At 67.5% G+C, this 57,671-nt stretch carries 36 protein-coding genes and 1 tRNA gene (2 of these 37 cut by a window edge); 22 read left to right on the top strand and 15 right to left on the bottom strand.

Going from position 1 to position 57,671, the window contains the following annotated elements; translation table 11 throughout:
- The 5 genes in view from ATSB10_RS15440 to mzaE are tightly spaced (at most 44 nt apart) and all read left to right on the top strand, a layout consistent with a single transcriptional unit that may run on beyond the window.
- Positions 1 to 1,034 carry the 3' end of a sigma-70 family RNA polymerase sigma factor gene (locus ATSB10_RS15440; RefSeq protein WP_083966252.1) on the top strand. The gene continues 1,102 nt to the left of window position 1, outside the view, so 1,034 of the gene's 2,136 nt are visible here — the last part of the coding sequence; its start codon lies beyond the left edge, outside the window; it ends in the stop codon at positions 1,032 to 1,034.
- 44 nt (positions 1,035 to 1,078) lie between these two features.
- Positions 1,079 to 2,554 carry an MZA anti-phage system associated ATPase MzaB gene (gene mzaB / locus ATSB10_RS15435; RefSeq protein WP_063673629.1) on the top strand — a complete coding sequence of 492 codons (1,476 nt, stop codon included), beginning with the start codon at positions 1,079 to 1,081 and terminating at the stop codon, positions 2,552 to 2,554.
- Complete coding sequence (gene mzaC / locus ATSB10_RS15430) at positions 2,548 to 5,427, top strand: MZA anti-phage system associated Z1 domain-containing protein MzaC (RefSeq protein ID WP_205631063.1); 2,880 nt, start codon at positions 2,548 to 2,550, stop codon at positions 5,425 to 5,427. The genes mzaB and mzaC overlap by 7 nt, the downstream gene beginning before the upstream one ends.
- Position 5,428: 1 nt before the next feature.
- On the top strand, positions 5,429 to 6,424 hold the full coding sequence (mzaD, locus tag ATSB10_RS15425; protein ID WP_169816724.1) for an MZA anti-phage system associated PD-(D/E)XK motif protein MzaD: 996 nt from the start codon (positions 5,429 to 5,431) through the stop codon (positions 6,422 to 6,424).
- 3 nt (positions 6,425 to 6,427) lie between these two features.
- Positions 6,428 to 8,248: an MZA anti-phage system associated AIPR family protein MzaE gene (gene mzaE / locus ATSB10_RS15420; RefSeq protein WP_063673627.1), complete on the top strand. Its 1,821-nt coding sequence runs from the start codon at positions 6,428 to 6,430 to the stop codon at positions 8,246 to 8,248.
- A gap of 496 nt (positions 8,249 to 8,744) precedes the next feature.
- Here the strand turns inward: mzaE and ATSB10_RS15410 are convergent.
- The 5 genes from ATSB10_RS15410 to ATSB10_RS15390 form a co-directional block, all read right to left on the bottom strand.
- Positions 8,745 to 8,821 (bottom strand) — tRNA-Arg (locus ATSB10_RS15410).
- 157 nt (positions 8,822 to 8,978) lie between these two features.
- Entirely contained in the window at positions 8,979 to 10,883 is a 1,905-nt protein-coding gene (locus ATSB10_RS15405) for a M61 family metallopeptidase (protein ID WP_063673625.1), read from the bottom strand.
- Positions 10,884 to 10,950: 67 nt separating this feature from the next.
- On the bottom strand, positions 10,951 to 12,858 hold the full coding sequence (locus ATSB10_RS15400) for a M61 family metallopeptidase (RefSeq protein ID WP_063673624.1): 1,908 nt from the start codon (positions 12,856 to 12,858) through the stop codon (positions 10,951 to 10,953).
- A 275-nt stretch (positions 12,859 to 13,133) separates the two neighbouring features.
- Positions 13,134 to 14,618 carry an amino acid permease gene (locus ATSB10_RS15395; protein WP_063673623.1) on the bottom strand — a complete coding sequence of 495 codons (1,485 nt, stop codon included), beginning with the start codon at positions 14,616 to 14,618 and terminating at the stop codon, positions 13,134 to 13,136.
- Between the two features lie 123 nt (positions 14,619 to 14,741).
- Complete coding sequence (locus ATSB10_RS15390; RefSeq protein ID WP_063673622.1) at positions 14,742 to 16,004, bottom strand: sterol desaturase family protein; 1,263 nt, start codon at positions 16,002 to 16,004, stop codon at positions 14,742 to 14,744.
- A gap of 308 nt (positions 16,005 to 16,312) precedes the next feature.
- On the opposite strand from ATSB10_RS15390, the gene ATSB10_RS15385 reads away from it, so the two are divergent.
- The 6 genes from ATSB10_RS15385 (at position 16,313) to ATSB10_RS15360 (ending at position 23,756) form a co-directional block, all read left to right on the top strand.
- Positions 16,313 to 17,848 (top strand): efflux transporter outer membrane subunit, encoded by a 1,536-nt coding sequence (locus ATSB10_RS15385; RefSeq protein ID WP_063673621.1) that lies wholly within the window; start codon positions 16,313 to 16,315, stop codon positions 17,846 to 17,848.
- 11 nt (positions 17,849 to 17,859) lie between these two features.
- The gene (locus ATSB10_RS15380; RefSeq protein ID WP_063673620.1) at positions 17,860 to 19,020 is read left to right on the top strand and encodes an efflux RND transporter periplasmic adaptor subunit; all 1,161 of its coding nucleotides are present in this window, start codon (positions 17,860 to 17,862) and stop codon (positions 19,018 to 19,020) included.
- A 274-nt stretch (positions 19,021 to 19,294) separates the two neighbouring features.
- Positions 19,295 to 22,354 carry an efflux RND transporter permease subunit gene (locus tag ATSB10_RS15375; protein ID WP_063673619.1) on the top strand — a complete coding sequence of 1,020 codons (3,060 nt, stop codon included), beginning with the start codon at positions 19,295 to 19,297 and terminating at the stop codon, positions 22,352 to 22,354.
- Between the two features lie 174 nt (positions 22,355 to 22,528).
- The gene (locus ATSB10_RS15370; RefSeq protein WP_063673618.1) at positions 22,529 to 22,798 is read left to right on the top strand and encodes a hypothetical protein; all 270 of its coding nucleotides are present in this window, start codon (positions 22,529 to 22,531) and stop codon (positions 22,796 to 22,798) included.
- Between the two features lie 151 nt (positions 22,799 to 22,949).
- The gene (locus ATSB10_RS15365) at positions 22,950 to 23,204 is read left to right on the top strand and encodes a DUF2164 domain-containing protein (RefSeq protein ID WP_063673617.1); all 255 of its coding nucleotides are present in this window, start codon (positions 22,950 to 22,952) and stop codon (positions 23,202 to 23,204) included.
- Between the two features lie 129 nt (positions 23,205 to 23,333).
- Positions 23,334 to 23,756 carry a hypothetical protein gene (locus ATSB10_RS15360; RefSeq protein WP_063673616.1) on the top strand — a complete coding sequence of 141 codons (423 nt, stop codon included), beginning with the start codon at positions 23,334 to 23,336 and terminating at the stop codon, positions 23,754 to 23,756.
- 13 nt (positions 23,757 to 23,769) lie between these two features.
- Here the strand turns inward: ATSB10_RS15360 and ATSB10_RS15355 are convergent, their stop codons facing one another.
- The 9 genes from ATSB10_RS15355 to glk all read right to left on the bottom strand — a co-directional run bounded on the left by ATSB10_RS15355 (position 23,770) and on the right by glk (position 39,956).
- Positions 23,770 to 24,504, bottom strand: coding sequence for a lysoplasmalogenase (locus tag ATSB10_RS15355; RefSeq protein ID WP_083966251.1), 735 nt, complete (start codon positions 24,502 to 24,504; stop codon positions 23,770 to 23,772).
- Positions 24,505 to 24,652: 148 nt separating this feature from the next.
- Positions 24,653 to 26,002: a cytochrome-c peroxidase gene (locus ATSB10_RS15350; protein ID WP_063673615.1), complete on the bottom strand. Its 1,350-nt coding sequence runs from the start codon at positions 26,000 to 26,002 to the stop codon at positions 24,653 to 24,655.
- A 41-nt stretch (positions 26,003 to 26,043) separates the two neighbouring features.
- Complete coding sequence (locus ATSB10_RS15345) at positions 26,044 to 28,467, bottom strand: alkaline phosphatase family protein (protein WP_063673614.1); 2,424 nt, start codon at positions 28,465 to 28,467, stop codon at positions 26,044 to 26,046.
- 157 nt (positions 28,468 to 28,624) lie between these two features.
- Positions 28,625 to 31,039: a TonB-dependent receptor family protein gene (locus ATSB10_RS15340; RefSeq protein WP_425478130.1), complete on the bottom strand. Its 2,415-nt coding sequence runs from the start codon at positions 31,037 to 31,039 to the stop codon at positions 28,625 to 28,627.
- A gap of 93 nt (positions 31,040 to 31,132) precedes the next feature.
- Positions 31,133 to 32,182, bottom strand: coding sequence for a glycerophosphodiester phosphodiesterase (locus ATSB10_RS15335; protein ID WP_236886439.1), 1,050 nt, complete (start codon positions 32,180 to 32,182; stop codon positions 31,133 to 31,135).
- A 117-nt stretch (positions 32,183 to 32,299) separates the two neighbouring features.
- Positions 32,300 to 33,400, bottom strand: a complete 1,101-nt coding sequence (locus tag ATSB10_RS15330) for an acyltransferase family protein (protein WP_063673611.1) — start codon at positions 33,398 to 33,400, stop codon at positions 32,300 to 32,302.
- The gene (locus ATSB10_RS15325) at positions 33,397 to 35,742 is read right to left on the bottom strand and encodes a beta-N-acetylhexosaminidase (protein ID WP_063673610.1); all 2,346 of its coding nucleotides are present in this window, start codon (positions 35,740 to 35,742) and stop codon (positions 33,397 to 33,399) included. Before ATSB10_RS15325 ends, ATSB10_RS15330 begins: the two co-directional genes overlap by 4 nt.
- A 169-nt stretch (positions 35,743 to 35,911) precedes the next feature.
- Positions 35,912 to 38,812 (bottom strand): TonB-dependent receptor, encoded by a 2,901-nt coding sequence (locus ATSB10_RS15320; protein WP_063673609.1) that lies wholly within the window; start codon positions 38,810 to 38,812, stop codon positions 35,912 to 35,914.
- 139 nt (positions 38,813 to 38,951) lie between these two features.
- On the bottom strand, positions 38,952 to 39,956 hold the full coding sequence (glk, locus tag ATSB10_RS15315) for a glucokinase (RefSeq protein ID WP_063673608.1): 1,005 nt from the start codon (positions 39,954 to 39,956) through the stop codon (positions 38,952 to 38,954).
- A 501-nt stretch (positions 39,957 to 40,457) separates the two neighbouring features.
- Between glk and ATSB10_RS15305 the strand changes: the two genes are divergently transcribed.
- The 5 genes from ATSB10_RS15305 (at position 40,458) to ATSB10_RS15285 (ending at position 47,214) form a co-directional block, all read left to right on the top strand.
- Entirely contained in the window at positions 40,458 to 41,717 is a 1,260-nt protein-coding gene (locus ATSB10_RS15305; protein ID WP_205631147.1) for a sugar MFS transporter, read from the top strand.
- Between the two features lie 89 nt (positions 41,718 to 41,806).
- The gene (locus ATSB10_RS15300; RefSeq protein WP_063673605.1) at positions 41,807 to 42,868 is read left to right on the top strand and encodes a LacI family DNA-binding transcriptional regulator; all 1,062 of its coding nucleotides are present in this window, start codon (positions 41,807 to 41,809) and stop codon (positions 42,866 to 42,868) included.
- Between the two features lie 109 nt (positions 42,869 to 42,977).
- Complete coding sequence (locus ATSB10_RS15295) at positions 42,978 to 44,012, top strand: SIS domain-containing protein (protein ID WP_063673604.1); 1,035 nt, start codon at positions 42,978 to 42,980, stop codon at positions 44,010 to 44,012.
- Positions 44,012 to 45,160 carry an N-acetylglucosamine-6-phosphate deacetylase gene (gene nagA, locus ATSB10_RS15290; RefSeq protein WP_063673603.1) on the top strand — a complete coding sequence of 383 codons (1,149 nt, stop codon included), beginning with the start codon at positions 44,012 to 44,014 and terminating at the stop codon, positions 45,158 to 45,160. Before ATSB10_RS15295 ends, nagA begins: the two co-directional genes overlap by 1 nt.
- A gap of 83 nt (positions 45,161 to 45,243) precedes the next feature.
- Entirely contained in the window at positions 45,244 to 47,214 is a 1,971-nt protein-coding gene (locus ATSB10_RS15285; RefSeq protein ID WP_063673602.1) for an alkaline phosphatase family protein, read from the top strand.
- A gap of 18 nt (positions 47,215 to 47,232) precedes the next feature.
- Here ATSB10_RS15285 and ATSB10_RS15280 read toward each other — a convergent pair whose 3' ends face one another.
- Entirely contained in the window at positions 47,233 to 48,972 is a 1,740-nt protein-coding gene (locus ATSB10_RS15280) for a sulfatase-like hydrolase/transferase (protein WP_063673601.1), read from the bottom strand.
- A gap of 174 nt (positions 48,973 to 49,146) precedes the next feature.
- Here ATSB10_RS15280 and ATSB10_RS15275 point away from each other — a divergent pair, with 174 nt between their 5' ends.
- The 6 genes from ATSB10_RS15275 to ATSB10_RS15250 form a co-directional block, all read left to right on the top strand.
- Positions 49,147 to 51,165 carry a bifunctional 2',3'-cyclic-nucleotide 2'-phosphodiesterase/3'-nucleotidase gene (locus ATSB10_RS15275; RefSeq protein WP_063673600.1) on the top strand — a complete coding sequence of 673 codons (2,019 nt, stop codon included), beginning with the start codon at positions 49,147 to 49,149 and terminating at the stop codon, positions 51,163 to 51,165.
- A gap of 210 nt (positions 51,166 to 51,375) precedes the next feature.
- Positions 51,376 to 51,942 (top strand): RNA polymerase sigma factor, encoded by a 567-nt coding sequence (locus ATSB10_RS15270; protein WP_083966249.1) that lies wholly within the window; start codon positions 51,376 to 51,378, stop codon positions 51,940 to 51,942.
- Positions 51,939 to 52,955: a FecR family protein gene (locus ATSB10_RS15265; protein ID WP_063673599.1), complete on the top strand. Its 1,017-nt coding sequence runs from the start codon at positions 51,939 to 51,941 to the stop codon at positions 52,953 to 52,955. The genes ATSB10_RS15270 and ATSB10_RS15265 overlap by 4 nt, the downstream gene beginning before the upstream one ends.
- A 71-nt stretch (positions 52,956 to 53,026) precedes the next feature.
- Positions 53,027 to 55,822 carry a TonB-dependent receptor gene (locus ATSB10_RS15260; RefSeq protein WP_169816723.1) on the top strand — a complete coding sequence of 932 codons (2,796 nt, stop codon included), beginning with the start codon at positions 53,027 to 53,029 and terminating at the stop codon, positions 55,820 to 55,822.
- A 317-nt stretch (positions 55,823 to 56,139) separates the two neighbouring features.
- Positions 56,140 to 57,297 (top strand): homoserine dehydrogenase family protein, encoded by a 1,158-nt coding sequence (locus ATSB10_RS15255; protein WP_063673597.1) that lies wholly within the window; start codon positions 56,140 to 56,142, stop codon positions 57,295 to 57,297.
- Positions 57,294 to 57,671: the beginning of a homoserine kinase gene (locus ATSB10_RS15250; RefSeq protein ID WP_063673596.1), read on the top strand. Its footprint extends 612 nt past the window's final position; 378 of the gene's 990 nt are visible here — the first part of the coding sequence; its start codon is at positions 57,294 to 57,296; its stop codon lies beyond the right edge, outside the window. Before ATSB10_RS15255 ends, ATSB10_RS15250 begins: the two co-directional genes overlap by 4 nt.

The following is a 57,671-nucleotide window of genomic DNA, read 5'->3' as shown; positions in this document are numbered from 1 at the left end:
GGACCGAGGACAACGACGAAGACGACGGCGCTACGGAGGACGACATCGGTGATGATGCCGGCGCGCATGTTAGCGCCGAATCGAGTCGAATCCATGCCTTTGCAGAGCGAGTCGAACTTCTCCGAGAGTCAGCTTCCTCCTCCACTGCATCAGCGCCTCTGACAGGTGACATCAGGAGCCATCTTGCTGCTCTGGAGCCGACTCCCGCGTTCATAAGGCTGGTGGCGGAACACCTCAGGGACCAGGGAGATCACGACTGTGATCTTTCCGCGCCACTTGAGGCGATCCGCCGGCTGTACTCCCAGATGGCAGACGCCAATTACCGGCTGGTAATCTCGATTGCAAAAAAGTACATGGGGACCGGGATTCCACTAATCGACCTTATTCAGGAAGGCAATCTAGGCCTCCTGCGCGCAGTCGAAAAATTTGATTACCGGCGTGGCTTCAAGTTTTCCACCTATGCGACCTGGTGGATCCGACAGGCAATCACACGAGCTATCGCCGATTCGGGATTCATGATCCGTGTGCCTGTGCACATGCGGGAGAAGATCAACAAGGTGAATGCTGTGCGCCGCATACTGGATGCCGCTGGCGTTGAGGATCCATCGTATGAAGAGATCGCATCGCGGACCGGCATGGATGAGGGAGAGGTGCGGAAAGCACTGTCGGTCCCTGAAGTATGTTGTTGGGACGAAGCCCCCGAAATTCTGGCCCACGTTCTTGAAGTCAAAGATGATGAAGAGAGGCAGGCCGATACTCTCGCTATTGTGGCCAATCTCAGAAGCACACTGCAGGATGCGCTAGAAACGCTGAAGGAGCGGGAGGCCCAGGTTCTCGTCTACAGGTTCGGATTGGACGGCGGCGAGTGCCGAACGCTTGAGGAGGTAGGCCAGTACTTTGGCGTGACGCGAGAGCGAATTCGTCAGCTTGAGAGCAAGGGGCTTGCGCGCCTGCGGCGTCCTTCGACCGCAGGAATGCTCCACCCGTTCATCGGCGAGTCGACGCCATCCAACCAGAAGGGAGATCCCGAGTGATGTCCTACTCCGGAAGGCGCCGTGTTCCCCCGCGTGCCAGCGCCATGATCGAGGCGCTGCGCGGCCTGGGATATACGACGGGAACCGCTCTGGCGGACATCATCGACAACAGCATCTCAGCCGGTGCACGTCACGTCGACGTGGTTTTCGGCTGGGCAGGGCACGACAGCTGGGTATCGGTTCTCGATGATGGAAGCGGAATGGGAGATGCGGATCTCGAGAGTGCGATGCGACTTGGTGACCGGAACCCCCTGCACGTGCGCGCGGAAAGCGATCTCGGGCGATTCGGCCTAGGTCTGAAGACAGCCTCTTTCTCTCAATGTCGGCGTCTGACCGTTGCCAGTTGGACACACACCGAATCAAGTTGTCTGCGCTGGGATCTCGATGCACTCGCTGCTGAGGCCGATGGCGGCTGGGATCTGCTGGAAGGGTGTACTCCTGGTTCCGAATCACGCATCACTGCCCCAGACCGTAAGCCCACAGGAACACTCGTGCTTTGGGAGGTGCTTGACCGTGTCGTGACCCGAGGCACGACCAAGCAAGATTTTCTTGATCTCATTGATAGGGTGGAGCGTCACCTTGCCATGGTGTTTCACCGCTACCTTGACGGCTCTGCCGAGCGCTTGCAGATCACGATCAACGGCACGCCGATCAGCCCTTGGGATCCGTTTCTGAGCACCCACCCAGCTACTTGGGCTTCGCCGATCGTCAGACTCAGCAGTGCCCACGGGCCTATCGTTCTTCAGGGATATGTCCTGCCCCACAAGGACAAGCTTGATAGCAAGCAGTTCGAACTCGCGGCGGGTCCAGACGGCTGGACCGCTCAGCAGGGCTTCTATGTGTATCGGAACCGTCGCCTTCTGCTTGCGGGAAGCTGGCTTGGATTGGGGCGAGGGCGCCCGTGGACGAAGGAAGAGCCGTATCGGCTAGCGCGTATCTGTCTCGACATCCCTAATAGTGCCGACGCAGAATGGAAAATCGACATCCGTAAATCGACCGCGAGGCCGCCGGTCTCGGTCCGGGAGGGTGTTGTCCGGCTCGCCGAGGACATTAGGGAGCGGGCCAGACGCGTCTTCGCCCACCGAGGCCAGCCTATCCGGCGTGGACAGAACGAGCCGGTTGCCCAGGCATGGCAGGCTGACCACTTTCCGGGCGGCGTCCGATATCGCGTCTACCGAGCACACCCGGCTGTGAGAGCCGTGATGGAAGAGGCCGGCGCGCTGGGTACGAGTATTGAAGCGATGCTCCGGGTGCTGGAAGAGACGATTCCCGTACAGCGAATCTGGCTTGACACAGTAGAGAAATCAGAGACTCCACGAACGGGCTTTGCTGACCAGCCTCCAGCTGAGGTCCAGAAGGTACTGGAGGTTCTTTACCGGAACATGGTGAACCGGAAGGGAATGTCGCCAGATAGGGCCCGAAAGCAGCTTCTGCAGACTGAACCTTTCAACCTCCATCCCGAGCTAGTCAATGCACTGCCGGACATGGCAGCGGATCAAGGAGAAAATGGAACGTGCTGAACGCTACCGAGGTCCGAATCGTCAAGTTCGTGCAGGAACTGCTCATGGACGAGGACCAGAAATCAGCCATCACACCTGCCCTCATCGGGAAGAAGATCGACGTCGTTCTAGCGATGAATCCGAAGTGGGGTGAGGGGCTCGATCGAAACGCGGTCACCGACGAACTTATCCGGCGCTTCAGTCTCTGGGTGGGAGAGGACGTGACCATGGTCAGCGACGCCGGCCATGTCGCTTGGCTTGATGCCGCGCGCAAGCGTGACTGGCTCTATTGGCAGCGCTACAGGGAACTTCTTGAGAAGAAGTTGTCTTGGAAGGCTGTCGACGCGCTTGATACATCTACGGACAAAGTTCTTGGGATGCTCGAGGACCCTTGTCGGCAAGGGCCATGGGACAGGCGCGGCTTGGTCGTTGGTCACGTGCAGTCCGGCAAAACAGGCCACTACACCGGGTTGGTCTGCAAGGCCGCCGATGCCCAGTACAAGGTGATCATCGTCCTAGCGGGATTGCACAACAACCTCCGCTCCCAGACGCAGATTCGCCTAGAAGAAGGGTTTCTCGGATACGACACGAGTGTCCGCGACCCGCTGCGTCCGGTCGGCGTGGGGGAAATTGATACCGACCAGGCCATCTTTCCGAACTGCGCCACCACGCGTCTGAATACGGGCGATTTCGGAAAGAAGGTAGCTAAGCATCTCGCCATCTCGCCTGAGCAACGGCCCTGGCTGTTCGTGGTCAAGAAGAACAAATCGGTCCTTAGTGAGCTGTTACGCTGGATCCAGAACCATGTCGCAGACACACAACGTCCGGACGACGATGCTGCTGCCGATAATGACCCGCTTCCGCGCGTGAGGAAGGTGGTCACAAAGCTTCCGCTTCTGATCATCGATGATGAGGCGGACCATGCTTCCGTCGACACCCAAGAGCAGGATTTCGATCCCGATACAGGCAAGCCCGACGACGAGCACAATCCAACCGTCATCAACAAGCTGATACGTCGAATCCTGCATTCGTTCTCTCGTTCGGCATACGTTGGCTATACCGCTACACCATTCGCCAACATCTTCATCCACGAGCGCGGCGAGACCCGTCAGGAAGGGCCCGACCTGTTCCCGGCAGCCTTCATTCACAACCTTGCCGCGCCTTCAAACTATGTCGGTCCTGCTACGTTGTTTGGGACAGCTTCAGCGCAGAATCGTCAGTCCGCGCTTCCCCTTGTCCATGAAGTCAGCGACTACATCAAGGCTGATGGGGAGTCCGGATGGATGCCGCAAAAGCATTCGAATGGCCATGTGCCGCGATGGAGCGCCGAGGAGAGCTTGCCACCTAGTCTTCGGGAAGCCATTGAGTCCTTCGTTCTCGCATGTGCCGCCCGTGTACTGCGGGGCCAAGCTCGCGAGCACAGCTCAATGCTAGTTCACGTAACCCGCTTCACCCTGGTCCAGAATGAGGTTCATGCCCAGATCGATGAGTACGTTCGCCATCTGAAGCAAAGGCTGATCCGCCAGATAGACGACCAGCCCATACTCAATCGCCTGAAACATCTATGGATAACTGACTTTCTCCCAACGACCGCTCAGCTTCGGGAGCAAGGTCTGATCTCTGCCGGCGAGGACTCTACGTGGGACGAGCTCGTGACTGCACTCCCTGAGGTGCTGCAAGACATTGAGGTTCGTACCATCAACGGGACTGCAAAGGACGTCCTCGATTACGCAGAGAATGAAGCAAAGGGCCTCAAAGTCATCGCCATCGGCGGAGACAAGCTCGCACGTGGACTAACACTCGAGGGCCTGTGCACGAGCTACTTTTTGCGTGCATCCAGAATGTACGACACGTTGATGCAGATGGGTCGCTGGTTCGGATACCGTCCAGGGTACTTGGACCTCTGTCGGCTCTACACCACGTCGGAACTCGTTAAATGGTTTGGCCACATAACGGACGCGGCCGCCGAGCTTCGCGAAGAGTTTGACTTCATGGCCAGCTCCGGCGCGACACCCCGCGAATACGGGCTCAAGGTCCAGTCTCATTCTATTCTTATGGTCACTTCGCAGGTAAAGATGCGCGCTGCGAAGAGTCTAATGATCTCTTACAGCGGGCAGCTTTTGCAGTCAGTTTCCCTCTTCCGCCGTTCCAGAGAGCTCATTCACAACCTTGATGCGACAAAGCGCTTCATCTCTTCTCTGGGGACGCCGGACGAAACCGATCCGGAGCGCAGGCGGGGCTCAGAAGTGCAGAAGTGGACGGGCTACCTTTGGAAAAAGGTCTCCGGTGGCGACGTGGCTGACTTCATGTACGGGTTCAGAACGCACCCCGATTCACATCGAGTCAACAGCGTAATGCTTTCCGAGTTCATCCGCGCGATGTCTTTAGGAGGGGAGCTGACTGAGTGGACTGTTGCCCTGATAGGCCTCCAGACCGGGAAGCCATGTCAACTCGCAGAAGGCGTAACGGTGAACATGGCAACGCGTGCGGGCAATCCCGAGCTTTCTGACCGCTACGCGATTGGCGTATTGCTCGATCCCAAGGATGAATCGATCGATCTTGATATCGACCAATGGGAGGCTGCACTGGCGCTGACGAAGCTGGCTCGCAAGCCTGACACTCAGGGCTCGGCAACGGTCAAGGAGCCGACACAGCCTTCGGGACCTGCCATTCGCCAGGTGCGCGGTCACGGGGCCGCCAATGTAACGGCGCATCCCGAGCGAGGCTTGCTGATGCTCTATGTACTTGATCCCGCGGGGGCGAAGGTCGAACTTGAAAGCGACATCCCAGTGGTTGCTTTCGGCATCAGCTTCCCAGGAAGCGGTTCGGTTATGAAAGTCGAGTACAAGGTGAATAACGTCCTCTGGGAGCAGGAATATGTTCCCTCGGAGTGAGTTGGACCAGCTCGCCGCAGCTTGGCGCGCTTTGGACGGCCAGGCTGAGCAGGCTGGCTGGCGCTCTATACGTGTTGAGCAGGGCAGCTGTTACGTGCTCCGTGCTGGGCGAAGGCTTCCCGAAAACCTTGAGGCGATTCTCGTCGGCGTAAACGGGGCGAGGGTTCCACCCGACGCCCAGCTCCCCAAGGGGAGAGGCTTCACTGTTGCCCGCGCTGATATCCCAGATGAGGCTGGCCGGTCATGGCTCGCCCTTTATCGGGAGGCTGGTGCCGACCAAGGATTTTTCGAGATGATGGCCGCCGACATCCTAGGGGTCTTACGAGACGGGGAGAGCAGCGGAGCTGACGGACTTGTGGCAGCCGTGCTCGCTCGTGTTATCGCTTGGCAGGAATTTATGCGGCGCGCGGGCGATGGGGTCTTGTCGCCGGACGAGGAGATCGGCCTTTTCGGTGAGCTTTGCGTGCTTCGCGCTCTACTGCACCACCTTCCTTGCCACATTGTCGCAGACGCATGGGTCGGTCCGCTTGACGGTCTGCAGGACTTTGCCTTTCCGCCCGGCGCCATTGAGGTGAAGACAACCGCGGCCGGTGGTCCGTTCATTGCGCGGATCGGGAGTCTCGAACAGCTCGACACGTCTGTGATCCGCCCCCTCTATGTAGCGGCAGTGCGTCTGGTGCAAACCAGTGCTGGCCTGACGCTGCCCGATGCTGTTGCAGATATTCGTTGCGATCTGGAGCCAGATACGTCTGCCGCAACGACATTCGAAGTTCGGCTGGCGCGGTCGGGATATCGAAAGGAGTCGGCCAGTCGTTATGTCCGTCGCTTTGCTGTTGTTGGGATGAACTACCTCGCAGTTCAAGAGGATACCCCGCGCCTTGTGCCAACCAACGTTCCGTCTGAAGTTCGGAGCGCGCGCTACGAGCTCGATCTGGACGCAATTTCCAAGGATCGTGCTGATCTGGCAACGGTCCTCAAGACACTCGGAGTCTGTTGATACATGGATCTGAAAGATTTTCTAGCCCAGACCCGGGCGGACGTGCAGGCAGAAATCGCCGATCGTCTTAGCTCAGCGGCGTCACCGTACCCCTATGACGAATCCGTTTTTGCAGAGATCGTCATGGCGCACATGGCTGAGATCGGCATGACCTTCGAACCTCAGGTCTGTCACTACACGGCCAAGGCAGGCAGCGCCAACGTCAAGATCAGTGGCTACGCCGTTTCCGAAGATGGCGACCAGCTAGACCTCTTCGTGTGTCTGTACCACGGTAAAGACACAGTGCAATCAATCCCAGACAGTGAGGCAAAGACTGCCGCCGAGCAATGTCTGCGGTTTCTCGCCAAGTGCGCAGAGGGAAAGCTGGCATCGGCGATTGATCCCTCCAGCGAGGTATACGAGCTAGCCGTCACGATCCAAAAAACTTACACCAAGCTCGACCAGATCCGCGTCTATGTACTGACCGACGCCGTGGCGAAGTCAAAGAACTTCAAGGCGCGCGAGATACAGGGAAAGACAGTGAAGCTCGAGGTCATGGACATTGAACGTTTGCATCGGCATTGGTCCGAAGGAAAGCCTCGCGATGAGCTTGTCGTAAATTTTATTGATGTGTCGGGTAGCGCCATCCCCTGCGTCTACGTGCCAGGTGAGGCGGACTACGACTACGCACTCACCGCTATTCCGGGAGAGACACTCCGGTTTATCTACGAGAAGTTCGGCGCCCGCCTGCTGGAAGCCAACGTTCGCTCATTCCTGAGCGCCTCTGGCAAGGTGAACCGCGGAATCCGCGATACGCTACGGACCGCCCCTGACCGCTTCATGGCATACAACAATGGCATCGTAATCGTCGCAGATGAAGCCAACCTGGCGCGCACTCAGGATGGGAGCCATGGATTGGCTTGGCTCAAAGGCATGCAGATCGTCAACGGCGGTCAAACGACAGCTTCGATCTATTTCACTGCCAAGAAGCATGCGGGCATTGACTTGGCGAAAGTGAGGGTACCAGCCAAGGTCATCATCCTGAAGTCGGATAACGCTGCCACGGAGGAGACGCTGATCGCTGATATCTCTCGCTACGCCAACAGCCAGAACGCCGTTCGCCAGTCCGACCTTTCGGCCAACACACCTTTCCATATTGAGATCGAGAAGCTCGCTACAACGACATACTGTCCCGACGGTGTTGGGCGTTGGTTCTACGAACGGGCGGCTGGAAGCTACGCGACGACGCTGGCGCGCGAGGGCGCAACACCTGCCCGGTACCGCCAGCTCAAGACTGTCGTCATCCCGCCGTCAAGGCGTATTACGAAGACGGACCTCGCGAAGTATCTCAATACATGGGCAGGAAAGCCCCATGTAGTTAGCCTCGGCGCCCAGAAGAATTTCACTGAATTCACGGACGATCTCAAAGAAAAGGAGCAGCAAGGAGAGCTTTTGATGCCTGACGTTCGCGCGTTCAAACAGATGGTCGCCAAAGCCATCATCTATCGCAGGGTTCAATCACTGGTTCGCCCCATGTTCCCCGCCTTCCAAGGCAACGTAGCAACCTATCTCATATCAGTGTTGGCGCACAGGCACGGTAGCGAGATCGACCTAGACCGAATTTGGTTACAACAGGATATTTCGGAACCTCTTAAGGATGCATTGCGTGCTCTTGCCGTGCAGGTGAATGCTGTGTTGCATCAGAGCGCCAACGGCCGGATGGTGTCTGAGTGGGCTAAGAAGCCTGAGTGCTGGGATACGGTCCGGGCTGCAGCCTATTCGGCACTGCCGACTGCAGTTCCCGAGCGCAGGAGCCAGACACCAGTCCTACAAACTGAGCACTAGGAGCAGATCATCCCTAGACTCGTCCAACGCCTTTTCGGCGGCCCGCTCAATCCGGTGGCTGACATCCACCGCATGATTGGTGCTGTACTTGGCTTTATGGATCAGCTCAGCTGCCACCGCAGCGGGCCCGTACCCAAAGGGCGCCAGTTGGCTTTCTGAGCAGCACTTATGCCCGATAACCTGATCGAGGTCGATATCCTCAGGCACGTCGGGACAGCATCGGAGAAACGTCCCGTGTGCCATAGGTCGTCATCGGTGTACCTATCGTCAGGTCCCGCCCGGGACTGTCCCGGATTTGTCCCGGACTCTTTTTGAGGTTCAGGTTTGTCCCGTACGCCATGGGTCATTCGGCGCCTTTCGGACGCAAACCACCCAAGCAAAAAGGCCCCACCGAGGATCTCGACAGGGCCTGTGAGGCTATCTGGAATGCGGCTTTCCGCCGCTTCCGGATCATTGCGTTCCAGCCGCAGCCGGCGAGGCGATGACCCATGGCAGATGGCGCGCCCGGAGGGATTCGAACCCCCGACCAATGGCTTCGGAAGCCACTACTCTATCCGGCTGAGCTACGGGCGCTTCTGGGATGCGCGCCGCGGGCTGGGCCGCGGCGGACGCGCAGTATAGCGAAGTTGCACGGCATGGCGCGATCCATGCCGTGATCGGCCGGAAACGGAACCGGCGCCCGCGGGCGCCGGTTCCGCTCCTGCCCCGCCGAACGGCGGGGCGTCGTGGATCAGCGGGCCTTGAACAGCTGGCTGAGCGTGTCCGGCTTGCTGGTGTCGCGCACCAGGTGCGGGTACTTCATGCCGTCGTGGTAGTCGATGCGCACGGTGCGGTAGCTGTCGAACTCCTTGATCAGCAGCTCGACCGGCTTGGACTTGTCCTTGGCCGAAGCGCCGATCGCGTCCTTCATCGCATCGGCGGAATACTCGTTGCCGTCCACCGCGACGATCTTCATCGACGGGCCGATGCCGGCCTTGAACGCCGGGCCGTCCCACAGCACGTCGTTGATCGAGCCGTCCTTGCCGACCGACAGGCCCAGCGAGTAGGTCAGGTCGACGGTGTGGCGGCGCGCCTCGATCGCCTTGGCGGCGTCGGACGGCTGGTCGGTGTAGACCAGCTTCCAACCGTGCTTCTCGAGGCCGCCGATCAGCGGACCGTGGCCATCCAGGCGGCTGCGCAGGAAGCTGGCCCAGTCGTACGGCTTGATGCCGTTGAGCGTCTTGACCACGTCGTCGAAGGTGTAGGTATTCACCTTCCAGTCGCCGTTGTTCATGCCGAAGAAGGCCTTGGCGAAGCTGTCGATGCTGTCCTTGCCGCCGCTGAGCTCACGCAGCTTGGCGTCGACGTCCAGCCAGATCATCGCGCCGGCAACGTAGTAGTCCTCGCTGGCCTGGTAGTTGCGGTACGGCAGCGGCGCGCGCTGGGCGATGGTCGGGTCGTTGGTGGTGTCCTGCACGTTGCGCCAGGTGGCCAGGCCCGGGCGGCCCTTGTCGTAGGTGGCGGCGGCGTAGGCCCAGATGTCGCGGGCCTGCTCCGGCGTCCACAGGCCGGCGCGCGCGGCCATCACGTAGCCCCAGAACTGGGTCTGGCCCTCGTACACCCACAGCAGGGTGTCGCTCATCGGCACGTTGAAGTTCGGCGTGGTCAGGTCCGCGCCACGGCGATACTTGCCGTCCCAGGAGTGGTTGTACTCATGCGAGAACAGATCGCGGTCGAAGATGTTCTTCTTGGTGTCGGTGAAGTAGTCGGCGCCGACGCCGTCCTCGCTGGAGCGGTGGTGCTCCAGGCCGATGCCGCCGAGCTTGTCGCTGAGCGAGACCAGGAAGTCGTAGTGGTTGTAGTGGTGCGCGCCGTACAGCTTGTACATCTGCTGCACCAGCTCGCGGTAAGGCTTGATCTGGTCGGGCTTGATCTCGAGGTACTTCGGCGCGTCGGCGAACAGGTTCATGCGCACCGGCACGCTGGCGCCCGGGTTGAGCTCGAACTGCTTGTAGTACTTGCCCGCAAGCAGCGGCGAGTCGACCAGCGCGTTGTAGCTGATCGGCTCGTAGCTGATGGTGTCACCACTCTTGGAGGCCACGTGCAGCGCGGTGGCGGCCTGCCAGCCCGCCGGCAGGGTAACACTGGCGCGGGCGTTGATCTGGCGGATGTTGTGGCCGGCCGGGTACACCGAGACCTTGTCCCACTGCAGGCTGAGCATCTCCGGGGTCATCATCACCCGACCCTGGCGGCCGCCCTGCGAGGACAGGAACTGAAACTCCACGTCCACCGCGCTGGCGCCTTCCGGCACGTTGATATGGAAGGCGTAGACGTTGAGCGGATCGCGCGTCCACTCGATGACCTTGCCGTTGGCCTTCACGGTGAGGCCGGCGAATTTGTCGATCGGGCCGGTCGGCGAGTGGTTGCCCGGGATCCACTCCGGATACAGCAGGGTCAGCGGGCCAGCCGCGGCGGGGATGGTTTCCTGCACGCGGAAAATGCGCTGGGCGACATTGGTGGCATCGACGTGGATGCTCAGCGTGCCGGGGGCGTAGGGTGTGTCCTGCACCGGCGGCACGTTGTCGGCATAGGCCGGAGCGGCGGTGAAGCCGAGGCCGGCGAGCAGCAGGGCGGAGGCGAGAGCGGAGGTCTTCAAGCGGGCATCTCCTCGATGCGGGGAAGGGAGCGGCCGCCGGCGCGTCGCCGGGCCGGCGGCCAATCGATTACTTGCGGGGCGCGGCGATGGCATCGAACAGGTCCTTGCCGGTGCCGCGGACCAGGTGCGGGTACTTCAGGCCGCCGTGGTAGTCCACGCGATAGGTGGTGTAGGTGTCCTCGTTCTTCACCAGCAACTCGATCGGTGCGGTGCCGCCCTTGGCCGCGGTGACCGCGTCCTTCAGCGCGTCAGCGGAGAACTCCTTGCCGTTCACCGCCACCACGGTCAGGCCCGGCACCAGGCCGGCCTTGAACGCCGGACCGTCCCACTGCACGTCGAAGATGCGACCGTTGCTACCGACCGACAGGCCCATCGAGTAGGCCAGGTTGACGCCGTGGCGCACCTTTTCCATCGCCTTGTCCATCGCATTCGGCTGGTCGGTGTAGACCAGCTTCCAGCCGCTGCGCTCGATGCCGTGCTCCGGCAGTTCGGTGCCGACGTAGTCCAGCCGCTGGCGCAGGAACGAAGCCCAGTCGAACGGCTGCACCTGGTTGAGCGTGTGGATCACGTCGTCGAAGGTGTAGGTCCGGGTGACGTAGCTGCCGTTGTCCATGCCGTAGAAGGCCTTGGCGAAATCATCCAGCGAATGCTTGCCGTGGGAGAGCTCGCGGATCTTGGTGTCCACGTCCAGCCACAGCAGCTGGCCTTCCGGATAGAAGTCGGTGCCGCGGCGCCAGTTGATCCAGCCGCCGCCACCGAAATAGGTCAGCGGCGCGGCGTCGGCGGTGTCCTGCAGCGAACGCCAGCTGCGGCCGGTGCGGTGCGACATGGCCGCGGCGATCGAGGCGATCGAGTCGCGGTAGTCGGACGGCGACCACAGCCCGGCACGCGCGGTCAGCACGCCGCACCAGTAGTCGGTGAGGCCTTCGTAGACCCACAGCAGGTCGTCCTGCATCGGCTCCATGAAGGTCGGCGTCCACAGGTCGGCCGGGCGGCGGAATTTGCCGTTCCACGAGTGCACGAACTCGTGCGGCATCAGGCTGGCCGCGAGCTTGTGCATGGTGTCGTCGGTGAAGAAGTTGGCCGGCAGGCGGTCGTCGCTGGACTGGTGGTGCTCCAGGCCGAAGTGGCCGGTGTGGTCGGACAGGGTGAGCAGGAAATCGTAGTGGCCGTAGTGGTGCGCGCCGAACAGCTTCAGCGTCTGCTGCACCACCGCGCGCTGGCCGGCCAGTTGCTTGTCGGTGAGCTTGACGTCGTCGGCACCGTCGCCGACCACGTTGAGGTGCACCGGCACCTTGGCGCCCGGATCCAGGTCGACGCGATTGAAGTGCTTGCCGGCAATCAGCGGCGAGTCGACCAGGTTGTTGAAGGTGACCGGCTTGAAGGTGGTGGTGTCGCCGGACTGGCTGGCGATCTCCAGCGCGGTGCCGAACTTCCAGCCGGCCGGCAGCGTGACGCTGGGCGCGATGGTGATCTGGCGGGTGTAGTGGCCGGCCGGGTAGAACGCGGTCTGGTTGAACTCGATGTCCACCAGGTTCGGCGTGGACGAGGCGCTGGCGCCGAACTCGCCACCATCGCCGGGCGAGAGGAACTGGAACGACAGGTCGAGCTGGCTCACGCCTGCGGGCACGTCCAGGTGCACCGCGTACATCTCGCGCAGGTCGCGGCGCCACGCCAGCTGCTTGCCGTTGGCCTTGATCACCAGGCCGGTGACGTTCTGGATCGGACCGGACGGCGCGTGCTCGCCGGGGATCCACTTCGGGTAGTACAGCGTGAGCGGGCCGGGCGTGACCGGGATGGTCTCGGCGATGCGGAAGATCTTCTTCGGTGCGCCGGTCAGGTCCACCGCGAGGGTGAGCGTGCCCGGGTACGGCTGGTCGACCGGTGCCGGCAGCTCGGAGGCATGGACGACCGGCACGGCCACGGCGAGCAGCAGGGCCGAGGACAGCAGGGAAAGGCAAGGCGAACGGCGCACAGGATTCACTCCGGACAGATGCCGGGACCGCGATGGCCGCTCCCCCGGCGACAACCACGCCGGCAACCCGTCACGTCCTGTGGCGCGGGGTCGGTGTGGATCGAGCGTTCGATGGTAGGCCGAAGGTCACGACCCCTCCCCCTGCCATTGGTCACACCGGGATCGCGGACGGGGACCGTCCGGCGCACGATGCTGCGAATGACCGCCGCAAAGCGAAGCGCCCGCCAGCCTTGCGGCGTGGCGGGCGCGGATGGGCGCTCGAGGCGACCCGTGGCTTACGACTTGGCCAGCTCGCTGTGGCGGATGCCGTAGCCGAGGTAGATGACCAGGCCCAGCACCATCCAGGCAATGAAGCGCCAGATGGTGATCATCGGCAAGCCGCCGAGCAGCTGGAACCTGCCATCGGCGAACCACGGCCAGCCGATGATCAGGAACAGCGAGAAAAGCATGCCGGCCGGGGCCACCAGCCACAGCATCGGCGTGCGGAAGCGACGCTCCACGTTGGGCTGGCGTACGCGCAGGATCAGCACCGAGCCGCAGATGATGATGAAGGCGGCCAGCGTGCCGATGTTGACCAGCTCGGCCACCTCGCCGATCGGCAGGAAGCCGGCGACCAGTGCGGTGAACACGCCGAGGATCATCGTCGGGCGCGCCGGCGTGCCGTACTTCGGATGCACCTGGGCGAACCACTTCGGCAGCAGGCCGTCGCGCGACAGCGCGAACCAGATGCGTGCCGCGCCGAGCATGAAGGCGAACATCACGCTGGTGATGCCGGCGATCGCCGCGATCGAGATGATCGCGCGCACCCAGTGCAGGCCCAGCGCCTTGAACGCGGCATCCACCGGCGCGGCGCCGGCCAGCTCGGTGTACGGCACCATGCCGGTGAGCACCAGCGACACCGCCAGGTACAGCGCCATCGACACCGCCAGCGACAACAGCACCGCACGCGGCAGGTCGCGCTGCGGATCCTTCGACTCCTCGGCGGCGGTGGTCAGCGTGTCGTAGCCGAACACGGCGAAGAACACCACGCTGGACGCGGCCAGCACGCCACCCCAGCCGAACGTGCTGACACCGTCCTTGATCACCGCCGGCGGGATGAACGGATGCCAGTTGGCGGTGTTGACGTAGAACGCACCCACGCCGATCACCAGCGCCACGCCGATCACCTTGATGGTGACGATGGCGGTGTTGGCGCGCGCGCCCCACTCGGTCTTCACCGTGAGCATCCACGCGATCAGCAGGGTGATCGCCGCGGCGATCACGTTGAACACGTGTCCATTCTCCGGATGGTGCGGGTCATAGGCGCCCTGCGCCCACGCCGGCAGGTGCACGCCGAAGATCTGCTCGATCAGCGCCTGCACGTAGCCGGACCAGCCGATCGCCACCACGCCGACGATCAGCGCGTACTCGATCAGCAGATCCCAGCCGATGATCCAGGCGAACAGTTCGCCCAGCACGGCGTAGCCGTAGGTATAGGCGCTGCCGGTGACCGGGATCATCCCGGCGAACTCGGCATAGGCCAGCGCGGCGCAGGCGCTGCCCAGGCCGGCGATGATGAAGCTGAGCACCACGGCGGGACCGGCGTTGGCCGCGGCCTGTTGGCCGGCGAGCACGAACACGCCCACGCCGATGATCGCGCCCACGCCGATCGCGGTGAGCTGCCACAGGCCCAGCACGCGGCGGAAATCACCGCGCGAGCCCGCCTCCGATTGCAGCTGCTCGATCGACTTGTGACGCACCAGCTTGGCAAGAAAACCCATCATGTATCCCCTTGATACCGACGCACAACAGCCGGTGACTATAGCAACCCATTCCGCGAATTTCTTCACGGAAGACTAACGAAATCAGTTATTTAGACGGCTATACGGCCAAACGTTAGAAGCTCATGCCGGCCCGGCGAAAGGCTTGTGGGACGCATCGCCACCGGCGCGCGAGACCCAGGCCAGCGCCACCGCGCTGAGCCCGAACACCGCCGCGAACACCACCCCTACCGGCGTCCCCGGCAGCGCGAACCAGCCGCCGACCAGCAGCGGCGCGAGCGCCAGCGCGAGCACGCGCAGCCCCTCCAGCCACGCCGCCGCCGGCCGCCCTTCCCACCACGCACCGAGCACGGTAAGGCTGAGCGCGATCACCAGCGCGTAGCCAACCAGCAGGCCGAGCCCGGCCCGCGCGGCCAGCCCCAGGAAGTGCGTGGTCATGCCCAGCAGCAGCGCGAACTGCACCAGGCCGTAGGCGGTGCGTGCGCGCGACAGCGGCGGGTCGAACCGTTCGCGGCCGATGTCGAAGGCCGGCTTCGGATAGCGCGCCACCACATCCGCCGGCCGCCAGCCCGGCGGCCGGAACCAGATCTGCAGCCGGTCGCGCCAGCGCGTCGCACGCCGCGCGTCCTGCCAGGTGGCCCAGTACACCTCGAGGTTCGCCCACAGCGGATTGAAGCTGCGCAGCGGCGCCCGCGTGCCGTACACCGGCCGGTCCACGTCGTCTTCCTCGACGAAGGTGCCGAACAGGCGGTCCCACAGGATCAGGATGCCGCCGTAGTTGTGGTCCAGGTAGCGGTCGTTCACTGCGTGGTGGGCGCGGTGGTTGGACGGCGAGCAGAACACCCGGTCGAACCAGCCCAGCTTGCCGACCTGCTCGGTGTGCACCCAGAACTGGTACAGCAGGTCGATCAGCGCAACGGCCACGAACACGCTGACCGGGTAGCCGATCAGCGCCATCGGCAGGTAGAACAGCCAGCCCAGCAGGCCGCCGGTGGCGGTCTGGCGCAGCGCGGTGGAGAGGTTGTAGTCCTCGCTCTGGTGATGCACCACGTGGGCGGCCCAGAGGATGTTCACCTCGTGCCCCATGCGATGCAGCCAGTAGTAGAGGAAGTCATACAGCAGCAGGCCACTGACCCAGACCCACCAGGCGTCGGCCGGCAGCGCGAACAACGCCACGTGCTCCACGCACCAGGCGTACACGCCCACGGTCAGCACCTTGAGGAACACCCCGGCCAGCTGCGAGATCACCCCCAGCCCGATGCTGGTGACCGCGTCGTTGCCACGATAGGCTCGGCGGCCACGCAGCTTCGCCACCAACAGCTCGACCCCGATCAGCGCGAAGAACACCGGCGTAGCGAAGGTGATGACGGTCTCGGCGGAGATCATCGCGTCGCTCCGTCGGATCGGTGGCGGTCGTCCGGGATACGGTCGGTGGGCGATCGGCGCATGGGGGTTTCCGTCATGGTCTGCCCGCGATCATAGCCAAGGCGGGTGCCGCACTGCCCCGGGTGTCGAAATCGGCACCGACGATTCGTCGCCTTGTTGCGCAAGACCACCGTGCAGGCATAAGGCGCCCGGCCACGGTCGGCTACGAAATCAAGATTTTTCGCTTCATGACTGATGACACGCATATCTAAACTGGTTGGTGTGGTATTGTCCCGCCCCGCTTCTCGCCCCTACTCCAGGTAGCCATCTTGTCCCGTCAACCCGCTCTGCCAGCGTCCCGCCCGCTCGCCCGCAGCCTGCAATTTCTTGCGCTGGCGGCCCTCCCCCTCTGGCTCGCCGGCTGCGCGGTAGGTCCGGACTACCGGCGCCCCGATGCACCCGCGGTCGACCGCTTTACCCACGATGCCCTGCCCGCGGCCACCGCGATGGCCGACGCGGCCGATGGCGATGCGCAGCGCTTCCTTGCCGGGCGTGACGTACCGGAGCGCTGGTGGGCCACGTTCGGCAACGCCGAGCTGGACCGCCGCGTGCAGCAGGCGCTCGCACACAGTCCGACGATCGCCTCGGCCCAGGCCGCCCTGCGCCAGGCGCAGGAGAACGCCCGCGCCGCCGGCGGCGCGCTGTTCCCGTCGGTCGATGCGGCGGCCGGCGTCACCCGCGAGAAGCAGTCCGCCGCCACCTCCGGCGTGCCCGGCGGGGTCGGTCCGTTCACGCTTTACAACGCCTCGGTCAGCGTCGGCTACACGCTGGACCTGTTCGGCGGCGTGCGCCGCGGCATCGAGGCCCAGCAGGCGCAGGCGGACTACCAGCAGGCGCAGCGGGACTCCACCTACCTCACCCTGGCCGGCAACGTGGTCACCGCCTCGCTGCAGGAGGCCTCGCTGCGCGAGCAGGTACGCGCCACCGCGCAGATCGTCGACTGGCAGCGCAAGACGCTGGACATCGCCGAGCAGCAGCAGCAGATCGGCGCCCGCTCGCTGTCCGACACGCTGGCCGTGCGCGCGCAGCTGGCCGCCACCGAGGCCACGCTGCCGCCGCTGCGCGCCCAGCTCGCCGCCGTGCGCAACCGGCTCGCCACCTACCTCGGCACCACGCCGGCGCAGTTCGATGCCGCGCCGTTGACTCTGGACGACGTGCGCCTGCCGCAGGACATCCCGGTCAGCCTGCCCTCGCAGCTGGTCGACCAGCGTCCCGACATCCGCGCCGCCTCGGCCCTGCTGCATGCGGCCTCGGCCCAGGTCGGCGTGGCCACGGCGAACATGCTGCCGCAGGTCACCCTGTCCGGCAGCGTCGGCTCGCAGGCGCTCAGCGGCGGCGACCTGTTCTCCACCGGTACCCGCGCCTGGTCGCTGGGCCTGGGGCTGACCCAGCCGCTGTTCCACGGCGGCGAGCTGCTGCACCGGAAGCGCGCCGCGCAGGCCGGCCTGGAAAAGGCCGATGCCGACTGGCAGCAGACCGTGCTGACCGCCTTCCAGAACGTCGCCGACGCGCTGCAGGCACTGGAATACGACGCCCAGACGCTGGCCGCCCAGGCCACCGCCGAGCAGGCCGCGTCGAAGCGGCTCGAGCTCACCCGTGAGCAGTACCGCATCGGCGCGACCAACTACCTCAACCTGCTCGACGCCGAACGCAGCTACCAGCAGGCGCACATCACCCTGATCCAGGCGCGCGCCGCGCGCCTGTCCGACACCGCCGCGCTGTACACCGCGCTCGGCGGCGGCTGGCGCCGTGACGCCGCCGCGCCGATGGCGGCCACCGCTTCCCCTTCCAACGTTTCCCGATAAGGAGTTCGCGCATGACCTCGCGCGCAGACAAGAAGCCCAGCACGGCCAAGCGGATGATCTGGGTGATCCTGGGCACGCTCGCCCTGATCGCCGTGATCGTCGGCGCCAAGGTGTTGCTGGTGGTCAGGATGATCCACTCCATGCCCAAGCCGGGGCCGGTCACCGTGAGCACGGTGAAGGCCGCCGAGCAGGACTGGCAGCCCTCGCTCAATGCGGTCGGCAGCCTGCGTGCCGCCAACGGCGCCGACCTCGCCACCGAGGTGGCCGGGCTGGTCACCGACGTGCACCTCAAGTCCGGCCAGGACGTGAAGAAGGGCCAGCTGCTGGTGCAGCTGCGCGACGGCGACGAAGTGGCCCAGCTGCAGCAACTGCAGGCCAATGCCCAGCTGGCGAAGCTGACCCTCGAGCGCGCCCGCAAGCAGCTCGCGGCCCAGGCGATCAGCCAGGCCGACTTCGACACCGCGCAGGCCGACTACAAGGCCCGCCTGGCCGCGGTGGCGCAGCAGCAGGTGGTGATCGCGAAGAAGCAGCTGCACGCGCCGTTCGACGGCCGCGCCGGCATCATCACGATCAGCCCGGGGGACTACCTCGCCGCCGGCACCCAGGTGGTGACGGTGCAGCAGCTCGACCCGCTGTTCGTGGACTTCAACGTGCCGCAGGGCGAACTGGCCCGGCTGAAGGTCGGCCAGGCGGTACGCCTGCACCTGGATGCCTGGCCGGACCGCACCTTCTCGGGCCGGCTCAGCGCCATCAACCCCAAGGTCGACACCAGCACGCGCAACGTGCAGGTGGAAGCGACCGTGCCCAACCACGACAAGACGCTCACCCCCGGCATGTTCGCCAAGCTCACCGTGGACGTCGGCCAGCAGCGCCGGCAGCTCACGCTGCCGCAGGCGGCGATCGTCTACAACCCGTATGGCGACACCGTCTACGTGGTGCAGCCGGCCAAGGGCAAGGACGAACAGGGCAAGCCGAATGCGCCGACGGTCAAGCAGGCCTTCGTCACCACCGGCGACACCCGTGGCGACCAGGTGGCGATCCTCAAGGGCATCAGCGCCGGCACCGAGGTGGTCACCAGCGGCCAGATGAAGCTCAAGAACGACGCCACCATCACCGTCGACAACAGCGTGCAGCCGGCCGACTCCGCGCAGCCCACGCCGCAGGAGCAATAGGGTCCGCCCGCCGCCACCCAGCTGGTCGCGCCGCGGCCCTTTGCCCGCCATCACGGGCATCGCGAGGACGATGTATGCCTTTACTGAATCAACCATCCACGCATCCCCGGGGGCAGAGGCCCCCGGCCCCGAGGGTTGCTCCGCAGCGCCCGCCAGCCGGCGGTGCGCACCTTGGCCATAGCGATGCTATGGCGCTGCGGCGCGCGCCTTGTCTGGCAGACGCTGCGAAGACAACGCGATTCACCCGGATGACTGCGAGCGGACCCTACGCCCCATGAAATTCACCGACCTGTTCATCAACAAGCCGGTCCTGGCGATCGTCGTCAGCCTGCTGATCCTGGTGCTCGGCCTGAAGGCCGTCACCAGCCTCACGGTGCGCCAGTACCCGGAAACCGAGAACGCCACCGTCACCGTCAGCACCGCCTACTACGGCGCCGACGCGCAGACCATGGCGGGCTTCATCACCCAGCCGCTGGAGCAGGCGATCTCGCAGGCGCAGGGCATCGACTACCTGTCCTCCACCAGCGTGCAGGGCGTGTCGACCATCACCGCCACGCTGCGCCTGAACTACGACGCCAACCGTGCCCTCACCGAGATCACCACCCAGGTGAACTCGGTGAAGAACCAGCTGCCGCCGCAGGCCCAGCAGCCGGTGCTCACGGTGCAGACCGGCGAGACTGTCGACGCGATGTACATGGGCTTCTACAGCGACGTGCTGCCCACCAACAACATCACCGACTACCTCTCGCGCGTGGTCAAGCCGAAGCTCGACTCGATCCCCGGCGTGCAGACCGCCGAGCTGCTCGGCGCGCGCAACTTCGCGCTGCGCGCCTGGCTCGACCCGGCCAGGATGGCCGCGCACGGCGTCACCGCCGCGGACGTCAACACCGCGCTGGCGGCCAACAACTACCTCGCCGCGGTCGGTTCGTCGAAGGGCCAGGCGGTCACCGTCGACCTCACCGCCGACAGCGACCTGCACACCGTCGAGCAGTTCAAGCAGCTGGCGGTCAAGCAGGTCAACGGCTCCATCGTGCGGCTCGAGGACGTGGCCAAGGTGACGCTGGGCTCGGACAGCTACGACTTCAACGTGGCGTTCAGCGGCAAGCGCTCGGTGTTCATCGGCATCAAGGTGGCGCCCGACGCCAACGTGCTGGACGTGGCCAAGCAGGTGCGCGAGGCGTTCCCGGAGATCCAGCACCAGCTGCCCAGCGGCCTTACCGGCGAGATCGTCTACGACGGCACCGAGTTCGTGAACAGCTCGATCGACGAGGTGATCAAGACCCTGGTCGAGGCGCTGGTGATCGTCACCCTGGTGATCTTCCTGTTCCTCGGCAGCCTGCGCGCGGTGATCATCCCGGTGATCGCGATGCCGCTGTCGCTGGTCGGCACCTTCTTCGTGATGCTGGCGCTGGGCTACTCGATCAACCTGCTGACCCTGCTCGCCCTGGTGCTGGCGATCGGCCTGGTGGTGGACGACGCGATCATCGTGGTGGAGAACGTCGACCGCCACATGAAGGAGGAACACAAGACCCCGCTGCAGTCGGCCCTGCTGGCCGCACGCGAGCTGGGCGGGCCGATCCTGGCGATGACCGTGGTGCTGATCGCGGTGTACGTGCCGATCGGCTTCCAGAAGGGCCTCACCGGTGCGCTGTTCACCGAGTTCGCCTTCACCCTGGCCGGTGCGGTCACGGTGTCGGCGGTGGTGGCACTGACGCTGTCGCCGATGATGTGCGCGACGTTCTTCCGCGGCGACCAGGACGAAGGCCGCTTCGTGAAGTTCATCGACCACCAGTTCGAGCGCGTGCAGAACGGCTACAAGCGCATGCTGCACGGCACGCTGTCGACCTGGTCGGTGGTGATCGTGATGTCCGGCCTGCTGCTGCTGGCGACCATCGCGCTGGGCATGACCGCGCAGTCGCAGCTGGCGCCGGAGGAAGACCAGGGCATCGTCGCGGGCCAGATCGTCGGCGCGCCGAACGCCACCGCGCAGCAGATGAACGTGTACGCCGAGCAGATGTATGCGGCGGCGAAGAAGCTGCCGGAGTACGAGCAGATGTTCCAGCTCACCGGCGTGCCGACCACCAACCAGGGCATCGGCGGCGTGCTGTTCAAGCCGTGGGACCAGCGCAGCCGCAGCGCGCATGAGCTGCAGCAGGAGCTGCAGGCCGCCTGGAACGGCATCGCCGGCGCCAAGGTGGCGGCGTTCCAGTTCCCGCCGTTGCCCGGCGCCTCGGGCCTGCCGATCCAGATGGTGATCACCACCACCGAGCCGTTCCAGAACCTCAACGAGGTGGCCAGCGAGGTGCTGGCCAAGGCCCAGGCCAGCGGCAAGTTCTACTTCATCGATTCGGACCTGAAGGTGGACAAGCCGCAGGCCACGGTGTCGTTCGACCGCGACATGATCACCTCGCTGGGCCTGACCCAGAAGGACGTCGGTGCCTCGCTCGGCGCGGCGCTGGGCGGCGGCTACGTCAACTACTTCTCGATCTCCGGTCGTTCGTACCGGGTGATCCCGCAGGTGTTGCAGGTCGACCGGCTCAATCCGCACCAGGTGCTGAACTACTACCTCAACACGCCGGGCGGCAAGGTGATCCAGGCCTCCACCGTGGCAAAGATCAAGCACGAGGTGGTGCCGCGCTCGCTCAACCACTTCCAGCAGCTGAACTCGGCGACCATCTCCGGCGTGTCCGGCATGTCACAGGGTGAGGCCCTGCAGTACCTCGCGGGACTGGTGAAGGAAGTGGCGCCGACCGGCTACACGGTGGATTACGCCGGCCAGTCGCGGCAGTTCGAGAAGGAGTCGGGCGGCTTCGGCGGCACCCTGCTGTTCGCGGTGATCATCGTGTTCCTGGCACTGGCCGCGCAGTTCAACAGCCTGCGCGATCCGATCGTGATCCTGGTGTCGGTGCCGCTGGCGCTGTTCGGCGCACTGATCTTCGTCAACCTGTTCACCAGCCTCAACATCTACACCGAGGTGGGGCTGGTGACCCTGATGGGCCTGATCTCCAAGCACGGCATCCTGATGGTGGAGTTCGCCAACCACTCGCAGCTGGCCGGCATGGGCAAGCGCGAGGCGATCGAGCACGCCGCCGCGGTGCGCCTGCGCCCGATCCTGATGACCACTGCGGCGATGGTGCTGGGCGTGGTGCCGCTGGTGATCGCCTCCGGCGCCGGCGCGGCAGGCCGCTTCAACATGGGTCTGGTGATTTCCACCGGCCTGGCCATCGGCACGCTGTTCACCCTGTTCGTGGTGCCGGCGTTCTACATGCTGCTGTCCACCGACCATCACGCGGACAAAGCCGCAGACGAAGAGCCGCCGCTGCTGGAGGCTTGAGTCGCCAGGCGATATCGTCGGCAGGAAGGCAAAAGGCGCGGGCAACCGCGCCTTTCGCTTTATCGGGCCCGCACGTGAGCGGGTGTCGATTGACCGGTCGGCCCGCTCCACCGACCATCCGGGAACACGTCCCGCACAAGGGGTGCTCAGGGACGTGTCACCAAGGGGAAAGACATGCTTGCAGAGTACAAGCGCACCACCAACATCGGCGTCGGCCTGGGCCTCATCGGCTCGATCATCGGCCGCGTGCTCATGGAGTCGGGGAGCGAAGACCTCGGTGTCCTGATCGCGCTGGTGGGGCTCGGCGTGTTCATCTGGGGATGCAGCCAGTACGCGAAGGCAAAGGGCCACTCGCCGTTGTGGGGCGCCCTCGGAATACTCAGCCTGATCGGTCTGCTGGTGCTGTTCTTCCTGCCGGACCGGCACAAGGAGGCAGCTGCCTGACGCCGGCTCCTTTCGCTGCCGGGAGCCAAGCGCCAGCTCCGGCACCACGCCGGTGATGGCGACAGCGGAGGGTACGGAAACCCGCGCCCTCCACCCGCTCTCCCGAACCACCCGCATGTCCTCGACCCACGGACGAGGTGACCTATCCCCCATGACCGACATCGCCTTCACCGCCGACGAGCGCGCGATCCTGGTGCGCAGGATCCAGGGTTACTTCAGTGAGGAGCTGAAACAGCGCATCGGCCAGTTCGACGCGGAGTTCCTGCTCGACTTCGTCGGCCGGGAGATCGGCGCGTACTTCTACAACCGCGGCCTCTACGACGCGCAGGCCATCCTGGGCAGGAAGATGGACGATCTGCAGGACGCGATCCTGCAGCTGGAACAACCGACCGAGTTCAGCCGCTAGCGCCGGCCGGGATGCCCGGGATCCGGCGACCGCCGCTCGGTCCACCGTGCGCCGCCACTTGACCGCGAGGCGCGACCGGGCGCTCTAATCCGCCACGATCGACCGGCTCGCACTTTTGGAGGATGCCCCGTGAACAAGCCCCCGGTGTGGTTCTACGTCGTCGCCACCGCCGCCCTGTTGTGGAACCTGGCCGGCTGCGTGGCCTTCGTCGCCGATCTCCAGTTGAGGCCGGAGGACATCGCCAAGCTGCCCGACGCGCAGCAGATGCTCTATCGGGAACGCCCGCTGTGGGCCATCGCCGCCACCGGCATCGCCGTCGTCGGCGGCGCACTCGGCTGCCTCGGCCTGTTGCTGCGCAAGCGCTGGGCGACCGGTCTGCTGATCGCCTCCCTGCTCGGGGTGCTGGCGCAGGATGTCGGCCTGTTCATCATGCTCGAGAACCTGAAGGCGGCGAACCCGGTGGCCCCGCTGCTGCAGGGCGCGGTGCTGCTGGTGGCGATCGGCCTGGTGCCACTGGCGGGGTGGGCCGGCGCGCGGGGGTGGACCCGATGACGGTGGCGACCGGCTATCCGTGCTTGCCCGTCGACCCGCGACGCACCGACCACGCGATCAGTCCGATCGCCGGGTAATAGCTGCCGAGTATCCACAACGTGGCCAGCGGCAAGGCGTGACGGAAGCGATCCCAGGCGATCAGGCTGTCGCTGGCCATGAACAGCAGGGCGCCGAGTGCGGCAACACGCGACGGCAGCGCCAAGGCATCGCCGGTGGACGCGTGCTGCCACGCGCGCCCCACCGCCTGTCCCGTCATGGTCGCCAGCACCAGCGCGTAGACGGCCACTGGGACGCGCAGCGGTACGGCTACATGCGGCCACAGCAGCCACAACAGGCCGACGGCGCCCAGCAGGCAGGCCAGCAGCCCCAGCGGGCGCACCGCGAAGCGGCTGTCGTCCAGCCATGCAGCGAGGAAGGCCAGATGCCCGAGCAGGAACGCAGCCAGCCCCGGCACGAAGAAGTCGCCGGGCAGCATCAGCAGCACATCGCCGAGCAGGGCGAGGCCCAGGCCGATCAGCACACGGCGGCGATAGCGCAGCGACAGCGGCGGCCTCGCGCGCCAGGCCATCGCCAGGATCAGCACCGTCGCCAGCGGCTTGCAGATCCAGTGCAGCCAGCGCCAGCCGTCGGCTGCACCCGATCCAGCCAGCAGGGCACCGAGGATGGCGCCGGTCGCCACCAGACCGGTGATTGCAAGGAAGCCTGCTCGGAGCTGGGAGGAATCGGATTCAGCGGGGCTCGCATGCATGCCGGGCATCCGTGGTGGCAGAAGCGGCCGATCATAGCGGGGCGTTGGCTTCGGGAAGTTCGGCTGCCGGCCGCCAGACTCATGCGCCTGCGGCGATGCGCCCTAGCCCCACGCCACGCCACGCCAGGCCACCGGCCAGCACGCACCGCTAGGGTGCGGTCGTGGCGCCGCGCACAGCATTCGTGTCGGGATGCGTAGCCGGCCCGCCCGCCGTCGCGGAATACCCGTCATCCAGCGTGCGCAGGAAGGCCACCACGTCGGCGATCTCGCGGGTGTCCAGTGCCGGCATCGCACCCTTGCCGCGATCCATCGGTGCGTCGGTACGGTCGACGTTGCCGCGGTAGCGCGGCGGCAGGTCGTCGTAGGGGATCACCTTGCCGTGCGCCCGCGGATACCACTTGCCCGGCTCGGTGTCGCGCTGGACGTAGAACGCGACCACGTCGGTGAGCGAACGGAAGGCGCCGTTGTGGAAGAACACCCGGCGCGTGGCCACGTTGCGCAGTGTCGGCGTCTTGAACATGCCGCAGTAGCGCGCCTGCTCCTGCAAGTCACGCCGGTAGGGGCCGCACAGGCCCAGGTCGACATGATGTGGGTCGCGGTTGGCCGGGATCGAAGGGTTGCGCGGTACGCCGAGCGCGGCGTAGGCGAAATCGGTGAACGGCACGGGGCGTCCGCCCGGCCCCGGCACGTCGATATGGCAGGACGCGCAGTTGCCCTTGCGCGGGTCGTTGAACAGCGCGTAGCCGCGCAGCTCCTGCGCGGTGAAGCCGGCGTGGCCGGACATCACCGCGTCGAACTTGCTGGTGTAGGGGTGGAAGCTCGGGTCTTCGCGCTGAAACGCCGCCAGCGCCTCGCCGACGTCGGCGAACGCCTGCGCCGGATGCGCGAACACGTCCGCGCCGAACACCTGCCGGAACGCCGCGGCATGTGGACCGTCGCGCACGGCGGCGACCACCGCCTGCGGACCGGCATTGGCCATCTCGTTGCGGTCCAGCAGCGGGATCGCCGCCTGCTGCTGGCGCGAGGCGGCGCGGCCGTCGCGGGTGAAACCACCGCGCGGGCCTTCGTACTCGGCGTCCTCCGAGCCCGGCGTGAAGGCGTCGAGGCTGAACAGCGGCGTGTGGTCGAGGTAGCGCAGCGAGGGCACGGCGCGGGTGCCGGCGCGATCGAGGTGCGGTCCACCCAGCTGCACCGCGCGTCCGTTCGGTGGCCCGTAGGCGTGCGCCGGGCTGTGGCAGCTGGCGCAGGACATCCGCTTCGAGGCCGACAGGGTGGTATCGAAGAAGAGCCTTTTGCCCAGCTCGGCCTGCGCACTCAGGTGGCCGGGCGTCGATGGATAACGCACCCACTGGCGGATCGCCGCGTCGACCGGGGTGGTGTCCGCCGGCCGGCTCGCGGCGGCGACCGACCCGCCACCGACCACGCACGCGGCAACCGCCGCCGCCCCGAGGGCAACGACGGCACGCGGGCCGAGCCAGGTGTTGGAGAAGCAACGCATCGGGCCAGCCGACGGCGGGGTGCCGCCGCCGGTTGTTCGGATCAGAACTGGAACATCGACATCAGGTCGCCCACCGCCGGCCCGTTGATCGGCTGGTACGGCTTGGCAGGCGTCACCACCGGGTTGGGCAGGTTGTCACGGCTGCGCGCGGACAGCGGCGACAGGCGCCAGTTGCGCTCGATGAATTTCAGGATCGAGGCGTGATCCTGGTAGGCGTGGTCCACCACGCCCTTGCGGGCATAGGGCGACACGGCAAGCATCGAGATGCGCGGGCCGTCGCCGAAGAAATCCACGGACTGGATGTAGCCGGTGTCGAAGTGGCCGCCACCCTCGTCGGTGGTGATCAGCACCGCGGTGTGCGCCCACAGCTGGGGGTCGGCCTGCACCTTGGCCAGCAGGTCCTTGAGGAAGGCCTCATAGCTGGCCGGCGCGGAGTAGCCCGGATGGCCGCTGTCGAGGTTCTTCGGCACCACGAAGGACACCGCCGGCAGGGTGTGATGCGCGATGTCGGCGTCGAACGTGGCCAGGCCGGCCAGGCCGGACTTCAGCGCCGGGTCGCCCATCACCTTCGACGAGGCGGCCAGCGGGTCGCCGATGTTGTTGTACTGGAGCATCTGCGCCTTGGCGACCGACACGTGATACGCGGCGGCCTCGGCGGCGACGTCCGCCGCGTCGCGGCCACCGGTGTACCACTTCCAGCTCACACCCTTCTTCGCCAGCGCCTCGGCAATGGTCGGCACGGTCTGCGGCGGGTAGTTGTAGTTGTCCGGACCGATCGGCTGCGGCTTGCCGTCCATGTCGTAGCCGGGGTTGTAGTTGTTCACCAGGTAGTAGGTGTCCGGCGCGCACTTGCTGGGCACATGGCGTTCCGCGAGGAAGGCCAGGATCGGTGCGACGCCCGGCTGCTTCGGGTCGGCGCAGTTCACGTACGAGCCGCCCTCGTAGCCGTCGCGGGTATAGAAGTTGTCCGTGCCCGGCATCGGCTCCGGGTTCTCGATCTGGTTGGCCGGCGGCATCACCGGCTTGCCGTCGCGGTTGAAGAACGGCACGTCGGCGGTGGCGATGGCGAAGAAGTTGTCGCCGGTGCCACCCATGATCGACTGGTGGTAGTTGTCGCTCAGCGCGTACTGCTTCGCCAGCGCGTCGAACAGCGGCGCATCGCCGGCGGACATGTTCATGAAGCCCATCAGCTCGCCGCCCTGCGACGGGTTGGCCGGGCTCACGCCCTTGGTGTCGCCGCCCTGCCCGGTGCTGTCGGCCACCCAGGTGAACATGTCCAGCTTGTGGTTGTCGCCGCCGGTCTGCTGCCACATCTGGAAGAAGCGATGCACCGGGTCGCCGGTACGCACCGCCGCGTCCAGGCCGCTCTTGCCGGCATTGATGTAGGGCACGTAGCGGGTGATCTGGAACGGGCCGTTCGGCAGGTCGGCGGGGAAGCGCTTGTCCGGCAGGCCGCCGGCGGCCTGGAAGGTCACCGGGTTCATCTCGCCGATCTGCTGCGGCTGCGGCAGCGTGGCGTACGCACCGGCGCGCTCGGGCTGCAGGGTGTAACCGGTCTGCGGCTTGGCCTGGCTCTGCGCGGCCAGCGCGAAGTTCGGACCCGGCGTGCCGTCGGCGTTGATGATGCCCTCGGACAGGAGGTTGTTCACGGTCTGCCCCTTCGGCGGCGCATAACCACCGAACAGGCCGTCGAAGGTCTGGTTCTCGCCGATCACCACGATCACGTGCTGGATCGGCGTGGTGGTCGGCCCGTTCGCCAGGGCCAGCGCCGAGGTCGCCGCCGTCGTCGGCACGGCGGCGGAGAGCGTGCCGTGGGCGGGGATCGACACCACCGCGCGGTCGGCATCGCTGCCGACGCTGACCGCGCCCTCGGGCAGGTCGAAGTGGACCACGGACAGCAGCCGGGCCAGCGGGGTGTCGGCGCCGGCCTGGAAGTCCGCCGCGACGGCCGGGTCGACCGCCTGCGCCGCCGGCACCTGGAACGCGGCATACAGCGGCGCCAGCACGCCGGCGACCTCCTTCGCGGCGGTGGCGACGCGGGCGTCGGTCAGCCCGACCATCTGCGCGGTCGCGGGTGCGCCCTGCGGCACGACGCCCAGCGCGCGCTGGGTGACCAGTGCGGTGACCGGGTTGATGTTCGCCACCGCCTGCATCTGACCGGCCGTGGGTACGAAAGCCGCCGACCAGGTGACCGGCGCGCCGTCGCCGCCGGCCGCCGGCGCGGTCAGCACGAACGGACCGCTGCCTTCGACCACCAGCGAATAGTGGCCACGCGCATCGGTCACCGCGGATACGGTGTGCTGGCCGGCATGGTCGGTGACCGTGACCGGCACGCCCGCCACCGGCACCGCGCCGCCGACCACGCCATCGAGCGTAACGTGGACCTTGCCGGTCGCGGACGGCGTGTCGTGGTGGCAGGCGGTGAGCGCGAGCATCAGGGCCATCGGCAGCAGGCTACGTTTCATCGGGAATCTCGCTAGACGCGTGAAACCGTCGCGCAGCCGTGGCCGTCGACGGGGAGTTCGGAGGACGCGGATAGAATCGCGTGGGGATGTGACAACGGTGTTCCACCGCGCCGCGTCCGCTGCCATGCATGCACGGCAACGGACGCGGCGACGGACATCAGAACTTGGCGCTGACGTTGAAGAACACCTGGCGCGGCGCACCGGCCTGCAGGGTCTGGTTGTAGCCGTTGGGATCGGCCGCCACGTAGCCATTGGTGCCGGTGGTGGCGAAGTAGTGCTTGCCGGTGAGGTTGGTCACGTTGAGCGCCAGGCGCAGGTCGCTCAGCCCGGCCAGCGCACCGAAGTCGTAGCTCGCGCCGGCGTTGAACAGCCAGTACGAAGGCACGAACGAGTCGTTGGTGTAGGTGATGTAGCGCTTGCCGGTGAACTTGCCGTCCACGGTGAAGTTCCAGCCACCCACGCCGTAGCTCAGGCCCGAGGTGAACATCCAGCTGGGAATGCCCACCACGTACTTGCCCTTGGTCGCGACCACGCCGCCGTTGAGGTAATCGTCCTGGTACTTGGTGCTGCCGTAGGACAGCGTGTTGAGCCAGCGCATGCCCTCCATCGGACGCCAGATCAGCGACAGATCGGCGCCGCGGCTGTCCACGCTGCCGACGTTGTTGAGCTGGCTGGCGCAGGTCTGCACGGCCGAGCACGGCGTGGTCTGCAGCAGACGGTTGGTGAAGCGCGTGTAGTACAGGTCCGCCGCCGCTTCATAGGTGGCGCCGCGCACGCGGTAGCCCGCTTCCAGCGTCTGCGAGCCTTCCGGCTTGAGCGTGCCCTTGCTGGCGTCAAACGCCGCCTGCGAGGTGGCGAACGGCAGCGCGCCGTAGGCGTTGATGTTCTTGCTGTACGAGGCGTAGACGTCCTGGAAGTCGTCGATGCGGTAGTCCACGCCGGCCTGCGGCAGGAAGCCGTCGCTGGCCTTGATGCTGCCCTGCGCGTAGGCACCGGTCGGCACCCGCGAGGCCGAGTCGGTGGTGGAGCGCAGCGACTTGGCACCGAAGTTCACGGTCAGCCGGCCATCCATCAGGTGCAGGGTGTCCTCGGCGTACACCATCCGCGTCTTGTAGTTGTAGTGCTGCAGGAACGCGCGGTAGAACGGCGTCTCGCCGTCGTAGATGGTCCACAGGCCGGTGTACGCGCCGTACAGGTTGAAGTAGTTGCGCTCGATGTTGTTCTTCGAGTTCTCGCCCCACACGCCCACTTCGATGTCGTTGTTGCCCAGCGTGTACTGCACCGAACTGGTCAGGCCGTAGCGGTCCAGGCCGTAGTCGGTGGTGCGCAGGGCCAGCGGCACGCCACTGGCCGGCGACGGCGTGTACGGCGTGGTCCACTGACCCTCGCCTCGGTCGCCGTGGTAGTAGGTGCCCAGGTTCCAGATCAGGTTGTCGCTGAGGGTGAAGCTGCCGCTGAGCCCGGCCAGGTTGTCGTGGCGGATGCCGCCGCCGGCGTAGTAGTCGGCGTCCAGCCAGTCGTAGTCGGCGGGCAGCCCGGCCAGCGCGCTCGGGTAGCCGTTGGCCACACCGTTGTACTGGCCGGTGGTCTGGTAGGCGGTCGCCGCCTGCACCGCCTTGCTCCAGTCCGGCTGGTAGTAGTCGAAGTTCCAGCCCAGCACGCGCTGGCTGGTCAGCGACAGATCCTGGTAGTCGTATTCCTTGCGCTTGGAGCTGTCGACGAACAGGCTGATGCGGTTGCCCTCGCCCCACTGGTAGACCGACTTCAGGTTGATCTGGTTGGAGCGCTGCGAGCCGTAGCCCTTCCACTTGTCGGTGTTGGCGTGGTTGTACGACACGTACGTGGACAGGCCGTGGAAATCGCCGGTATCCAGGCGCACGTAGGTGCGGCGGGTGTTGTCCGAACCGATCGCCTGGTCGACGCGCGCGCCGGCCTTCGTCTCCGGGTCGGCCGAGTAGAACTGCACGGTGCCGCCGAGGTTGGAGCTGGACGGCGTGCCCAGCGCGCCGGCGCCCTGCGCCAGCTGCACCGAGGCGATGTTGTCCGAGCTGATCGCGCGGGTCACCTGCAAGCCGTTGGTGACGCCGTAGGCCATGTTGCCCAGTGGGATGTTGTCCAGGGTGAAGCCGAGGCGGCTCTGGTCGAAGCCGTGCAGGCTGATCGTGGTGGACCACTCGTAGGCGCCCCAGGGATCGGACGACTGGAAGTTCACGCCCGGCAGCTCGTTGAGCACCTTCAGCGCGCTGGTGCCCGGGGTGGCGGCCTTGATGTCCTCGCGGCCGATGGTCTGCACCTGGCGGGTTTCGCCGGTGGCGACCACCGAGATCGTCTGCAGCTGCTTGGCGTTGTCGGCAGCCGTCGCCGGCGCATCGGCCGGTGCGGCGACGGGGACGTCGGTGGCGAAGACGTTGCCGTGCAGAACGGCGAACAGGGCCAGCGCGAGGCCGGTGCGGCGTAGCGGAAAGCGGGAAGACATGCGTAGACATCCTCGGCGCGCAGGTCCGGGGACCTGTCGCCAACGTGGGAGATGGGGGTGAACGACCGCCGTCGTGGGGCGGATCGCGGGAAGCATGGGCGCCGCCCGTGAAGATTCGTTTACATCCGTGTGTACGCAAGAACGGACGTCTAAACACAACTGTCACATGGCGGCTCGCGCCGCGCGCGATCAGCGCGTGTCCACCGCCTCGCGACCCAGCGCCGGGTCGTCGGTGAAGAAGGCATCGATGCCGGCGGCCAGATAGACCCTGAGCTCGGCGACCATGCCGCGGGCGTTGACCGTGCTCGGGTGGTCGCCCTCCCAGAACGCCTTCGCCAGGAAGGTGTTTTCCGGACGGAAGGTGTAGGGGTGCACTTCCAGCCCCACCGCGTGCGCATTGCGGACCAGCGCGGTGGGGCTGCCCAGTTGGCCATCGGCGGTGTACGGAATGATCGCCTGGTAGCCGGGCCCGATCGCATCGGCATAGCGGGCGATCGCCGCGAGCCCGGCCGGCGTGATCATCTGTGCATAGGTGAGTTCGCCGCCGGCGGCGAGCACGTCGCCGGGGCGCACATCCGGGTCGTCGATCAGCTGCAGCAGGCGGATGTTCGGATGTGCGTGGCCGAGTTTCCCGCGCAGGTACTTCAGGTTGCCGATCTCGAACGACTGGATCTCCACCGGTGCGCTGCGCGTGTATGCGTGCGCCGCCAGCGTGGCGAGCAGCTTGTCCTCCATCGGCAGGCCGATGCCGCGGAAATAGCTGCCGTGCTTGATCTCCGGGATCAGCCCGATCGGGCGGCCCCGTGCGGCCGACTCGGCGGCGGTGAAATCGATGATCTCGTCCAGCGTGGGGATCTGGAACTGGCCGTCGTATGCGGTGCCGCGCAGCTCGGGCAGGCGTTCGCGGGCGCGCAGGGTCTTCAGCTCGGCGAGGGTGAAGTCCTCGGTGAACCAGCCGGTGACGCGGTGGCCATCGATCACCTTGGCGGTGCGCCGGCCGGCGAACTCCGGATGGTCGGCGACATCGGTGGTGCCGTCGATCGCGTTCTCGTGGCGGGCCACCATCACGCCGTCCCGGGTCATCACCAGGTCCGGCTCGATGAAATCGGCGCCGTCGGCGATCGCCTTGGCGTAGGAGACCAGGGTGTGCTCCGGCCGCAGCGCGCTGGCGCCACGATGGCCGATCACCAGGACCCGTTTGGCCAACGGCGGTTCGGCGGCATGCGGCGCGCTGGACATCGACAGCATCCCGAGCAGGAGGACACGAAGGACTGGGCGGTGCATCGGCGCGACTCCGGCGGCAGACACGCCTTGTACCCGGCGTACCTTACCGCTACATGGCAGGTGGCCGCGAGGCTACAGCTTCAGATGGATCCCACGCCGGTCCATCGCCCACACGATCGCCCACCACAGCGCCACGAAGGCGATCGCCCAGGCGAGCGAGGCGACCCAGGGGCCGGCCAGCGGCGTGATCCATCCGGCGAAGCCGCGCTGGTAGAGCACCGGCTGCAGACCGCTGGCCGGCAGCAGGATCTGCATCAGCTCGGAGCCGGCATACGCGGCGATGGCGTTGACGCCGAAACGCCGGCCCAGCGCAGGCCAGCCGCGCCGATCGATCAGCACGTGGCAGGCCAGCAGGGCGAGCATCGCCCAGCCGGCGGTCCACAGCACGAAGCTCGGCGTCCACAGGTTCTTGTTGAACGGCATCGCCGCCGAACCCAGCCAACCGGCGGCGAGCAGCGCCGCACCGGCCAGCAGCAGGGTCCGCCGCGATCCGGCGCGCAGCCAGGTGCCGGCGCAGAGGCCCAGCAGGGTGCTGGCGATGGAAGGCAAGGTGCTGAGCAGGCCCTCCGGATCGTGCACCTGGCCGGTGATCGCATTGCGGTCCCACACATAGCGACCGAACAGCGCGCCATCGACCCGGTCGACCGGGTTGTCCCACTTGGCCAGGCCGCCGAAGTGCAGCAGCAGGCCGTAGCCGGCGAGCAGGCCGATCAGCGAGACCCACCAGGCCCGGCGCGGCGTGTAGATGGCGAGCGCCGCGGTCACCGCGAAGCACACGCCGATCCGCTGCAGCACGCCCGGCCAGCGCATGTCGCGCCCCGGCAGCAGCCAGGCCGCCAGCAGGTTGATCGCCACGCCCAGCAACACGATCCGCAGCGCACGCGCCAGACCCGCCCGCAACAGCGGAGCGCGCGCGTCGCCGCGCGCCAGCCGGGGTCCGAGCGACAGCGCAATCGACACGCCAACGATGAACAGGAAGAAAGGAAAGATCAGGTCGGTCGGCGTGCAGCCGTTCCACTCGGCATGCTCCAGCGGCCAGTACACGTGGCCCCAGTCGCCGGGATCGTTGACCAGCAGCATCGCGGCGACGGTGAGGCCACGCAGGGCGTCGACCGAGGCGAGCCTGGCGGAGGCCGGCGACGGATTCGACCCGGGCCGGGCCGGATCGGTCATCGCACGGCATCCAGCAGCTGCACCCGGTCGAAGACGTACAGTGGACCATCGTTCGGTGCGGTCAGCGCGAAGCACAGCGTGTGGCGTCCCGGCGGCGGCGTGATCGCCGCGTTGAACGTCAGCGTGCGCGGCGCGCGCGACGGATCCGGCAGGGTCCACTGGTTCAGCACCTCGCCATCGCAACGGTCCAGGTGCACCACCAGCTCGCCGAACGGCGTAGCGTGCGGGCGCTGCACCACCAGCTTGGCGTCGTGCGCCAGCGCGTAGTTGTTGGGCAGGCGCTGCAGCACGACATGCAGGCCGTGGATGCCGTCCAGCGGCGCATCGGCCCATTGCTGGCAACGGTTGAACAGCGGCAGCTCGTACACCGGCGACAGCGAGGTGACGTCCGGCAACGGCTGCACGCGCAGGCGGAACGGGTTGCCCGGGCAGTTCGCCAGCGCCGTGGTGCCGCGGGTGAGCAACGCGACGCGGTCGATCACCCGGCTGCGCGGCGCACCGAGCACGCTGCCATCGGCAGCGTAGGCCGCCGCGCGCACGGTCACCGGCAGGCCCACCTCGAACGGGGCGGTGTAGACCGACGCGTGCGCATCGGGAGCGCTGCCGTCGAGGGTGTAGCGCAGGGTGCCGTACTTCGCCTGGTTGGACAGCGTCACACGGGTGCGGCCAGAGGCGAGCGCAGCGTCCGCATCCACCGCGATGTCCGGGGCGAAGGCGCTGTCGGCATAGGCGATGCCGGCCGCCCGGTAGCGGGCCAGCTGCGCCGGCAGGCGGGCGAGGAAGTCGTGCCAGTCGCGACGCACGACGGGCGTCCAGTCCACCTCGGCCAGCGCATCCAGCCGCGGGAACACCGCGTGCTCGACGTGCGCGAAGCTCGGCATGTGCTCGGTCCACACGTTGGCCTGTGCGCCCAGCACGTGGGCCACCCCGGCCGCGTCGAGCTGCTTCGGCACCGGCTCGAAGGCGTAGATGTCGGCCAGCGACTTCACCGGGATGCGGCCGGTGGTCTCGTCGGCGCGATCGCTCTGCAACTGGTCGAAGTACAGGTCGGGCGCGGGCGACAGGATCACGTCATGCCCCTTGCCCGCCGCCTCCACCGCCCCCTTGCTGCCGCGCCAAGACATCACTACCGCATCGCCGGGCACGCCGCCTTCGAGGATCTCGTCCCAGCCGATCATGCGGCGGCCGTGGGCGCCGAGGTAGCTGCCGAGCTGGTTCATGAACCAGCTCTGCAGCGCATCGTCGCTGGCCAGACCCAGCCGCCTGCGCTCGGCCTGTACCGCGGGCGAGGCCTGCCACTGGTCCTTCACCGCCTCGTCGCCGCCCAGGTGGATGTAGTGGGAGGGGAACAGCGCCATCACCTCGTCCAGCACGTGCTCCATGACGCGCACGGTGGCCGGGCTGGGGTTGTACAGCGTGGTGTTGACGCCCCAGTCGACCGACACTTTAGGGCGCTTGCCGGTGACGCCCAGGCGCGGGTACGAAGCCACCGCCGCGGTGGCGTGGCCCGGCAGGTCGATCTCCGGCACCACGGTGATGTGGCGGGCCGCGGCGTAGGCGACCAGTGCGCGGATCTGCGCCTGCGTGTAGAAGCCGCCGTAGCGCTTCGGCTCGCCGTCGTGGCCGGCGTGCGGCGGGATGCGCCAGGCGCCGATGCGGGTGAGTTCGGGATAGCGCTTGATCGGGATACGCCAGCCCTGATCGTCGGTGAGGTGCCAGTGCAGCACGTTGAGCTTGTGCTCGGCCATCTGCTCGATCAGCGTGCGGATCTCCTCCGGCGTCTGCATGTGGCGCACGGAGTCGAGCATCAGGCCGCGCCAGGCGAAGCGGGGGGCATCGTCGATGGCCAGTGCAGGCAGCGGCGCGCCAGCCGGCACCGAGGTGAGCACCTGCCACAGCGTGACGGCACCGTAGAACAGGCCCGCATCGGTGCGCGCACGGATCTGCACGCCCCCGGGCGCGATCACCAGCCGGTAGCCCTCGGCGGCGGCGACCGATCCATCGCGCACGAAACGCACCGCGGCGACATCGCCACCGGTCGCCAATGGCAGCGCAAGTCCGCGGCTGGCCCGCGCCCTCTCTGCCAGCCATTGCGCGGCACCGGCAGCGGCCCGATCGCCGTCGGGTACGCCCAGCGTGTCACCGGAACGGAGCACGAAGCTGCCCGGCGCGCGCTGCAGCGAAGCCACCTGCGGGATCAGCGACAGCGGCGGCACTGCGGGGGCCGGCGGCGGCGCGGCGACTGAGGCGGCGGGACGGGTTGCGGTGGTCGGCGAGCACGCCGCCACGAACGAACCGGCGACGACCAGGGCCAGGCGGATCAGGGTCGGGCGACGGGGCATCGATCACTCCTGCGACGGTGGCAACCGGCATGCTGCCACGCAGTTAAAAAAAAAAACGGGCCCGAAGATCGGACCCGCGGGGAGTAGAAAGAAACTCTAAAGGGAGGCGGCCATCCATGGCCGATGCCTTGCGCGACGACGGGGTCGAGGCGGCGCCGCGCGAGGCAGGTCAGAGCTTGTAGTTCACGGTCAGGTAGTACTGACGGCCGTTGGTGTAGAAGGCCTCCGGCGCCTTGTCGAAGCCCAGGCCGGCCTGCGAACCCTTCACGTAGTACTTCAGCGTCGGATTGTTGAGGTTCATCGCGTCGAACGAGACGCTCAGGTGCTCGTTGAACTTGTAGCCGGCCGAGAACGAGAGGTAGCCGGTACCGGCCTGGTAGTAGGGCAGCAGCGGCATCGTGTTGCCCAGCGAGCCACCCTGGACCGACATCATTCCGTCATAGAACGAGGAGCGGTAGGTGTAGTTGACGCGGGCATTCCAGTGGGCATCCTCGAAGAACGCCGAGGCGTTGACCGTGTCACGCGAGGTGCCGAACAGCGGACGATTGCCGGCAGCCACGTTGTTGCCGAAGGTTCCATCGGCGTTGTAGAGGTAGGTGCCGCCGGAGGAGTGCCCGTTGCTGTAGGTGTAGTTGACCTGCGTTCCGAAGTGGTCGCCGATCGGCTGCACCCAGTTCAGCTCCACGCCCTTCAGCTTGCCGCTGACGTTGACCGGCACGCTGACCAGGTAGTTGCTGTAGATCGGCGTACTCGACGGATTGGTGATCCGGTCGTAGGTCAGGCGGTTGTTGAGGTACGTGCGCGTGACCGTGCCGTAGTCGTAGTAGTTGCTCAGGTCCATTTCGTACACGGCGGCGGACAACAGGCCGCGCGGTGCGAAATACCACTCCAGCGATGCGTCGAAGTTCGTCGACAGCAGCGGCTTCAGGTAGGGGTTCGAGCCGGAGCCCGAGCCCATGCCGTCCGCCGTGAGCGGATCACTCAGGTTGAGGAACCCGGCCAGCTGACCGTAGTCCTGACGAGTGAGCGTCTGCGAGGCGGCGAAGCGTGCCAGCAGGCTGCCGTCGCTGTTGAGGTTGAACTTGATGTTGAAGCTCGGCAGCAGCTTGCCGTAGTGGTGCTTGTAGTGGTTGTAGTACCAGCCGCCCGGATAGAACGCCGAGTTGAGGTACGGGCCGGTGTAGCTGGACTCGACGATGGAGGGACTGGTGTAACCGATGTTCTCGTCGGTGGACGCGTAACGCAGGCCGACGTTGCCGCTCCAGTTCTCGCCGGAGAAATTGGCCTGCAGATAGGCCGCGCTGTTCTTCTCCTTCATCGAGTAGATGCCGTTCGGATAGAGCCGCGAACTGGTGTCACCGGTCACTGCCCGGTTGGCATAGGCGGCGTTCAGCGCCTTCAGCTGGGCAGGCGTCCAGTACCAGATGTTCGAGGGCATCTGGCCCACGCCCACGTCGCCGGCGAAGCTGCCGGGGTAGTTGCCGCCCGACGCCGGGTAGATGGTGGAACCCGGTCCGAACTGCACCGCCGAGGCCCAGTTCGGACCCTGCGCGACATCGGTGGGGCTGTCGTGGGTGTGCTCGGCATAGCGTGCGCCGAACTGCAGCGAGGCGAGCGCGCCCTCGTCGAAGTCGAGTTCGCCGTCGGCCTGGAACCAGTGTTCCTTGTCGATCACATGGATGTTCTGCTCGCCGAAGATCCAGGACAGGCCGGCGGTCGCTGTATCGAACGAGGAGTTGTTACCACCCAGCGTCCAGTTGGCGGGCTTGCCGACGCCGTTCATCGCGTAGCTGGCCGACTGGCCAATGCCCGTATCCATCTCCATCACGTCCTGGGTCGGCGTGTTGCCGGTGCCCTTGGTCGTACCACCCTGGAACGTGAAACTCAGCGTGTCACTGACCTTCCAGTCCGCATCAAGGGTGAAGTAGCGGCTGGACTCGCTCTCGCCCGGACGCGAGATCATGTCGTAGATGCCCTGCGACAGGCCCGCCTGAGGCGCCATCGCCGCACTGCTCAGGATGTTGCCCTGCAGAGAGTAGCTGGTGAGCGTGTCGCCAGGCAGGCGGTCACGCAGCCGCAGCATGTAGTTGCGGTTGTAGTCGGTGGCGTCCATCTTGGAATAGAAACCATCGAGGTTCAGGGTCAGGTTGTCGAGGACCTTCCACTCCAGGTCGATCGAGCCGCCCTTGCGCTTGCGCGTCTGCGTGAACAGCGCGGCGCCCGGCAGGTTGGGATAGAACACACCGGTGCTGGCGCTGCCGTTGACTCCGGTGAGGCCGAGCTGGGTGGCCACCGCCGAGCCGGTCGGAATGTACGAATAGCCAAGCATTTCCTGGCCTTCGCGCTGCAGGTCACGCTCCTCGTAGAAGCCCTGCAGCATCACGCCGAACGTGTCGTCGCTGTTCTTCCAGTTGACCAGGCCGTTGAACTGCGGCTTGGTGCTGCTCGCCAGATCGCTGTAGACGCCACCCACACTGGCCTCGGCCGAGAAGGGCTTGCCGAACTCCAGCGGCTTGCGCGTGATGATGTCGATCGATCCGGCCGCACCGCCTTCGAGCAGTTTCGCCTCGGAGGTCTTGTGCACCACGACCTGGCTGACCACTTCCGACGGCAGCATCGAGTAGCTGGCGCTGCGGGTACCGCCACCGCCGACGACGAACCAGTCGCCCGAGGCGAGCGCGTGACCGTTGACCGTGGTCAGCGTGAGCGACGGGGCGCTACCGCGGATGCTGGCGCGGTCGGCTTCGTCGAAGCCGCCCTCGGCGCCCGCCGCATCGGCGATGTTGACGCCGGGCAGCTGGGCGATGGTATCGGCAATGTTCTTCGCCGGCAGCTTGCCGATGTCCACCGCGGACACGACTTCGACGTGCGAGTTCGCCGCCTGCTTGGTGTCCAGCGACATCGCCTCGCTCGCCCGGATACCGGTGACGGTGATCGCGCTGAGCTGCTGGGCCTTGGTCTTGTCCGGAGCGGTCTTCTCCGGCTTGGAAGCATCCTGGGCGTGCAGCGTTCCGCCGATGCACAGGCTGGCGATGATGCTCGCGGCTAACAACGTCTTGCGATGTGACATGGTGTCCTCCCCTCAGAGCCATTCGGCGACGGTCCTCTAGCGGGATGCCGCGGCCGGTGAAGTTGCTGGGCTTGCGCCCGTTGACGTGGAACTACTGCATCGTGGGTGTTGCGAAACCGGAACCAGGGCGACGGCGTGCTCAGCACTCCGTCGCCGAATGACCCTCCAGGTACAGTCCCGCCGCGCCGATCACGCCGTGCTGGCCGTGCTCCATCAGGCGAACCGGAACCTGCTGCAGGTAGGCGTGCATCACGCCCTTGTTGAAGAACCGCGTGGCGAACGAGCTGGTCAGCAGCAGCTCGCGGATCTGCGGCAGGATCCCGCCGGCCAGGAACACGCCCCCGCGTGCCCCGTACAGCAGGACCAGATCGCCGACGAAACTGCCGAGCAGCCCGCAGAACACCTCCAGTGCCTCCACCGCGTGCACATCGCTGCGGTCCAGCGCGGCGCGGGTGATGTCGGCCGGGCGCGCCAGGGTCGGCTCGCGGCCTTCCAGCTCGCACAGCGCCTGGTAGAGATTGAGCAGGCCGGGGCCGGACAGCGCGTGCTCGAACGACACGTGCGAACGCTCGCGGGCGAGGATGCGCAGGATCGCGATCTCGCGCTCGTTGCCCGGCGCCAGCGCGATCTGCCCGGCCTCGGTGGCCAGCACCGTCGGACCCTGCGGTCCCGGCAGCAGCACCGCCGAGCCCAGGCCGGTGCCCGGCCCCATCACCAGCACCGGGCCGGGCGCGGCCGGTGCGGTGTTGTCGATCACGCCGATGGTGTCGGCGCGGGTCAGGAACTGGGTGGCAAAGGCGACCGCCTCGAAATCGTTGACCACCGCCAGGCGGGACAGTCCGAGCCGCTCGCGGATCTCGCGGATCGACACTGGCCACGGCAGGTTGTCGTTGACGATGGCGTCGCCCAGGACGTAGCCGGCGCTGGCCACGGCGCACTGCTCGATCGGTGCAGCCGGCGCCAGGTGGGTGACGAAGTCTTCCAGCACCGCGGTGAGACTGGGCCAGTCCGCACAGGCGTAGCGGTGGTAGGCATGCACCTGCACCGGCTGCGCGGTGCCGGGCGTGCGACTGACCAGGCCGATGCGGGCGTGGGTGCCGCCCACGTCGGCCGCCAGGAACGGTCGCGTGGCGCCCGCCGCCATCGTTGCTGCGCTTTGTCCCGCCACGTCCGCCACGCCGGATTCCCCCTTCGTTCCCTCGGATCCCTCGCGGCGAACCGCCCACGGGACCCCATGGCGACCGAGTGTGTCTACGGCGTGACAACGTTGTCAACTATTTCCTTCGACAGGGTCATGGCGATCGATGGCGCGACGCAACAGGCCCACCCGACAGGCGGCCGGCTGGACACCCCAAGCGAACTCGTGGAGCGCATGAAAACGTGGATTTTCGGCGGCATGGGTCACAAAATGGCACTGTCGCATCGCATCACTCGGGGGTGTGGGCAGGCGTCCAGCAGCGGGCCGGACGGATGATCTTCGCCGCGACACGATCCGTCGGGCCCGATTGACAACGTTGGCCATGGACGTCCATAAAGCGAGCCTGGGAAAGGCGAGGCCGGGGAGCATCGCCCGACCGTCCATCACGCCGCTGCAGACCGTTCCGGGGAGTTCCGCATGTCGTCCACCACGCTCGACGCCGCGCCGATGGCCGGCCGCTCCACGCTCGGGCCGATGATCATCATCGGCGTGCTGTTCTTCATCTTCGGCTTCGTCACCTGGCTCAATGGACCGCTGATCACCTTCGTCAAGCTGGCCTTCAACCTCGACGACGTGAACGCCTTCCTGGTGCCGTTCGCGTTCTACATCTCCTATCTCGTCTTTTCGCTTCCTTCATCGGCCGTGCTCCGGCGCATCGGCATGAAGAAGGGCATCGCTGCGGGCCTGTTCGTGATGGCGGTCGGCGCGGCGACGTTCGGCCAGTTCACCACCATGCGCATCTATCCGGGGGCACTGACCGGGCTGTTCGTGATCGGCGCTGGCCTGTCGATGCTGCAGACCGCGTCCAATCCGTACATCTCCATTCTCGGCCCGATCGAAAGCGCGGCGCAGCGCATTGCCTTCATGGGCATCTGCAACAAGATCGCCGGCATTGCGGCGCCGTTCGTGATCGGCGCGCTGGTGCTGAGCGGCATCGACAACATCGACGCCCAGGTCAAGGCGGCGCCGACCCCGGAAGCCCGCGAGGCGCTGCTGAACGCCTTCGCCGGCAAGGTGCACCTTCCCTACCTGGTGATGGCCGGCCTGCTGGTGCTGCTGGCGATCTGGATCGCCTTCTCCTCGCTGCCGGAGATCAAGCCCTCCGGCGCGAATGCCGAGGCGGCGATCGGCCACCGCGACGGCAGCCTCTTCAGCTTTCCGCACCTGTGGCTGGGCGTGCTGTGCCTGTTCCTCTACGTCGGCGTGGAGGTGATGGCCGGCGACGCGATCGGCACCTACGGCGCCAGCTTCCACCTGCCGCTGGACCAGACCAAGTTCTTCACCGCATTCACCCTGGGCGCGATGCTGGTCGGCTACCTGGCCGGGCTGGTGCTGATCCCCCGCTTCATCAGCCAGCAGCGCTACCTGGCGGTGTCGGCGGTGCTCGGCGTGTTGTTCTGCCTGGGCGCCTATGCCACCTCCGGCTATATCTCGGTGGGTTTTGTAGCCGCGCTCGGCTTTGCCAACGCGATGATGTGGCCAGCGATCTTCCCGCTGGCGATCAACGGCCTGGGTCGGCACACCGAGGCAGGTTCGGCCTGGATGATCATGGGTATCGCCGGCGGCGCGATCCTGCCGCAGGCCTTTGCGCACCTGAAGCTGCACATCGATTTCCAGCTCGCCTTCGTGCTGCTGATGGTGCCGTGCTACCTGTACATCCTGTTCTACGGCCTGCGCGGGCACCGCGTCGGCCAGCACGCCGGCTGAGATCGCGATGACGGCGGCGCCCCCCGTATCCGCCACCGGCCGGGCCGGGTGGGCTACGATGCGTCGCCCCCTGCCAGGAGTGCCACCCGTTGCGCCATGCCACCATCAAGGACGTCGCCAAGCGAGCCGGAGTCTCGCTCAAGACCGTCTCGCGGGTGATCAACCAGGAGGCGTCCGTGCGCGCCGACACCCGGCAGAAGGTGGAGCGTGCGGTGGAGGCACTGGGCTACCGGCCCAACCTGTCCGCGCGCAGCCTGCGCGCGGCGCACTCCTACGCGATCGGCCTGGTCTACGACAACCCGAACGCGCACTACGTGATCAGCCTGCAGGAAGGCGTGCTGTCGGCCTGCCGCGAGCGCGGCTTCGGGCTGCAGATCCATCCCTGCGATGCGAGCTCGCCGCACCTGGCGGACGAACTGGTTTCGCTGGTCAAGCGCGCGCGGCTGGCCGGCCTGGTGCTGGCGCCGCCGATGTCCGAGCAGGCGGAGCTGATCGCCACGCTGAAGGAACACGACGTGGGCTTCGTGCGCATCATCGCCTCGCGCGAGGATCCGAAGGACGGCTACCCCTGCGTCTACGTGGACGACCGCGACGCGGCCTATGCGATCACCGAGCACCTGATCCAGCTCGGCCACACGCGCATCGGTTTCCTGTGGGGCGAACCCCACCATCGCTCCAGCCCCGAGCGCTACCAGGGCTACGCCGACGCGCTGAAGGACTACGGCATCCCGCTCAACAAGAAGCTGGTGCTGCCCGGCCGCTACGCCTTCGACGACGGCTTCCGCGGCGCGCGCAAGCTGTTCACGCTGAAGGAGCCGCCCACCGCGATCTTCGGCAGCAACGACGAGATCGCCGCCGGCGTGCTGGCCGCGGCGCGCTCGACCGGGCTGGACGTGCCGTGGGATCTCTCCATCGCCGGCTTCGAGGACAACCCGTTCTCCAAGCAGGCCTGGCCGGCGCTGACCACGGCGCGCCAGTCCACCCGCGAAATCGCCCGCCACGCCGCGCTGCGGCTGATGGACGAGCTGGCCCATCGCGAGGCCGGCGAGGACACGCCGCCACCGGCCAACGAGGGCTTCGTGCCCGAGCTGGTGGTGCGCGGCTCCACCGCGCCGCCGCGCGGTGCCGTGCCGCGCAAGCGCGCGGACTGACCGCCGGCCGCGCGCCGGCCCTACCCCATTCCCACCACCGCCATCCACGACGCCCGACCGGCGCCGTGGCGCGCGGTTGCGCGTTCCCTTTCGCCTGACGGATACCCCGATGAAAGACGCAAGCACCACCCTGATGTACCGCGAGGCCGGCGAGAGCGCCGAGGTGATCGAGCGCCAGTTCGCCCGCAGTGCCGGGCGGCTGGCCGAACTGGGCGCGCGGCTGCGCGCGAATCCGCCGCGCTTCATCGTCACCTGCGCCCGCGGCAGCTCCGACCACGCCGCGGCCTACGCCAAGTACGTGTTCGAAACCCAGCTGGGGCTGGTCACCGCCTCGGCCTCGCCGTCGGTGTCCTCGATCTACGACGCGCCGCTGAAGCTCGAGGGCGCGCTGTTCGTGGCGATCTCACAGTCCGGCAAGAGTCCGGACCTGCTGCGCGCGGCGCAGGCGGCGAAGGACGCTGGCGCCACCGTGCTGGCGCTGGTCAACGTGGAGGACTCGCCGCTGGCGGCGATGGCCGACACCTTCATCCCGCTGCATGCCGGCCCGGAAAAGAGTGTGGCGGCCACCAAGAGCTACCTCGCCTCGCTGGCCGCGGTGCTGCAGCTGACTGCCTGCTGGCGCGGCGACGGCGCGCTCGACGGCTTGCTGGCCGACCTCCCCGGCCAGCTGCGCGCCGGCTGGGACGCCGACTGGTCGCCGATGGTGGAGGGTCTGCGCGACGTGCAGAACCTGTTCGTGGTCGGGCGCGGGCTCGGCTTCGGCGCGGCGCTGGAGGCCGCGCTCAAGCTCAAGGAAACCTGCGGCCTGCACGCCGAGGCGTTCAGCGCGGCCGAGGTCAAGCACGGCCCGATGGCGCTGGTCGGCGCCGGCTTCCCGGTGCTGTTCTTCGCGCAGGACGACGGCACGCTGCCGAACACGCTGGCGGTGGCCGGCGAATTCCGCCAGCGCAACGCCCGCGTGCTGCTGGCGGCCCCCGGCGTCGATGATGAAGACTGCCTGCCACTGGCGGCGGGCGTCTCGCCGCTGACCGCTCCGCTGCTGGCCGTGCAGAGTTTCTACAAGGCGGCCGCGGCGCTCGCGCTGGCGCGCGGGTACGATCCGGACGTGCCGCCCCACCTGCGCAAGGTCACGGAGACCGTCTGATGTCCGCCACCACCGCCCTGGTCAACGGCCGCGTCATGGGCGAGCACGGCCCCCGCGATGGGCTCGCCGTGCTGCTGCGGGACGAACGTATCCTCGCCGTGTGCCCGGCGCACGATCCACGCGTGGCCGCGGCGCAGCGGCACGACCTGGCCGGCCAACTGCTGCTGCCCGGCTTCATCGACGTGCAGGTCAACGGCGGCGGCGGCCTGCTGTTCAACGACGCACCCACGGTGGAGACGCTGCGCGGGATCGCCGCGGCGCACCGGAAGTTCGGCACCACCGGCCTGCTGCCCACCCTGATCACCGACGCGCCCGCGGTGATGGCGCGCGCGCTGGAGGCGATGGACGCGGCGATCGAGCAGGGCGTGCCGGGCATCCTCGGCATCCACCTGGAAGGCCCGTTCCTGGCCGGCGCCCGCAAGGGCATCCACGATGCCAGCCTGTTCCGCCCGCTGGGCGAGGACGACCTGGCGCTGATCTGCCGGCCGCGCCTGGGCGTGGTGATGCTGACCCTGGCGCCGGAGTGCGTGTCCACCGACACCATCCGCCGGCTGAGCGAAGCCGGCGTGGTGGTGGTGGCCGGGCATACCGGCGCGGACTACGCCACCACCCGCGCCGCGCTGGATGCCGGCGTGCGCGGCTTCACCCACCTGTACAACGCGATGACCCCGCTGGCCAGCCGCGAACCGGGCGTGGTCGGCGCCGCGCTGGAGGACGCCGACAGCTGGTGCGGGCTGATCGTCGACGGCCACCACGTGCACCCGGCCAGCCTGCGCGTGGCGATCGCGGCGAAGGCCCGCGGCAAGAGCGTGCTAGTCACCGATGCGATGCCGCCGGTCGGCTCGGACCGGCCCGACTACGTGCTCAACGGCCAGACCATCGTGATGAAGGACGGCATCTGCCAGAGCGACGACGGCGTGCTGGCCGGCTCCGCGCTGGACATGGCCACCGGCCTGCGCAACCTGGTGCAGATGGTCGGCGTGCCGCTGGCCGAGGCCTCGCGCATGGCCAGCGCCTACCCTGCCGACTGGATCGGGCTGGGCGCCACCCACGGCCGCATCGTCGCCGGGCAGCGCGCCGACCTGGTGCTGCTGGACGACACGCTGACCGTGCAGGGCAGCTGGATCGGGGGCGCGTTCGCCGCCTGAGCCGCGCTGCCACGGGACTGCAATCGGGGCGGTGCGATCATCCGTAGTCCACCGCACCACCACCGTTGAATCGAGGTCCCCGCATGTCCCTGCTCCGTCGCCTGGCCGCCCCGCTGCTCGGCCTCGCCGCCCTGTGCGGCACGGTTCACGCCGCGCCCGCCGCGCACCACCGCGTCATCGTGTTCGTGTGGGACGGCATGCGTCCGGACGCGATCAGCGCCGAGGACACGCCGAACCTGCTGGCGCTGTCGCGGCGCGGGGTGTTCTTCACCGACAACCACTCTACCTACCCCACCTTCACCATGGCGAACGCGTCGAGCTTCGCCACCGGCGCGTTTCCCGGCCCGATCGGCTTCTACGGCAACAGCTTCTGGGCGCCCGGCGGCGACGGCCTGAACGCCAAGGGCAAGGCGGCGGACTTCCAGGACCCGATCTACACCGAGGACTACGCGGTGCTGCGCGACCTCGACCGGCTCGAGCACGGCGAGCTGCTGCAGGTGCCGACCCTGCTGGCCACCGCGCACCGGGCCGGGCTGACCACGGCGGTGATCGGCAAGTCCGGCCCGGCCTTCCTGCAGGACTACAAGCTGCCGGACCAGGGCGGCGACAACGTGCTGCTGGACGAGAACACCGTGCTACCACTGCGCTTTGCGAAGGAACTGCAGCGCGCCGGCTACCCGCTGCCGGCGAACACGATCCACGCCTACGCGCCGTCGCTGCTGCAGCTGGCCGAGGACAACGGCGCGCCGACCGCGCCGGGCAAGCTCGCCACTCTGCGCGATGGCGTCACCTCGGACGCCACCGCCGGCGGCGAGACCACGCCGGGGCCGGCCAACGCCTGGATGATGCAGGTGTATCTCGACGAGGTGCTGCCGAAACACCGGCCGGACATCAGCGTGGTGTGGCTGCGCAATCCCGACACCACCCAGCACCAGTACGGCGTAGGCTCGCCGGAGTTCCACCGCGCGCTGCAGGCGCAGGACGAGCTGCTCGGCCGGCTCGAGGCGAAGCTGCGCGAACTGGGCATGGCCGACGACACCGACCTGGTGGTGGTGTCCGACCACGGCCACAGCAACGTGGCCGGCCCGGCCGACCTGTTCCCGCTGCGTACGATCAACGACGGCCGCGTCGGCGGGCCCGATCCGGAGTGGGGCTACTCGGTCTCCGGCAGCCTGCGCATGGCCGACGACCTGACCCGCGCCGGCTTCCACGCCTACGACGGCCAGGGCTGCATCTACGCGCCGGTGATGAGCGGCATCCGCGCCGACGGCTCGCGGCTGCACCCGACCCGCTATGACGACGACGGCAGCATCTGCGGCAAGCCGGGCCCCTACACCACGCCCAGCTACGAGGTACCCGACAAGCTGCCGGCCGACGCGGTGGTGATCGCCCCGAACGACGGCACCGACTATTACTACGTGCCCTCGCACGACCCGGCACTGGTGCGGCGGCTGGTGCGCTTCCTGCAGTCGCGCGCGGTGGTGAACACCGTCTTCGTCGCCCACCGCTACGGCGCCCTGCCCGGCACGTTGCCGGCCGAAGCGGTGCACCTGGGCAACGCGAAGCGCGGACCCGACGTGATCATCAGCTATGCCTGGGACGCGAACGCCGTGGTGCAGGGCTTCCGCGGCACCGAGGTCGGCACGGTATCCACCGAGCGCGGCCAGCACGGCAGCTTCAGCCCGATCGACGTGCACAACACGCTGGTCGCCAGCGGCCCGGACTTCCGGCAGGCGATGCGCGATCCGCTGCCCAGCGGCAATGTCGACCTGGCGCCGACGCTGGCCGCGGTGTTCGGCCTGACTCTGCCGACCGCGCAGGGCCGCGTGCTGCACGAGGCGCTGTCCGGCCCGCTGGCGCGACCGGTATCGGACTACACGGTGGCGCCTGCGGCAATCCGCCCGGCGACGGCGGCCACCGGGCTTAAGACGGTGCGCATCGACGGCGCGCCGCTGCCGGCCACCCGCTTCAGCTTCACCGTGAAGCAGAAGGTGCTGCGCTTCGACGGTCGCCGCTGGACCTACTTCGACCAGGCCGCGGCGGATCGCCACTGAGCCGGACCGCCGACCGCCTTACTGATAGACATGCAGGCGGTCGAAGATCCAGGCGTGGTACGAGGCCAGCAGCGCGGGCTGGGCGCAGTCGGTGTACAGGCCGTCGCAGCGGTCGCGTAGCTCGGTCTCGGCCGCGAAGTACGGATCAGCCGGCAGGCCGGCGGCCTGCAGCACCATGCTGGGCAGGAACGCGATGTCCAGCACCGGATAGCGCGGCAGCAGCGGGGGATCGGCCAGGTTGCTCTTGAGCATGTAGTAGGTGAGGTAGTCCCGCTTCGCGTCCAGCGCAGGCGATGCACCGGCCGGCAGCGTGCGGGCGAAGTCGCGGATCAACCCGCTGAAGGCCGGCTGGTGGTCGCCGAAGTTCAGCAGCACGGTCGGCTGCGCACGACCGAGGAAGTGGGCCTCCAGCCCGCGCATGGCCCGGTCAGAGGCCTGCAGGCGGGCCAGGTAGGTGTCGAAGTTGAGCGCCGCCGGCGCCGGCAGGTCGTGCAGCAGGCCGCGGTTGTACGGCGGCGGCAGCGAGGACAGCGGGTGCAGGTCGTGCGGTCCGTGCTGGGCCAGCGTGAGGATCATCATGAACACCGGCCGGCCCGGGCGCTTGAGCTGGCCGTAGACCTTCCACGCCGCGTCGAAGATCTGTGCGTCGCTGCTCTTCCAAGCCACCAGGCCGAGATCGTTGACGTCGTAGAAGCGGTCGAAGCCGTAGTCGCGATAGGCGTTGCGGCCATTGATGAAGCCGCCGGCGGTGGGGTAGATCGCCACCGTGAGGTAGCCCAGCCGCTGCAGCTGGCGTGGCAGCGTGTCGCGCACCCGCGGCGCCAGCACGTACGGCGCGTACATCCCGCCGGGCCCGAAGATGCTCTGCGGCAGCCCGGTCAGCGAAGCGAACTCGCTGACCCAGGTGCCGCCGCCGAAGGTGTGCACCCGCAGGGCGCCATTTGCGCGGGTGCGCGCGTCGGGCCGGAACATGCCGACCCGGCACGGCGGCAGGTTGCAGGCGGTGAAGCCAGAGGGATCGAAGGTGCTCTCCTCCAGCACCTGCACGATGTCGGGATACCCCGCTGCACCGGCGGGGGTGGCCGGGCGCACGCCCGCCGCGGTGGCGGCCCATTGCCGCTCGGCCTGCGCATCGCCCGAACGTGGCGGCAGATGGATGTCGTCGTCCTCGAGATTGACGAAGAAGTTGGTCAGCTGGGCCGGATCGGACAACTTCTCCCACGCGTTCCGGCGGTGCGCCGCAGCGAACGGCCCGTCCGGCGCCAGCACCACGTGCATCGCCAGCACGCCGATGGCCACCCCCAGCAGGCGGCTGGCCAGCGCACGGCGCGGCGCGAGCGCACGATCCACTGGAGGCTCGCGCCGCCACAGCCACGCCGCCAGCAACGGCAGGCCCAGCGTGACGGCGGCGGCCCCCAGCAGCAGTGGCGGGTAGTGCTCCAGCGTCTCCAGCAGGCTGGCACGCACGAAATAGACGAAGTCCGCCGGCATCAGCGACGAGTCGAGGTAGCGCAGCTTGAACTGGCCCAGCACCTTCAGCAGCACGAATGCGCCGCCACCGAACAGCAGCGCCAGCGCCGGCCGCGCGGTGGCGGCCAGCAGGATCGCCACGGTGGCCAGCATCACCGACAGCACGAACAGACGCTCACCGGGAGCGGGCTCCCGCCCCGCGGTCCACGCCACGCAGGCAACAAAACCGGCAAGCGCCAGCCAGCGGCCCCACGGGGGAGCCGGCGTGCGGACATCGGACGTTGGCATCGATCCACCCCTGTGCGGACACGATTGATCGTGACGTGGATGTTACGGCCACATGACGGGCGCTGCCGCGTGCCATCCGCAACCGCGTTGCCGGCCGTTCGGCAAGACGCCGGGGGGCCGCCGGTCACGCCGATCTGCTAGGTTTCGCCTCCCGCACGCCAACGGCCCCGTCCCATGCTCCCGCCCCGTCACGCTCCCACCGCCTCCCTCGCCCTGGCCGCGCTCGGCGCGGCCCTGCTCGCCGGCTGCAGCCACCTCGGCCTGCGCCCCGCCGCGCTTCCGGACGGCGCGCGCGCCGACGTGGCGGTGCTGGAGACCACCGACATCCACTCCAACATCCTCGGCTACGACTACTACAAGCTGAAAGCCGACCCGACCCTGGGCTACGAGCGCACGGTCACGCTGATCCGCCAGGCACGCAGGGAATTCCCCAATACCTTCCTGTTCGACGATGGCGACACCATCCAGGGCAGCGTGCTGGCCGATTACCAGGCGCTGGCCAAACCCGTGGGCTGCGACCAGGAACTGGCGATCTACCGCGCGATGGATGCGGTGGGCTACGACGGCGGTACCGCCGGCAACCACGAGTTCAACTACGGCCTGGGCTTCCTCTCGCAGGTCACCGGCACGCCGATGAACGTGGACGGCGGCCTGCGCAAGCGTTGCGACGGCCCGCATTTCCCGTTGGTGCTGTCCAACGTGTACAGCGCACGCGATGGCCAGCCGATCTTCAAGCCGTGGACCGTGGTCACCAAGACCATCGAGGCCTACACCCCCGACGGCAGCCGGATCGAGGTGCCGCTGAAGGTGGGCATCATCGGCTTCACCCCGCCGCCGATCCTGGACTGGGACAAGCAGAAGCTGGAGGGCAAGGTCACCGTCAGCGGCGTGGTCGAGGCCGCCCGCAAATACCTCCCGCAGCTCGAGGCCGAGCATCCCGATCTGGTCGTGGCGATCCTGCACGGCGGCCTGGACACCCACCCCTACACGAACCGGATGGAGAACGGCGGCTGGTACCTGGCCGGCGTGCCGGGCATCGACGCGCTGCTGTTGGGGCACTCGCATACCGAATTTCCCGGTCCGCACTATGCGGGCATGCAGGACGTGGATGCCAAGCGCGGCTTCGTGCGCGGTGTACCGGCGGTGATGGGAGGCTTCTTCGGCAAGGACCTGGGCCTGATCAAGCTGGCGCTGGTGCGCCGGGACGGGCGGTGGGTGGTCGACAAGGCCGACAGCCACGGCGAAGTGCGGCCGATCTGCCGCCCCGCCGCCCGGGGCAAGGCGCCAGACTGCGTCGCGCCCGATCCCGCGATCGCCCCGCTGGTGGCCAGGGTGCACGAAGCGGCCATCGCCTACGTCAACACGCCGATCGGCGACACCACGGTCCGGCTCAGCAGCTACTTCGCCGACGAGGGCAACATGACCGCGCTGGCGCCCATCAACGCCGCCCAGGCGGACTACGTGCGCCGCGAACTGCCCAAGACCCACCCGGAACTGGCCGGGGTGCCGGTGCTGTCGGCGGCAGCGGCATTCCGCACCGGCTTCGGCGGTCCGGACGACTACACCGACGTGGCGCCTGGCCCGCTGACCCTGCGCAACGCGGCAGACCTGTACTTCTACCCCAACACCCTCGCCGCCGTGAAAACCGACGGGGCCGGCGTGAAGGCCTGGCTGGAACAGTCGGCCCGCCGCTTCAACCGCATCGATCCGGCCAAGGCCGCCCCGCAGGAGCTGATCAACCCGCACTACGTGGGCTACAACTTCGACCAGATCCAGGGCGGCATCGCCTACACCATCGACCTGACCCGGCCGGCCGGCGAGCGCATCACCTCGCTGACCTACCACGGCAAACCGGTCACCCCGGACCAGCCGTTCATCGTCGCCACCAACAACTACCGCGCCAACGGTGGCGGCCACTTCCCCGGGCTGGACGGCAACAGCATCGTACTGGCCTCGCCCGATGGCGCGCGCGAGATCCTCGCCCGCTGGATCGGACACAAGCAGCATCTGGGACCGGGCGACCTGGAGCCGACCTCCTGGCACTTCGCCCCCCTGCAGACCCGCGGTCCGGTGGTGTTCGAGGGCGCCGCTGGCAAGCAGGCCGTGGCCGCCGCGGCCGGCCTGACCGGCATCCGCCAGCTCGCCGACCACGGCGATGGCACCGCGACCTATGCGATCGACCTGTCGCCATGAAATCGGAGGTAGGGGGGTAGGGCACCTCGGGCGTTGAACGAGGTGTGGGCCGGATGCCGACCGGCAACCGGCCCGGATGCCCCCCGCGCATGGAGAGCGGCCCAAAGACTTCCGCATGGACGCGGAAGCACTTTTATTTCGTTAGCCACAAGCCGCGGCGGTTGCGATATCGTGACGACTGTTTCCCTGGTCAATACACGGTGTCGCGGCATGGCCCTGGGTCCGGCCGGCCCGAAGCGAACACTCGCGCAGGCCGATGACGCAAACGAGTTCGAAGGTTTCGTGCGATCGCAGCGCGACGGACTCGTGCGCTTCCTGCAGCGCCGGACCCGTTCGGCCGACGATGCCGAGGACCTGGCCCAGGAAAGCCTCACGCGGCTGATCCGCTATCGCGGCTATGCACCGGACACCTGGTCCGGCCTGCTCTACCGGATCGCGGTGAATGCGCTGCACGATCGCGGCCGGCGTGCGGCCAGCCGTTTCGATGCCCTGCACGTGAGTCTGGACGAAGAGACGGTCGAGCTGGCCGCGAGCGAGCCGTCGCACGAGCAGCGCACCGCCTCCGAACAGGAGCTGGCTGCCTTGCAGCGTGCGCTGCTGCGCCTGCCCGACCGCTGTCGCCAGATCTACCTGCTCAACCGGATCGAAGGAATGAGTTACACCGAGATCGCCGAACACTGCGGGATCAGCGTGAAGGCGGTGGAGAAGCACATCAGCCGGGCCCTGCGCCTGCTGCGCGAGCGCCTGGGCGCATATCACACGGAGGTCAGGCCATGAATCGGCGAGCCACGGAACACGCAACCCCCGACTTTCCGAACAGCGCCGAGGACTGGCTGGCCCGGCTGCATTCGCCGGCCCGCAGCCCGCAGGACGAGGATGCCTTCGAGCGCTGGCGGTCGGCCAACCCCGAGCACGCTGCCGCCTACGCGGAGGTGGAGTACCTGCACCGTAATGCAGCGCTGCTCGGCGGCGACCCGATGCTGCGCGCGGTGGCACGCGCCGCAAGACGTGACTTCAGCCGGCGCCGGGCGGCCCGGCCGCCCCGGCGCGCCTGGTGGCTGGTCGCCGGCATCGCCGCCAGCCTGCTGGTTGCGGTCAGCATCGTGCAGATCATGACCGACCGACCGGACCTGGGCGGGCAGACCTACGCCGCCGGCGTGGGCCTGCCGCGCGCGGTCACCCTCGCGGATGGCACCGAAGTAGCGCTGGATGCGGAAACCAGCCTGGTCGCACGCTTCGACGGTCACCGGCGCGAGGTGATCCTCCGCAACGGCCGCGCCCAGTTCCATGTGGCGCACGACCCCGCCCGCCCGTTCATGGTGGTGGTCGACGGCAACCTGGTCCGCGATATCGGCACCACGTTCCAGGTCAGCCGCAGCGCCGACGGCGTCACCGTCGGCCTGCTGGAAGGGCGTGTCTCGGTCAGCCGCGATGCGGTCGGACATGCCTGGGTCAGCGACCTGAAGCCCGCCGAGCAACTGCACATCGACACCACCGGGCAGGCCGGCCCGGTCACCCCGCTGGACGTGGACGCAGCGCGCGGCTGGACCCGGGGTGAGTTCAATTTCAGCGAGCAGCGCCTGGACGAGCTGCTGCGGGCCATGAACCGATACTCGCAGACCCAGCTGCGCCTGGGCGATCCGTCGTTGGCCGGGCTCAAGGTCAGCGGCCGTTTCCACGCGGGCGACCAGCAGGCCCTGGCCGAGGCGCTCGCCCAGGGCTGGAAGCTGCGCGCCGTGCGCACCGGTGCGAAGGAACTCACCCTGCTGCCGCCTGCCGAGCCACGCTGAACGGCATGCCCTCGCGCCAGTCTGCGCCCGCCGCGCCGCTTCGCCGGTCCGTCGCAGTCGCGCTGGCGCTCATGCTTGGCATAGCCTGCGTAGGAGCGCACGGCCAGGGAGCGACCCGGCACTACCAGTTGCCTGCGGGCACGCTCGACCAGTCCCTGCGTGCGCTGGCCCGCAGCGGAAACATCCAGCTGCTGTATCCGCCGGAGTTGACCGCCCATCGCCGGGCCGGGCCGCTGGAGGGCGACTTCACGCCAGCCGATGCCCTGGCCGAACTGCTGCGCGGCAGCGGCCTGGAGGCGCAGCGGGTCACGGCGGACACCTTCGTGCTCCGGCTTCCCGCGGCACGAACGGCGCCTGCGCTGCCCGTGGGGCGCGCGCTCCCGGCGGTCCCCCTGCAGGACGTTCCGGTACCGCTGCTGCCGGTGGAAGTGACCGGCACGCATCTGCGCCGCACCGAGGTGGAGACAGCCTCGCCACTCACCGTCATCACCCGCCAGCAGATCGAGCGGAGCGGCTACCAGACGCTGTTCGAACTGCTGCGCGCCCAGCCGGGCGTGCGGGTAAACAATGCCCCGGTGGCGATGACCGACAACGCGCTGTATCAGGCCAACGGGTTGTCCGGGGCCACGGGCGCCGCGGCGGTCGACCTGCACGGGCTGGGGGCCACCGCCACGCTGTTCCTCGTCGATGGCCAGCGCATGGCCGGCTACGGCCTGGCGCAGGGCGAGTTCGCCCTGGTCAACGACCTGGAGAGCATCCCGCTGCCCTTGGTCGAGCGGATCGAGGTACTGCGCGACGGCGCGTCGGCGATCTACGGTTCCGACGCCATGGCGGGCGTGGTCAACATCATCCTGCGCAAGCAGTTCCAGGGCGTCGCGGTGGATGCCAATACCGGCATCTCCTCCCGTGGCGACGCCGCCCAGCACCGCGGCACGATCAGCGCCGGCACGGCATTCGGCCACGGCGGACACGTGATCCTGGGACTGGACTACCTCAAGCGATCGCCGCTGCTCGGCCGGGACCGTGCCTGGGCGCGCAACTCCGGCGAGGACAGCAACGGCTACTACTACTTCGACGGTGGCCAGATCGGCTACGACAGCCAGGGCGGCGGCTGCACCCGCACGTCGCTGGACGGCCCGTGCGTCAACACCTCCGGCCCGGTCACCACGCTGCAGACACAACTGGACAGCCGCTCGCTGCTCGCCCACATCGATCACCCGCTCGGCTCGCTGCGGGCCTACGCCGATCTGCGCTGGAACATGGTGCGCCAGCACCAGCAGACCGGCCCGGCCACCGAGCAGATCGGGTTCTACGATCCGGCAGCGCCGCAGGACACGCAGGTGGTCAACTACGCGTTCAGCGACGTCGGGCCGATCCGCGATTTCACCCAATCGCGCAGCACCCAGGTGAGTGTCGGTCTCCGCGGCACGCCGGGCGACTGGGCTTGGGATCTGCGCCTGGACAGCCAGCACAATGCCGGAACCGACCGGGCACAGGGCCTGCTGCGCTCCAGCGTGCTCGATCAGGCGCTGGCCGATGGCAGCTACCAGCCAGGAGGGCAGAACGATGCGGCCGTGCTGGCGGCGCTGGCACCCACGCTGATGCGCTCTGGCCACACCAGCCAGACCGGCTTCAGCCTGCGCACCGACGGCCCGCTGGCCGAGTGGCGGGAGGGCAGCATCGGGTTGGCCGCGGGCATTGAGGGCTACCGCGAAAAGCTGGAAGACCAACCAGACCCGCTGCTTATCTCCAACGACGTGTTCCAGTTCCAGCCGCCGTACGTGCGGCGCGGCGACCGCTGGATCTCCGCCGCCTACGTCGAGCTGGAAACACCGCTGGCCAGGGGACTGACCATGAACCTGGCCAGCCGCGCCGACCACAGCGGCGGGTTCGGCTGGGCCTTCTCCCCGAAGCTGGGGCTGAAGTGGGACCTGACCGAGAGCGTCAGTCTGCGCGGCACCCTCGCGCGAGGCTATCGTGCACCGACGCTGCCCGAACTGGACCGACCTCAGGCGCTGCTCCCCACCGGCGTGCGGGTGGAAGTCCCGAACAGCCTGCTGCCGTGCCAGAGCCCGGCGGCGACCTCTCCGGGCTACTCGTTGTGCACCCTTCGACTGGACAGCGTGAGCAACCCGGCGCTGCAGCCCGAACGCTCGCGCAGCCTCACCCTGGGCGTGGTGTGGGCGCCGACTCCGGCCCTGGGCGTGGCACTGGATGTCTACCAGGTCGATCGCCGGAACGAGATCCGGCCGCTGCCGGTGTCCTACGCGCTGGACCACCCGGATGCCTATCCGGAGCTGTTCCGCCGCAACGACAAGGGCGTGCTGTACGCGTTCGACCAGCAACTGGTGAACCTGGGCAGGACCATGGTGCGTTCGTTCGACCTGGACGCGCGCTACCGGCTGGATACCACGCGCCACGGCAGCCTCGCCTTCAGCCTCGGCGTGGACTGGCTCTCCAAGCTGCGGCGGCAGATCGAGCCCGGCGCAACACCGCAGTCCTACGACGGCTACGCGGACCAGCCCAAGGCGACCGCGCTGGCCGGCATCGAATGGACGCTGCGCAACTGGGTGGCCACCGCCAATCTGCGCTACACCGGGCACTACGCCTTCCAGTCCAGCGCCGACAGCCCGCTCGCCTGCCCCCAGGTCTTGCGCGATGCCGGGCATTGCGACACGCCGGCCTTCACCCTGCTCGACCTCAACCTCGAGTACGGCGGCGTTCCCCACTGGCGCTTCGGCCTGAACATCCACAACGCCCTGGATCACCAGCCGGTCTATTACGGCCGCCCTTCGCTCGCCTACAGCCCTTCATTCGACGACGTGGTCGGCCGATACTTCCTCTTGAGCGTCCACTACCAGCGCTGACCATGGCGCCGGCATGGTTGCAAATGCACCTGTTGACGCCGCCACAAATCCGCCCGTAGTGTCCAAACCATGTCGATCGACAACGCCCCCGCCAGTCTTCGCCCCGCTCGCCTCCCCGGCGTGGCGTGCTGCGCCGGCGGGCGCTGCGTCGACACCCCCTGTGTCGCCACCATTACCACCACGACCATTACTACCCGGTCCGGGTGGGTGTCCGTGCGCGACTAGTTTCATCACACGCAACGGCCCCGCCCTCGATGAGGCGGGCCGGCATCCATACCGACACGCCAGCGAGCACGGGCCTCATCCGGAGGCTTACCGTGAATTCCTGTGCACCCCAGCTGCTCGAACACCCCAAACCGCTGCCGTCGGCGTTTGCGCCGGCGGCCCCGGTCTCCCGTTGCCGCGAGTTGGCCGTCGGCGTGATCGGCCCCGGCCGCGTCGGCAGCGCCCTGCTCGACCAGTTGCGGGCCGCGCAGCCGCGGCTGCAGCGCGAGGGCCGCGTGCGGTTGCGCCTGTGCGGCGTGGTCGCCAGCAAGCGCATGTGGCTGGACTGCGACGACGCCGAGTTGAACAGCCGCCACGGCGGTGCGCAGGTCTGGCGGCCCAATGACCTCGATGCCTTCGCCGCCCACGTGCGCGGCGTCGAGCCGCGCGACGCACTGCTGATCGACTGCAGCGCCAGCGATGCGGTGGCCTCCCGTTATCCCGCCTGGCTGGCCGCCGGCCTGCACGTGGTCACCCCGAACAAGCTGGCCGGCAGCGGTGCACTTGAGCGCTGGCAGGCGATCCGCGCCGCCAGCGCCGCCAGCGGCGCGCGCTTTCGCTACGAGGCGACCGTCTGCGCCGGCCTGCCGGTGGTGCAGACGCTGCGCGACCTGCTCGACACGGGCGACGAGCTGATCGCCGCCGAAGGCATGTTCTCCGGCACCCTGGCCTGGCTGTGCAACCGCCACGACGGCTCGCGGCCGTTCTCGGCGCTGGTACACGAGGCCCACGCGCTGGGCTACACCGAACCGGACCCGCGCGACGACCTGTCCGGCATGGACGTGGCGCGCAAGCTGGTGATCCTGGCGCGCGAGGCGGGCTGGGCGCTGTCGCTGGACGACGTGGCGGTGGAGAGCCTGGTCCCTGCCGCGCTGGCATCGCTGTCGCGCGACGACTTCCTGGAGCGGATGGAAGAACTCGATGCACCAATGGCCGCGCGGCTCGCCGAGGCGCGGGCAGAAGGCGGCGTGCTGCGTCATGTCGCCCACCTGGATGCCCGCGGCCGTGCCAGCGTCCGGCTGGCTGTGTTGCCGGCGGACCACGCCTTCGCCCATTCGCGGCTGACCGACAATGTGGTGCAGTTCACCACCCGTCGCTACTGCGATAATCCGCTGCTGGTGCAGGGCCCGGGCGCCGGTCCCGAGGTCACCGCCGCCGGCATCTTCGCCGACCTGCTGCGCATCGCCGAATCGCTCGAGGTGCGCGCATGAATGCCCAACTGCGAGACCGCATGAGCCAAGCTCCGCAACGCGCCCTCCATGCCTATGCTTTCGCGCCCGCCTGCGTGGGCAATGTCGGCGTGGGCTTCGACATCCTCGGCCACTCGATGGCCGGTGCCGGCGATCGCGCCGAAGTACGCCGCATCGACGAGCCGGTGGTGCGCATCGCCGCGATCGAGGGTGTGGTCACCGAGCTTCCGCGGGATCCACAGCGCAATACGGCCGGCATGGCGCTGATCTCCCTGCGCCGCGCACTGAGCCTGCATCATGGCTTCGAGCTGACCCTGCACAAGGGCATCGCACTGGGTTCGGGCATGGCCGGCTCGGCGGCCTCTTGCGTCGCCGCGCTGATCGCCGCCAACGCC

Source organism: Dyella thiooxydans (assembly GCF_001641285.1).
GTDB lineage: Bacteria > Pseudomonadota > Gammaproteobacteria > Xanthomonadales > Rhodanobacteraceae > Dyella_A > Dyella_A thiooxydans.
This window is presented reverse-complemented; position numbering and strand designations above follow the sequence as displayed.

What these genes read in the sequence shown, in the direction of transcription:
- ATSB10_RS15285 (WP_063673602.1), top strand. Translation starts at nt 45,244, where the DNA reads ATGTCCCTGCTCCGTCGCCTGGCCGCCCCGCTGCTCGGCCTCGCCGCC.
- ATSB10_RS15345 (WP_063673614.1), bottom strand. Translation starts at nt 28,467, where the DNA reads ATGAAACGTAGCCTGCTGCCGATGGCCCTGATGCTCGCGCTCACCGCC.
- ATSB10_RS15325 (WP_063673610.1), bottom strand. Translation starts at nt 35,742, where the DNA reads ATGCCCCGTCGCCCGACCCTGATCCGCCTGGCCCTGGTCGTCGCCGGT.
- ATSB10_RS15335 (WP_236886439.1), bottom strand. Translation starts at nt 32,182, where the DNA reads ATGTCCAGCGCGCCGCATGCCGCCGAACCGCCGTTGGCCAAACGGGTC.
- ATSB10_RS15280 (WP_063673601.1), bottom strand. Translation starts at nt 48,972, where the DNA reads ATGCCAACGTCCGATGTCCGCACGCCGGCTCCCCCGTGGGGCCGCTGG.
- glk (WP_063673608.1), bottom strand. Translation starts at nt 39,956, where the DNA reads ATGGCGGCGGGCGCCACGCGACCGTTCCTGGCGGCCGACGTGGGCGGC.
- ATSB10_RS15395 (WP_063673623.1), bottom strand. Translation starts at nt 14,618, where the DNA reads ATGGGTTTTCTTGCCAAGCTGGTGCGTCACAAGTCGATCGAGCAGCTG.
- mzaB (WP_063673629.1), top strand. Translation starts at nt 1,079, where the DNA reads ATGATCGAGGCGCTGCGCGGCCTGGGATATACGACGGGAACCGCTCTG.
- ATSB10_RS15350 (WP_063673615.1), bottom strand. Translation starts at nt 26,002, where the DNA reads ATGCGTTGCTTCTCCAACACCTGGCTCGGCCCGCGTGCCGTCGTTGCC.
- mzaE (WP_063673627.1), top strand. Translation starts at nt 6,428, where the DNA reads ATGGATCTGAAAGATTTTCTAGCCCAGACCCGGGCGGACGTGCAGGCA.
- ATSB10_RS15380 (WP_063673620.1), top strand. Translation starts at nt 17,860, where the DNA reads ATGACCTCGCGCGCAGACAAGAAGCCCAGCACGGCCAAGCGGATGATC.
- ATSB10_RS15370 (WP_063673618.1), top strand. Translation starts at nt 22,529, where the DNA reads ATGCTTGCAGAGTACAAGCGCACCACCAACATCGGCGTCGGCCTGGGC.
- ATSB10_RS15295 (WP_063673604.1), top strand. Translation starts at nt 42,978, where the DNA reads ATGAAAGACGCAAGCACCACCCTGATGTACCGCGAGGCCGGCGAGAGC.
- ATSB10_RS15340 (WP_425478130.1), bottom strand. Translation starts at nt 31,039, where the DNA reads ATGCTTCCCGCGATCCGCCCCACGACGGCGGTCGTTCACCCCCATCTC.
- ATSB10_RS15375 (WP_063673619.1), top strand. Translation starts at nt 19,295, where the DNA reads ATGAAATTCACCGACCTGTTCATCAACAAGCCGGTCCTGGCGATCGTC.
- ATSB10_RS15275 (WP_063673600.1), top strand. Translation starts at nt 49,147, where the DNA reads ATGCTCCCGCCCCGTCACGCTCCCACCGCCTCCCTCGCCCTGGCCGCG.
- ATSB10_RS15260 (WP_169816723.1), top strand. Translation starts at nt 53,027, where the DNA reads ATGCTTGGCATAGCCTGCGTAGGAGCGCACGGCCAGGGAGCGACCCGG.
- ATSB10_RS15270 (WP_083966249.1), top strand. Translation starts at nt 51,376, where the DNA reads ATGGCCCTGGGTCCGGCCGGCCCGAAGCGAACACTCGCGCAGGCCGAT.
- ATSB10_RS15305 (WP_205631147.1), top strand. Translation starts at nt 40,458, where the DNA reads ATGGCCGGCCGCTCCACGCTCGGGCCGATGATCATCATCGGCGTGCTG.
- ATSB10_RS15320 (WP_063673609.1), bottom strand. Translation starts at nt 38,812, where the DNA reads ATGTCACATCGCAAGACGTTGTTAGCCGCGAGCATCATCGCCAGCCTG.
- ATSB10_RS15330 (WP_063673611.1), bottom strand. Translation starts at nt 33,400, where the DNA reads ATGACCGATCCGGCCCGGCCCGGGTCGAATCCGTCGCCGGCCTCCGCC.
- ATSB10_RS15355 (WP_083966251.1), bottom strand. Translation starts at nt 24,504, where the DNA reads ATGCATGCGAGCCCCGCTGAATCCGATTCCTCCCAGCTCCGAGCAGGC.
- ATSB10_RS15365 (WP_063673617.1), top strand. Translation starts at nt 22,950, where the DNA reads ATGACCGACATCGCCTTCACCGCCGACGAGCGCGCGATCCTGGTGCGC.
- nagA (WP_063673603.1), top strand. Translation starts at nt 44,012, where the DNA reads ATGTCCGCCACCACCGCCCTGGTCAACGGCCGCGTCATGGGCGAGCAC.
- ATSB10_RS15265 (WP_063673599.1), top strand. Translation starts at nt 51,939, where the DNA reads ATGAATCGGCGAGCCACGGAACACGCAACCCCCGACTTTCCGAACAGC.
- ATSB10_RS15390 (WP_063673622.1), bottom strand. Translation starts at nt 16,004, where the DNA reads ATGATCTCCGCCGAGACCGTCATCACCTTCGCTACGCCGGTGTTCTTC.